The sequence below is a fragment of the Micromonospora sp. NPDC005806 genome, assembly GCF_042871425.1.
In the GTDB taxonomy this organism is placed as follows: Bacteria; Actinomycetota; Actinomycetes; order Mycobacteriales; family Micromonosporaceae; genus Micromonospora.
Window position 1 is genome coordinate 112,330 of record NZ_JBIAIL010000002.1, and the last position, 56,073, is coordinate 168,402.

56 protein-coding genes and 1 tRNA gene (2 of these 57 cut by a window edge) are annotated in these 56,073 nt (G+C 73.9%); 22 read left to right on the top strand and 35 right to left on the bottom strand.

Translation table 11 applies throughout. The features are described from left to right. On the top strand, positions 1–1,757 hold the 3' end of the coding sequence (locus ACFYOS_RS03060) for an SCO7613 C-terminal domain-containing membrane protein (protein ID WP_387135492.1). It extends 3,142 nt beyond the left edge of the window; the window shows 1,757 of its 4,899 coding nt (coding positions 3,143–4,899); the start codon falls outside the window, past its left edge; the stop codon is at positions 1,755–1,757. Between the two features lie 142 nt (positions 1,758–1,899). On the opposite strand, the gene purE is transcribed toward ACFYOS_RS03060, so the two are convergent. Genes purE through ACFYOS_RS03075 form a run of 3 tightly spaced genes read right to left on the bottom strand, consistent with a single transcriptional unit; the run spans position 1,900 to position 4,076 of the window. Continuing rightward, the gene (gene purE / locus ACFYOS_RS03065) at positions 1,900–2,391 is read right to left on the bottom strand and encodes a 5-(carboxyamino)imidazole ribonucleotide mutase (RefSeq protein WP_387135495.1); all 492 of its coding nucleotides are present in this window, start codon (positions 2,389–2,391) and stop codon (positions 1,900–1,902) included. Beyond that, entirely contained in the window at positions 2,388–3,548 is a 1,161-nt protein-coding gene (locus ACFYOS_RS03070) for a 5-(carboxyamino)imidazole ribonucleotide synthase (RefSeq protein WP_387135499.1), read from the bottom strand. Before ACFYOS_RS03070 ends, purE begins: the two co-directional genes overlap by 4 nt. A 51-nt stretch (positions 3,549–3,599) precedes the next feature. Continuing rightward, positions 3,600–4,076 (bottom strand): hypothetical protein, encoded by a 477-nt coding sequence (locus ACFYOS_RS03075; protein WP_387135501.1) that lies wholly within the window; start codon positions 4,074–4,076, stop codon positions 3,600–3,602. A gap of 98 nt (positions 4,077–4,174) precedes the next feature. Between ACFYOS_RS03075 and ACFYOS_RS03080 the strand changes: the two genes are divergently transcribed. Beyond that, positions 4,175–4,732: a helix-turn-helix transcriptional regulator gene (locus ACFYOS_RS03080; RefSeq protein ID WP_387135503.1), complete on the top strand. Its 558-nt coding sequence runs from the start codon at positions 4,175–4,177 to the stop codon at positions 4,730–4,732. A 7-nt stretch (positions 4,733–4,739) separates the two neighbouring features. After that, positions 4,740–5,390, top strand: a complete 651-nt coding sequence (locus tag ACFYOS_RS03085; protein ID WP_387135506.1) for a pyridoxal 5'-phosphate synthase — start codon at positions 4,740–4,742, stop codon at positions 5,388–5,390. Between the two features lie 3 nt (positions 5,391–5,393). On the opposite strand, the gene ACFYOS_RS03090 is transcribed toward ACFYOS_RS03085, so the two are convergent. From ACFYOS_RS03090 to mca, 4 genes are all read right to left on the bottom strand, one after another. Then, positions 5,394–7,430, bottom strand: a complete 2,037-nt coding sequence (locus tag ACFYOS_RS03090) for a thioredoxin domain-containing protein (protein ID WP_387135508.1) — start codon at positions 7,428–7,430, stop codon at positions 5,394–5,396. Positions 7,431–7,489: 59 nt separating this feature from the next. Then, positions 7,490–10,021: a putative bifunctional diguanylate cyclase/phosphodiesterase gene (locus tag ACFYOS_RS03095; protein WP_387135511.1), complete on the bottom strand. Its 2,532-nt coding sequence runs from the start codon at positions 10,019–10,021 to the stop codon at positions 7,490–7,492. Between the two features lie 194 nt (positions 10,022–10,215). Continuing rightward, positions 10,216–10,491, bottom strand: a complete 276-nt coding sequence (locus ACFYOS_RS03100) for a hypothetical protein (protein ID WP_387135514.1) — start codon at positions 10,489–10,491, stop codon at positions 10,216–10,218. A gap of 48 nt (positions 10,492–10,539) precedes the next feature. Further along, positions 10,540–11,421 (bottom strand): mycothiol conjugate amidase Mca, encoded by an 882-nt coding sequence (mca, locus tag ACFYOS_RS03105; protein WP_387135517.1) that lies wholly within the window; start codon positions 11,419–11,421, stop codon positions 10,540–10,542. 214 nt (positions 11,422–11,635) lie between these two features. Between mca and ACFYOS_RS03110 the strand changes: the two genes are divergently transcribed. Together ACFYOS_RS03110 and greA are read left to right on the top strand one after the other, a co-directional pair. Beyond that, positions 11,636–12,070, top strand: coding sequence for a DUF4307 domain-containing protein (locus tag ACFYOS_RS03110; protein WP_387135519.1), 435 nt, complete (start codon positions 11,636–11,638; stop codon positions 12,068–12,070). Positions 12,071–12,214: 144 nt separating this feature from the next. Continuing rightward, positions 12,215–12,715, top strand: coding sequence for a transcription elongation factor GreA (gene greA, locus ACFYOS_RS03115; protein WP_387135523.1), 501 nt, complete (start codon positions 12,215–12,217; stop codon positions 12,713–12,715). A gap of 135 nt (positions 12,716–12,850) precedes the next feature. On the opposite strand, the gene ilvA is transcribed toward greA, so the two are convergent. From ilvA to ACFYOS_RS03135, 4 genes are read right to left on the bottom strand one after another with little or no spacing between them, the layout of a single operon-like run. Next, on the bottom strand, positions 12,851–14,071 hold the full coding sequence (gene ilvA, locus ACFYOS_RS03120) for a threonine ammonia-lyase (RefSeq protein ID WP_387135526.1): 1,221 nt from the start codon (positions 14,069–14,071) through the stop codon (positions 12,851–12,853). Beyond that, on the bottom strand, positions 14,068–14,991 hold the full coding sequence (locus tag ACFYOS_RS03125; RefSeq protein ID WP_387135529.1) for a DUF4328 domain-containing protein: 924 nt from the start codon (positions 14,989–14,991) through the stop codon (positions 14,068–14,070). The genes ilvA and ACFYOS_RS03125 overlap by 4 nt, the downstream gene beginning before the upstream one ends. A 48-nt stretch (positions 14,992–15,039) precedes the next feature. After that, complete coding sequence (locus ACFYOS_RS03130; RefSeq protein ID WP_387135533.1) at positions 15,040–16,452, bottom strand: amidase; 1,413 nt, start codon at positions 16,450–16,452, stop codon at positions 15,040–15,042. A gap of 16 nt (positions 16,453–16,468) precedes the next feature. Further along, on the bottom strand, positions 16,469–17,611 hold the full coding sequence (locus tag ACFYOS_RS03135; RefSeq protein WP_387135536.1) for a cystathionine gamma-synthase: 1,143 nt from the start codon (positions 17,609–17,611) through the stop codon (positions 16,469–16,471). Between the two features lie 134 nt (positions 17,612–17,745). Between ACFYOS_RS03135 and ACFYOS_RS03140 the strand changes: the two genes are divergently transcribed. The 8 genes from ACFYOS_RS03140 (at position 17,746) to ACFYOS_RS03175 (ending at position 26,698) form a co-directional block, all read left to right on the top strand. Then, positions 17,746–18,159, top strand: coding sequence for an HIT family protein (locus ACFYOS_RS03140; RefSeq protein ID WP_387135539.1), 414 nt, complete (start codon positions 17,746–17,748; stop codon positions 18,157–18,159). 69 nt (positions 18,160–18,228) lie between these two features. Then, complete coding sequence (msrA, locus tag ACFYOS_RS03145; protein ID WP_387135542.1) at positions 18,229–18,891, top strand: peptide-methionine (S)-S-oxide reductase MsrA; 663 nt, start codon at positions 18,229–18,231, stop codon at positions 18,889–18,891. A 202-nt stretch (positions 18,892–19,093) separates the two neighbouring features. Next, on the top strand, positions 19,094–20,878 hold the full coding sequence (locus ACFYOS_RS03150; RefSeq protein ID WP_387135545.1) for an N-acetylglutaminylglutamine amidotransferase: 1,785 nt from the start codon (positions 19,094–19,096) through the stop codon (positions 20,876–20,878). A gap of 2 nt (positions 20,879–20,880) precedes the next feature. After that, on the top strand, positions 20,881–22,707 hold the full coding sequence (ngg, locus tag ACFYOS_RS03155) for an N-acetylglutaminylglutamine synthetase (protein ID WP_387135548.1): 1,827 nt from the start codon (positions 20,881–20,883) through the stop codon (positions 22,705–22,707). Continuing rightward, on the top strand, positions 22,704–23,879 hold the full coding sequence (locus ACFYOS_RS03160) for an osmoprotectant NAGGN system M42 family peptidase (RefSeq protein ID WP_387135550.1): 1,176 nt from the start codon (positions 22,704–22,706) through the stop codon (positions 23,877–23,879). The genes ngg and ACFYOS_RS03160 overlap by 4 nt, the downstream gene beginning before the upstream one ends. Positions 23,880–24,210: 331 nt before the next feature. Further along, the gene (locus ACFYOS_RS03165; RefSeq protein WP_387135552.1) at positions 24,211–25,140 is read left to right on the top strand and encodes a ribonuclease Z; all 930 of its coding nucleotides are present in this window, start codon (positions 24,211–24,213) and stop codon (positions 25,138–25,140) included. Continuing rightward, on the top strand, positions 25,137–25,646 hold the full coding sequence (locus ACFYOS_RS03170; RefSeq protein WP_387135554.1) for a GNAT family N-acetyltransferase: 510 nt from the start codon (positions 25,137–25,139) through the stop codon (positions 25,644–25,646). Before ACFYOS_RS03165 ends, ACFYOS_RS03170 begins: the two co-directional genes overlap by 4 nt. 98 nt (positions 25,647–25,744) lie before the next feature. Then, positions 25,745–26,698, top strand: a complete 954-nt coding sequence (locus tag ACFYOS_RS03175) for a S1C family serine protease (protein ID WP_387135556.1) — start codon at positions 25,745–25,747, stop codon at positions 26,696–26,698. Positions 26,699–26,743: 45 nt separating this feature from the next. On the opposite strand, the gene ACFYOS_RS03180 is transcribed toward ACFYOS_RS03175, so the two are convergent. After that, positions 26,744–28,114, bottom strand: coding sequence for a cystathionine beta-synthase (locus ACFYOS_RS03180; RefSeq protein WP_387135558.1), 1,371 nt, complete (start codon positions 28,112–28,114; stop codon positions 26,744–26,746). 75 nt (positions 28,115–28,189) lie between these two features. Further along, on the bottom strand, positions 28,190–28,546 hold the full coding sequence (locus ACFYOS_RS03185; protein ID WP_387135561.1) for a YkvA family protein: 357 nt from the start codon (positions 28,544–28,546) through the stop codon (positions 28,190–28,192). 145 nt (positions 28,547–28,691) lie between these two features. On the opposite strand from ACFYOS_RS03185, the gene ACFYOS_RS03190 reads away from it, so the two are divergent. The 4 genes from ACFYOS_RS03190 to ACFYOS_RS03205 all read left to right on the top strand — a co-directional run bounded on the left by ACFYOS_RS03190 (position 28,692) and on the right by ACFYOS_RS03205 (position 33,534). Beyond that, complete coding sequence (locus ACFYOS_RS03190) at positions 28,692–29,735, top strand: SGNH/GDSL hydrolase family protein (protein WP_387135563.1); 1,044 nt, start codon at positions 28,692–28,694, stop codon at positions 29,733–29,735. Between the two features lie 136 nt (positions 29,736–29,871). Next, a complete protein-coding gene (locus ACFYOS_RS03195) occupies positions 29,872–30,669 on the top strand; it encodes an SGNH/GDSL hydrolase family protein (RefSeq protein ID WP_387135566.1) in 798 nt (265 codons plus the stop codon). A 78-nt stretch (positions 30,670–30,747) separates the two neighbouring features. Then, complete coding sequence (locus ACFYOS_RS03200) at positions 30,748–32,010, top strand: acetyl-CoA C-acetyltransferase (RefSeq protein ID WP_387135569.1); 1,263 nt, start codon at positions 30,748–30,750, stop codon at positions 32,008–32,010. A 42-nt stretch (positions 32,011–32,052) separates the two neighbouring features. Beyond that, positions 32,053–33,534, top strand: coding sequence for a CHAD domain-containing protein (locus ACFYOS_RS03205; RefSeq protein WP_387135572.1), 1,482 nt, complete (start codon positions 32,053–32,055; stop codon positions 33,532–33,534). Positions 33,535–33,538: 4 nt separating this feature from the next. Here ACFYOS_RS03205 and ACFYOS_RS03210 read toward each other — a convergent pair whose 3' ends face one another. The 4 genes from ACFYOS_RS03210 to ACFYOS_RS03225 all read right to left on the bottom strand — a co-directional run bounded on the left by ACFYOS_RS03210 (position 33,539) and on the right by ACFYOS_RS03225 (position 35,794). Beyond that, positions 33,539–33,859, bottom strand: a complete 321-nt coding sequence (locus ACFYOS_RS03210; protein ID WP_387135574.1) for a hypothetical protein — start codon at positions 33,857–33,859, stop codon at positions 33,539–33,541. A gap of 17 nt (positions 33,860–33,876) precedes the next feature. After that, complete coding sequence (locus ACFYOS_RS03215) at positions 33,877–34,635, bottom strand: Bax inhibitor-1/YccA family protein (protein ID WP_387135576.1); 759 nt, start codon at positions 34,633–34,635, stop codon at positions 33,877–33,879. 128 nt (positions 34,636–34,763) lie between these two features. Continuing rightward, a complete protein-coding gene (locus ACFYOS_RS03220; RefSeq protein ID WP_387135578.1) occupies positions 34,764–35,603 on the bottom strand; it encodes a Bax inhibitor-1/YccA family protein in 840 nt (279 codons plus the stop codon). Positions 35,604–35,710: 107 nt separating this feature from the next. Then, positions 35,711–35,794 (bottom strand) — tRNA-Leu (locus tag ACFYOS_RS03225). A 103-nt stretch (positions 35,795–35,897) separates the two neighbouring features. Between ACFYOS_RS03225 and ACFYOS_RS03230 the strand changes: the two genes are divergently transcribed. Beyond that, complete coding sequence (locus ACFYOS_RS03230; protein ID WP_387135580.1) at positions 35,898–37,730, top strand: hypothetical protein; 1,833 nt, start codon at positions 35,898–35,900, stop codon at positions 37,728–37,730. 66 nt (positions 37,731–37,796) lie between these two features. On the opposite strand, the gene ACFYOS_RS03235 is transcribed toward ACFYOS_RS03230, so the two are convergent. From ACFYOS_RS03235 to ACFYOS_RS03285, 11 genes are all read right to left on the bottom strand, one after another. Next, a complete protein-coding gene (locus ACFYOS_RS03235) occupies positions 37,797–39,128 on the bottom strand; it encodes an NAD(P)/FAD-dependent oxidoreductase (RefSeq protein ID WP_387135582.1) in 1,332 nt (443 codons plus the stop codon). A 102-nt stretch (positions 39,129–39,230) separates the two neighbouring features. Beyond that, entirely contained in the window at positions 39,231–39,791 is a 561-nt protein-coding gene (locus ACFYOS_RS03240; RefSeq protein WP_387136043.1) for a hypothetical protein, read from the bottom strand. 67 nt (positions 39,792–39,858) lie between these two features. Continuing rightward, the gene (locus ACFYOS_RS03245) at positions 39,859–41,223 is read right to left on the bottom strand and encodes a DUF58 domain-containing protein (protein WP_387135584.1); all 1,365 of its coding nucleotides are present in this window, start codon (positions 41,221–41,223) and stop codon (positions 39,859–39,861) included. Next, positions 41,223–42,230: an AAA family ATPase gene (locus ACFYOS_RS03250; protein WP_387135586.1), complete on the bottom strand. Its 1,008-nt coding sequence runs from the start codon at positions 42,228–42,230 to the stop codon at positions 41,223–41,225. The genes ACFYOS_RS03245 and ACFYOS_RS03250 overlap by 1 nt, the downstream gene beginning before the upstream one ends. Then, positions 42,227–42,814 (bottom strand): hypothetical protein, encoded by a 588-nt coding sequence (locus ACFYOS_RS03255; protein WP_387135588.1) that lies wholly within the window; start codon positions 42,812–42,814, stop codon positions 42,227–42,229. Before ACFYOS_RS03255 ends, ACFYOS_RS03250 begins: the two co-directional genes overlap by 4 nt. Beyond that, positions 42,811–43,554, bottom strand: a complete 744-nt coding sequence (locus tag ACFYOS_RS03260) for a DUF4129 domain-containing protein (RefSeq protein WP_387135590.1) — start codon at positions 43,552–43,554, stop codon at positions 42,811–42,813. Before ACFYOS_RS03260 ends, ACFYOS_RS03255 begins: the two co-directional genes overlap by 4 nt. Before the next feature lie 20 nt (positions 43,555–43,574). After that, positions 43,575–44,315 carry a uracil-DNA glycosylase gene (locus ACFYOS_RS03265; RefSeq protein WP_387135592.1) on the bottom strand — a complete coding sequence of 247 codons (741 nt, stop codon included), beginning with the start codon at positions 44,313–44,315 and terminating at the stop codon, positions 43,575–43,577. Then, positions 44,308–44,994, bottom strand: a complete 687-nt coding sequence (locus tag ACFYOS_RS03270) for a dienelactone hydrolase family protein (protein ID WP_387135594.1) — start codon at positions 44,992–44,994, stop codon at positions 44,308–44,310. Before ACFYOS_RS03270 ends, ACFYOS_RS03265 begins: the two co-directional genes overlap by 8 nt. A gap of 112 nt (positions 44,995–45,106) precedes the next feature. Beyond that, positions 45,107–45,628: a porin gene (locus ACFYOS_RS03275; protein WP_387135596.1), complete on the bottom strand. Its 522-nt coding sequence runs from the start codon at positions 45,626–45,628 to the stop codon at positions 45,107–45,109. A gap of 142 nt (positions 45,629–45,770) precedes the next feature. After that, positions 45,771–46,772 carry an HAAS signaling domain-containing protein gene (locus ACFYOS_RS03280; protein WP_387135598.1) on the bottom strand — a complete coding sequence of 334 codons (1,002 nt, stop codon included), beginning with the start codon at positions 46,770–46,772 and terminating at the stop codon, positions 45,771–45,773. Then, complete coding sequence (locus tag ACFYOS_RS03285; RefSeq protein ID WP_387135600.1) at positions 46,769–47,101, bottom strand: PadR family transcriptional regulator; 333 nt, start codon at positions 47,099–47,101, stop codon at positions 46,769–46,771. Before ACFYOS_RS03285 ends, ACFYOS_RS03280 begins: the two co-directional genes overlap by 4 nt. An 82-nt stretch (positions 47,102–47,183) precedes the next feature. On the opposite strand from ACFYOS_RS03285, the gene ACFYOS_RS03290 reads away from it, so the two are divergent. After that, a complete protein-coding gene (locus ACFYOS_RS03290) occupies positions 47,184–47,813 on the top strand; it encodes a LysE family translocator (protein WP_387135602.1) in 630 nt (209 codons plus the stop codon). A gap of 8 nt (positions 47,814–47,821) precedes the next feature. On the opposite strand, the gene ACFYOS_RS03295 is transcribed toward ACFYOS_RS03290, so the two are convergent. Beyond that, entirely contained in the window at positions 47,822–48,751 is a 930-nt protein-coding gene (locus ACFYOS_RS03295) for an exopolyphosphatase (RefSeq protein WP_387136044.1), read from the bottom strand. 104 nt (positions 48,752–48,855) lie between these two features. Next, on the bottom strand, positions 48,856–49,857 hold the full coding sequence (locus ACFYOS_RS03300) for an ArsR/SmtB family transcription factor (protein WP_387135603.1): 1,002 nt from the start codon (positions 49,855–49,857) through the stop codon (positions 48,856–48,858). Between the two features lie 98 nt (positions 49,858–49,955). On the opposite strand from ACFYOS_RS03300, the gene ACFYOS_RS03305 reads away from it, so the two are divergent. Then, positions 49,956–50,849: an alpha/beta hydrolase family esterase gene (locus ACFYOS_RS03305; protein ID WP_387135605.1), complete on the top strand. Its 894-nt coding sequence runs from the start codon at positions 49,956–49,958 to the stop codon at positions 50,847–50,849. 102 nt (positions 50,850–50,951) lie between these two features. Here ACFYOS_RS03305 and ACFYOS_RS03310 read toward each other — a convergent pair whose 3' ends face one another. The 4 genes from ACFYOS_RS03310 to eno all read right to left on the bottom strand — a co-directional run bounded on the left by ACFYOS_RS03310 (position 50,952) and on the right by eno (position 54,064). Then, positions 50,952–51,464, bottom strand: a complete 513-nt coding sequence (locus ACFYOS_RS03310) for an amino-acid N-acetyltransferase (RefSeq protein ID WP_387135607.1) — start codon at positions 51,462–51,464, stop codon at positions 50,952–50,954. Between the two features lies 1 nt (position 51,465). Continuing rightward, a complete protein-coding gene (locus tag ACFYOS_RS03315; protein WP_387135609.1) occupies positions 51,466–52,023 on the bottom strand; it encodes a DUF501 domain-containing protein in 558 nt (185 codons plus the stop codon). A 95-nt stretch (positions 52,024–52,118) separates the two neighbouring features. Next, positions 52,119–52,751: a septum formation initiator family protein gene (locus ACFYOS_RS03320; RefSeq protein ID WP_387135611.1), complete on the bottom strand. Its 633-nt coding sequence runs from the start codon at positions 52,749–52,751 to the stop codon at positions 52,119–52,121. Positions 52,752–52,780: 29 nt separating this feature from the next. Continuing rightward, a complete protein-coding gene (eno, locus tag ACFYOS_RS03325; RefSeq protein ID WP_387135613.1) occupies positions 52,781–54,064 on the bottom strand; it encodes a phosphopyruvate hydratase in 1,284 nt (427 codons plus the stop codon). A 222-nt stretch (positions 54,065–54,286) separates the two neighbouring features. On the opposite strand from eno, the gene ACFYOS_RS03330 reads away from it, so the two are divergent. Both ACFYOS_RS03330 and ACFYOS_RS03335 read left to right on the top strand, forming a co-directional pair. Further along, positions 54,287–54,982, top strand: a complete 696-nt coding sequence (locus ACFYOS_RS03330) for a hypothetical protein (protein WP_387135615.1) — start codon at positions 54,287–54,289, stop codon at positions 54,980–54,982. Next, positions 54,979–55,815, top strand: a complete 837-nt coding sequence (locus tag ACFYOS_RS03335; protein ID WP_387135617.1) for an NAD(+) diphosphatase — start codon at positions 54,979–54,981, stop codon at positions 55,813–55,815. Before ACFYOS_RS03330 ends, ACFYOS_RS03335 begins: the two co-directional genes overlap by 4 nt. 14 nt (positions 55,816–55,829) lie before the next feature. On the opposite strand, the gene ACFYOS_RS03340 is transcribed toward ACFYOS_RS03335, so the two are convergent. Further along, positions 55,830–56,073, bottom strand: partial view of a DUF885 domain-containing protein gene (locus ACFYOS_RS03340; RefSeq protein ID WP_387135619.1) — the end only. Its footprint extends 1,376 nt past the window's final position; only the last 244 of its 1,620 coding nucleotides appear in the window; the start codon falls outside the window, past its right edge; the stop codon is at positions 55,830–55,832.

Genomic DNA, 56,073 nt, shown 5'->3' on the forward strand with positions numbered 1-56,073 from the left:
CCCTCGCCGCCGAGTTCGGACATTCACCGCAGGTCGTGCTGACCGCCGCGCTGGCCGCGTCCAGCATCGGGCTGGCCGCGGTGGCGGCGGTCCGCCGGCAGGTCCCGCAGTACCTGTCCTACGCGAGTGTGGCCGTGGCCGGCGGCGCGACGATATGCGCGATCGCCGCCGTGGTCACCCACCTGCCGTCCGGCGTGTACGCCGCCGCCGCGGCCCTGCTCGGCGTGCTCGCCGAACTGGTCCGGGCCGCCACCGTCCCGCCGGCCGGCTCCGCCCAGCCGGTACGCCGCTGGTCGGTGCTCCTGAACGGGGCGCTGCGCCGGCTGCCCGACGACGGCACCGAGCTGCGCTGGCGGGTCAGCCCGGCCGCCGGGGCGCTCGCCGCGGCGGTGCTGCCGACCGCGCTGGCCCTGGTGACCCTGGCATCGCCGCTGGTCGTGGCGCTGGTCGAGCCGATGCGGGTGCTGTCCCGGATCTGGCAGGGACCGCCGCCCGCACTGCTCACCCCGCCCGCCGAGGCGGTGGACCCCACCCACGTGCTGACCGCGCTGCTGCTCACCGCGACGGCGGCGCTCGCCGCCACCGGGTTCAGCGGTGGCCGGCGCTCCCGCGCGGTGCCGGTGGTGCTGCCGGGCGCGGCCGTCACCCTGCTGATCACGCCGGTGGCGCTGGGCCGGGGCTGGCCGGAGACCGCGCTGGCCGGGCTGACCGTCTTCACGATCTCCATGCTCGGGCTGGCGCTGACGCTGCCCCCGGCGCTGGCCGAGCCGGCCCGCTCGCTGCGGGTCGCCCGGGTGCTGGTCTTCGCGATCGGGCTGGCCGCCGGGGGCGCCGGCCTGGCCGGCAGCCTCGCCACCCGGGACCTGACCCTCTTCACGCTGGGCGGGGCGGTCGGCGTCGGGGTGGTCGCCGCGCTCTTCGGCACCACCCAGCACGCCCGGATCCTGGGCTGGCTGTTCGCCTCGCTGATGGCCGAACTGTTCGTGCTCACCCTCGGCCTGGTCGCCGGGCTCGCCGCGGTCTGGTCGGCGTTCGGGGTGCTGGCCGTCGGGGCGGCGCTCCTGGTGTTCGCCGCCGCCCTCCCCCGGCTGCGCCGCCCGGAGGCGTACCGGGAGGCGGCCACCGTGGAGTGGAGCGGATACGCGGCCGCGCTCATCGCGCTGGCCCTGGCGTACGACTCGCCCCGGCACATCGCCGCGCTGCTGGCCGCCTGGGGTGCCGTGCTCGGGGTGGCCGCCAACCGCCCCGGTCGCCGGCCGGTGGAACGGCGGATCCTGTTCTGGTCGGTGGTGGCCTGTGAGATCAGCGCCTGGTGGATCCTGATGCGGGTGGCCGACGTCGCGCTGCCCGAGGCGTACACCCTGCCGTTCGCCGCGCTCGCCCTGCTGGTGGGCGTGCTGGAGCTGCGCCACCGGGCGGACCTGTCGAGTTGGGTGGCGTACGGGCCGGCCCTGGTCGCCGCGTTCCTGCCCACGCTGGCGATCGTGGTGGCCACCGACTCCAGCATGTTGCGCCAGGTGTCGCTGCTGCTCGGTGCCGTGGCGGTGCTGATCTTCGGCTCGATGACCCGGCAGCAGGCGCCGGTGATCGTGGGCGCCACGGTCACCGCGGTGGCCGCGATCCACGCGCTGATCAGCCTCGGGCCGTGGCTGGTGCTGATCCCGGTCGGCTTCATCCTGCTGGTGCTCGGTGCCAACAACGAACGCCGCCGTCGCGCCCAGGAGCGCCTCCAGACCGCCCTCCGCGGCATGAGATGAAAGCGGCGGGGTGGGCACCCTTCGTCGGGGGCGGGCTGAGGGTGCCGGTTCGCGCGGACGGTGCCGGCCGGGGTGCCGGTTCGTGCGGATGGTGTCGGCCGGGGTGCCCGGTCGGCGGATCCGGCGGGAGGTGCCCGGGGCGTCAGGGGAGGGAGGCGCGGAGGGTGGCGTCCTTCTCGGCGACCAGGTCCTCCAGGCTCGCCTGGTAGGCGACCATCCGGTCGCGCAGGGCAAGGTCGGAGGCGGCCAGGATGCGCACCGCGAGCAGGCCGGCATTACGGGCGTTGCCGATCGACACCGTGGCCACCGGCACGCCGGCCGGCATCTGCACGATGGACAGCAGCGAGTCCATCCCGTCCAGGTGCTTGAGCGGCACCGGCACGCCGATCACCGGCAGCGGGGTGACCGAGGCGACCATGCCCGGCAGGGCGGCCGCACCGCCGGCCCCGGCGATGATCACCTGCACGCCCCGGCCGGCGGCGTCGCGGCCGTACTCGATCATCTTGACCGGGGTCCGGTGCGCGGAGATCACCTGGACCTCGTACGGCACCTCGAACTCGTCCAGCGCCTCGGCGGCGGCCTTCATGGTCGGCCAGTCCGAGTCGCTGCCCATGATCAGCCCGACCGTGCTCACTCGTGCCCCTCGCGCAACCAGCGGGCGGCCCGCGCCGCCCGGGCCCGTACGTCGTCCAGGTCGTTGCCGAGCACGGTGACGTGCCCGATCTTGCGGCCGGGGCGCACCTGCTTGCCGTACAGGTGGACCTTGGCCCCGGGCTCGGCCGCGAGGAGGTGGTGCAGCCGCTCGTCGATGGACATCCCGCCCGGCTCGCCGCCGAGCACGTTCGCCATCACCACGACCGGCGCGGTGAGCGAGGTGTCCCCCATCGGGTAGTCGAGCACCGCCCGCAGGTGCTGCTCGAACTGGGAGGTCCGCGCCCCCTCGATGGTCCAGTGCCCGGAGTTGTGCGGCCGCATGGCCAGCTCGTTGACCACCAGGCCGGCTGGCGTCTCGAAGAGCTCGACCGCCAGCAGGCCGACCACGCCGAGCGCGGTGGCCAGGTCGATGGCGAGCTGCTGGGCGCCGACCGCCAGCTCCTCCGGCAGGTCGGGCGCGGGGGCGAGCACCTCGACGCAGATGCCGTCCCGCTGCACGGTCTCCACCACCGGGTACGCGGCAACCTGCCCGAACGGCGAGCGGGCCACCTGCACGGCCAGCTCCCGGCGCAGCGCGACCCGCTCCTCGACGAGCAGTGGGGTGCCACCGGCGAGCAGGGTCGCGGCCAGCTCGGCCGCCTGGGTCGCGTCGTCCACCATCCAGACACCCCGGCCGTCGTAGCCGCCCTGGGCCGCCTTGAGCACCACCGGCCAGCCGACCTCCGCACCGAAGGCGACCAGGTCCGCGGGCTGCTCGACCGGACGCCAGGCCGGGTTGGGCGCGCCCAGCTCACCGAGCCGCTCGCGCATCACCCGCTTGTCCTGCGCGTGCACCAGCGCCTCGGCCGGCGGGAAGAGCTTGACCCCCTCCTCGGCGAGGGTGCGGATGTGCCCGCTGGGCACGTGCTCGTGGTCGAAGGTGACCACGTCGCAGCCCTTGGCGAAGGTGCGGAGCGCGGCGAGATCGGTGTGGTCGCCGTACTGGACGTCGGCCGCGACCAGGGCGGCGCCGTCGTCCGGGGCGAGCGCCAGCACGCGCAGCGACTGGCCGAGGGCGATGGCGGCCTGGTGGGTCATCCGGGCCAACTGGCCACCGCCCACCATGCCGACGACGGGGAGGCCGGTACGGGAATCCATAGCGCCGCCAGCCTATCGGGGCGGTCGGCGCTACCGGCCCGGAGGGCCGGCTCAGCTCGCCGGGGTCACCACGATCCGGCGGGGGGCGCGGGCCAGCTCGCGGGCGGTCCGCCGGGCGATCAGGATCGAGCCGATCGCCGTGGGCGCGAGCCAGGCGACCAGGTTGCCGTCGGTCATCTGCACGGCGAACCCGGTGACGAAGGCGATCACGGTGCTGCCCATCAGGTTGAGGTGCCAGATCCGCCAGCCCCGGCCGCCCAGCCCGCGCGGGCGGCGGCGGGCGAACCAGAGCCCGCCGAGCAGCCAGCCGAGGGTGAGCGCGCCGAGCAGGGCCAGTCCCCAGAGCCGGGCCGGATCGAGGGAGAAGAGCCCGAGGGCGCTCAGACTGAGCCCGACCGCGGCGCCCGCGTAGACCCGCCCGAGCAGGGTGTGCCGGCCGCGGCGTTTCGGCGCGAGCAGCACGGGCAGGGCGAGCAGCAGGCCGGTGGTGCCGCAGACGGCGTGGATCACGACGAGAACGGTGTGCATGACGTCCTCCTCCTAACCTCCCACTGTGGGAGGTCGCTGGAGCAATCGTCGAACCTGACACAATGGGATGTCAAGCGAAAGCGTGAAGGAGCACATCGATGCCGGATCGGCCGCTGAACGCCACCGCCGCCTCCCTGCTCGGCTTCCTGCACGACGGGCCGATGACCGGTTGGGACCTGGTCACGGTCGCACAGCAGCGGATCGGGGCGTTCTGGTCGCTGACCCAGAGCCAGGTCTACCGGGAACTGACCGCGATGGCGGCGGCCGGACTGGTCCGGGCCGGCGAGCGGGGCCGCCGCGACCGGCAGCCGTACGAGATCACCGAAGCCGGACGGGCGGCGTTCGCCGAGTGGGCGCGGAAGCCACCGGCCGACGAGACGATCCGATTCCCGCTGCTGTTGACCGTGCTCTTCGGTCGCCACCTGCCGCCGGACCGGCTGGCCGGATTCCTCGCCGCGCACCGGGCCGCCCACGCCGCCCGGCTCGCCGGCTACCAGGCGGCCGCGGCGGGGCTGCCCGAGGAGGCGGACGCCGTCGACCCGTACTCGGTGGCGACCCTGCGCTTCGGGCTGGCGTACGAGCAGGCGGTGCTGGACTGGTTCGACGCCCTTCCGGATCCGTTGCGGCCGGGGACCGAGGGCGCCGACCAGGCATGATCACGTCATGACGATCCGTGAGATGCTGCGCGGGCTCCCGGTGCTGGCGCACGACATGCCCTCCTTCGACCCCGTCGACGTGCCCGGCACACCGCTGGACCTCTTCGCGTCCTGGTTCGCCGCTGCGGTCACCGCCGGGGTGGACGAGCCGCACGCGATGACCGTCTCGACCGTGGACGCCGACGGCGCGCCGGACGCGCGGGTACTCATCCTCAAGGACCTCGACGAGGAGGGATGGCACTTCGCCACCACCTCGACCAGCGCCAAGGGCCGACAGCTCGCCGGCAACCCGCGGGTCGCGCTGAGCTTCCACTGGCGGGAGCTGGGTCGGCAGGTCCGGATCCGCGGTGTCGCGCATCCGGCCCGACCCGAGGTCTCCCGGCGGGACTTCCTGGCCCGCCCGTTCGGCTCCCGGGTCGCCACGCTGGCCGGCCGGCAGAGCGAACCGCTCACCGACCGGTCCGCCCTCGACGCCGAGTTCGCCCGGGTCAGCGAGCGGGTGGCCGCCGACCCGGATCTCGTCGCCGAGGGACACACGGTCTACCTGGCGCGGCCCGAGACGGTGGAGTACTGGCAGGCCGACCGGCAGCGCCGACACGTCCGGCTGCGCTACCGCCGCACCGCCGACGGCTGGGAGCGCGAGCTGCTCTGGCCGTGACCGTCAGGTCAGCTGCGCGACCAGGTCGTCCACGGAGGTGACCGGCCGGTCGCAGACGAAGCCCCGGCAGACGTACGCGGTGGGCCGCCCGTCGACCAACGGCCGGTCGGCCAGCAACGGCACCCCCGGCTGGTCGGTGCGGCCCGCCACCACCACCGCGCCGGGCGGAGCGTGCCGGTGGGCGGCCGCGACGAGGGGGTCGCCCACCGGGTCGTCGGTCACCACCGCGATCTCGTACGGCCCGGAGAGCAGCGCCTCGCCGGCCGAGGCCGCGTACCCGGTGAACCGGGCATGCCGGCCGACGATCGGCGCGACGGTCGACAGGGCGGCCTCGGCCGCCTCCCGGTACCGGGTCTCCCCGCTCAGCGCCGCGTACGCGACCAGCGCCGCGACGATCGCCGAGCGGCCGGACGGGGTGGCGTTGTCGGTGGGGTCGGCCGGCCGGGTGACCAGGCGCTCGGCGTCGTCGGCGGTGTCGTAGAAGCCGCCGTCCGGGGCGGCGAACCGGGCCAGCGCCACGTCGAGGAGCTGACCGGCCAGCGCCAGCCAGCGTCCCTCCCCGGTGAGCTGGTGCAGCGCGCAGCACGCCTCAGCCACGCAGCCGTAGTCCTCCAGCACGCCGGCCGGCTCGCCGACGACCTTGTCCCGGGAGACCCGGCGCAGCCGCCCGTCCACGACGTGCCCGGCGGCCAGGTGCTCGGCGGCGTCCCGCATGGCGCCGTCGGCGACGATGGTGACGCCCTCCATCAGGTTGGCGTCCTCGTCGTCGGGGGACGCGTAGAGCGCGGCGACCTGCTGGAACTCGGCGATCGCGGTGATCGCCAGGCCGTTCCAGGCGGCCACCACCTTGTCGTCCCGGGCCGGCTGGGGGCGGGTGTCCCGGGCCGCGAGCAACCGGCCCACCACGTCCTGCCAACGCCGGCGCACCGACGGGTCGGCGTCGTCCACGTCCCGGGCCAGCCGCAAGACACTCGTGCCGTGTTCGAAGGTGCCGGACTCGGTCACCGCGAACAGGTCGGCGGCGAAGCGGGCGTCCTCCTCCCCCAGCACCTCGACCAGCTGCGCCGGGGTCCACACGTAGGTGAGCCCCTCGACGCCCTCGGTGTCCGCGTCCAGCGCGGAGGCGAAGCCCTCGCCGGGCCGGTGCAGCTCGTCGGCGAGGAACCGGGCGGTGTCCCGGGCCACCCGCCGGGCCAGCCGGTCCCCGGTGAGCCGCCAGAGCTGGGTGTAGACCCGCAGCAGCAGCGCGTTGTCGTAGAGCATCTTCTCGAAGTGCGGCACGGTCCAGTGGCCGTCCACCGAGTAGCGGGCGAACCCGCCGGCGAGCTGGTCGTGCAGGCCGCCCCGGGCCATCGCCTCGCAGGTGTGCCGGACGATCTCCAGGCTGCGGGCCGATCCGGTGCGCTGGTGGTGCCGGAGCAGGAAGAGCAGGTTCATGTGCGGCGGGAACTTCGGCGCCCCGCCGAACCCGCCGTTCGTCTCGTCGTACTCTCCGGCAAGCTGGTCCGCGGCGGCGTCGAGCAGCTCGGCGGTGAGCGGCGCGCTCAGCCCGCCCACCGCCTGGGCACCCCCGATCGCCTCGACCACGGCGGCGCCCTGCCGCAGCACCGCCTCCCGCTGGTCCCGCCAGGCGGTGGCGACCGACCCGAGCAGGCGGATGAAGTTGGGCCGGGGGAAGTAGGTGCCGCAGAAGAACGGGGTGCCGTCCGGGGTGGCGAAGACCGTCATCGGCCAGCCGCCCTGCCCGGTCATCGCCTGGGTGGCGGTCATGTAGACGGCGTCGACGTCCGGCCGTTCCTCCCGGTCCACCTTGACGCAGACGAAGTCGTCGTTCATGAGCTGGGCGACGCCCTCGTTCTCGAACGACTCGTGGGCCATCACGTGGCACCAGTGGCAGGCCGCGTACCCGACCGAGATGAGCACCGGCACGTCACGCCGTTTCGCCTCGGCGAACGCCTCGTCGCACCAGGGCCACCAGTCGACCGGGTTGTCGGCGTGCTGGAGCAGGTACGGCGAGGTGGCGTCGGCAAGTCGGTTCACCCGACGACCATAACCAGCCCCGGCGTCCAGCCGGGTCACCATCCGGCGGCGCGGGCCGCTCAGGAGGCGCCGTCGACGCGGAGCGGGAAGACGTTGCCCTGGGCGTTGTCGCGCAACGACCCCAGCACCGCCCCGATCTTGTCCGCCGGCATCGGCTTGAAGAAGTGGTAGCCCTGCGCGGCGGTGCAGCCCAGCTCCGCCAGGGCGGCCCGCTGCTCGGCGGTCTCCACCCCCTCGGCCACCACCCGCAGCCCCAGCTCGTGGGCGAGCCCGACGGTGGTCCGGACGATCGCCGCCGCCTCCGGGGACTCGGCCATCCGGATCACGAAGGAGCGATCGACCTTCAGCTCGTCCACGGCGATCCGGGTCAGGAAGGTCAGCGACGAGAACCCGGTGCCGAAGTCGTCGACGGCGAGCTGCACCCCCATCGACCGTAGGGTGGCCAGCACCTCGTCGATGACCTCCAGCTCGCTCATCACCACCGTCTCGGTGATCTCCAGGACCAGCCGGTTCGGCGGGACCTGGTGCCGGCGCAGCGCGTCGCCGATCTCCCCGGGCAGCCGCGGGTCGAGCAGGCTGCGCGCCGAGAGGTTCACCGAGATCGGCACCTCCAGCCCCTCACGGGCCCAGCTCGCCGCCACCGCGAGCGCCTTGTCCAGCACGTACCGGGTGAAGGCGCCGAGCTGCTCGCTGTTCTCCACGGGCCGGATGAAGTCGGCCGGGCCGAGCCACCCGCGGCGGGGGTGCTGCCAGCGGATCAGCGCCTCCACCCCGGTCGGGGCGCCGGTGGCGAGGTCCACCGCCGGCTGCAACGCCAGCACCAGCTGGTCATCGGCCTCCAGCGCCTCCCGCAGCTCGGCGAGGAGCGCCAGGTGGTCGGTGCTCGCCGCGTCGCGGGAGCTGTCGTACGCGGCGACGCTGCCGCCACCCTCCTTCGCCTGGTACATCGCGATGTCGGCCCGGCGCAGCAGCTCGGTCATGTCCGCGGTGCCCGCGTCGGCGACCACCACCCCGACCGCCACCTCGACGGACATCCGCACCCCGGCCACCTCGGTCGGCGCGGCGAGCCGCTCGGCGATCTCCCGGGCCTGCCGCAACGCGTACGCGATCGGGGCGGTCCGGGCGTCTACCACCGGGACCGTGGTCAGCAGCAGGGCGAACTCGTCACCACCGAGCCGGCCGAGCAGGTCGCCGGGGCGGGCCAGGGCGGCCAGCCGGTTCGCCGTCAGCCGCAGCAGCTGGTCCCCCGCCGCGTGGCCCAGGGTGTCGTTGACCTCCTTGAACTGGTTGACGTCGAGCAGCAGCAGCGCCACCGGGTGGTCGTGGGCGAGCTGCCGCAGCGCCTGGTCGCCCTTGGTGAGCATGGCGGCCCGGTTGAGCAGACCGGTGAGCTGATCGTGCACCGCGTCGTACGACGAACGGGCGGTGACCAGCCGCAGCTCGCGGTGGGTGGCGGCGTCGTGCAGGGCGGCGGCCAGGGCGTCGCCGAACGCGGCGACGCCGTCCCGTTCCCGGTTGGTCGGCGGGGCGGACCGGGAGAAGTGGACCCGCAGCTGGCCCACCTCGGCGCTGCCCACGGTGAGCGACCGCACCAGCTCGTGGTCGCCCGACCCACTGGGCGACGGGGGCGACACCTCGCGGTCGCGGACCTGACCGCCGGTGTCCGCCCGGTAGCGACGCCACCGGCCGTCGCCCCGGGCGACGTCCACCTCGACCAGCTCCGCGCCGAAGAGCGCGAGCGCCCCGGTCGCCGCGGCGGTCGCGACACCACGCTCGTCGAGCTGGTTGAGTGCGGCGGTGGCCTCGGCGAACGCCCGCCAGGTGCGTCGCTCCTGGTCGGCCCGGAGCCGGTGCCGGTAGGTCTGTTGAAGCAGCCAGAGCGGCGGCGGGAGCAGCAGCAGCCAGCGGACGTCCAGCTCCAGCAGCGTGACCACCACCAGGCCGACCGCCACGTTGCCGACGAACATGAGCTGCTTGCCGCGGAGCGCGGCGAACAGCGGCGGACCGATCGGGATGCCGTGCTGCAGCGCGAGGCTCGCACCGCCCAGCCAGGCGGTGGTGAGCAGGTAGGTCACCGAGCCGGCGATCAGCGCGAGGGCGAGTTCCGGGGTCGGCGCGGCGAGCAGCGGCCGGCCGAGGGCGTTGGCCACCGCGGCGGCGAGGGCGGTGGCGGCGGTCAGGGAGGCGATGATCCGGACCAGTTCCAGCACCGGCCGGCGGTCGGCGAGCAGGGACATCGTGGTCCAGGCGGCCCCGGCGCCGAGCAGGGCCGCGGCCGGCAGCCAGCCGGCCGGTACGAGATAGAGGCAGACGATGAGGGCGGCCTCGCCCCAGGTGATGCTGACCATCCCGGCGGCCGTCCGGAACCGCAGGCGGGCGAGCTGGGCCACGGCGAACGCGGCGACCGCGAGGCCGAACCGGACGGGCGGCGGCAGCGGGTCGTCCGGCGGGAGGGACGCGGGGACGGTGAGCCCGACCAGGGTGGCCAGCAGGGCGGTGACCCCGACGGCGGCGGTCACCAGGAGGACCCCGGTCGGCGTGCCACGCAGGCCGAGCCGGTCCGGGCGTTGACCGTCCCTGCCGGAGGTCACGGGCCCACCCCGTGCACCGGTCCGAGGGCACGGCGGGGGGCCACGGCTGCCACGGACATCGGCGCCCCCCTTCCGCGCACGGCTCAGGGACTTTCGGTCCCCCGGCGGAAGGCTAAGCCAAAGCCGGTGGCCGCAACAGGGGGCGACGACCGGCTTCGACGTGATTCACGCACCGACTACCCGTTACGGCGCTGCTAGGAGCCGTTGGGAGCGTCTGAGGGTGATTCCTGCGAGGCGGTCCCGTCTGTCGGATCGGCGACCGTCGCGTCGGTCCGACCCTGGTCGGCCGGACCGGGCTGCGGCGGGAACCGGTCGGGCAGCCGGCGCAGCCGGGCGTTCATGTTGCGGATCAGCAGGATGGTGACGGTGGCCAGCGCAACGATGAGGAAGAGGCCCATCGGGCCGGCCAGACCACCCGTACGGGTGTCACCGAAGTTGTTCTCCGCGAGCACCTGGGCGGTGGTCAGCATGGTGTTCCTCCGATGTGCGACTGACCACCAGGGTAGCCCCCCGCCGGATCAGCGGGCATGCGCCGTCTCCCGGACCCCGGCGAAGAGGTCGGACTCGGGCAGCGGGCTGTCCACCAGCGATCGGGCGAGCTGGTAGTCCTCCGTCGGCCAGGCGCGCCGCTGCCGCTCCATCGGCACCTGGAACCAGAAGCCGTCCGGGTCGATCTGGGTCGCGTGGGCACGCAGGGCGTCGTCGCGGACCGGGAAGTATTCGGCGCACTCCACCCGGGTGGTGATCCGGGGGCCCCTGTCGGGGCGGTCCTCCCAGCGCTTGAGCCACTCCTCGTACGGCGACTCCACGCCGGCCTCGAGCATGGCCTCGTGCAGCGCCGTGATCTTGCCCTTGGAGAAGCCGATGTCGTAGTAGAGCTTCAGCGGCTGCCAGGGCTCGCCGAGCTCGGGGTGGCGCTCCGGGTCGCCCGCGGCCTCGAAGGCGGCGACGGTCACCTTGTGGGTCATGATGTGGTCGGGGTGCGGGTAGCCACCCTCCTCGTCGTACGTGGTGACGACGTGCGGGCGGAACTGGCGCATCAGCCGCACCAGCGGGGCCGCGGCGACCTCGACGTCCTGGAGCGCGAAGCACCCCTCGGGCAGCGGCGGCAGCGGGTCGCCCTCCGGCAGCCCGGAGTCGACGAAGCCGAGCCAGGCCTGCTCGATGCCGAGGATCGCCCGGGCGGCGTCCATCTCGGCGCGGCGGATCTCGGCGATGTTGGCCCAGACGTCCGGGCGGTCCATCTTCGGGTTGAGCACGCTCCCCCGCTCGCCACCCGTGCAGGTGACGACCAGGACATCGACCCCCTCGGCGACGTATTTCGCGGTGGTCGCGGCACCCTTGCTCGACTCGTCGTCGGGATGGGCGTGCACCGCCATGAGACGCAGCTGCTGGGCCACCTTCGGCGCTCCTCGTCTGTGCCGACCGGCCGGACCCAGCCGAGGCCGGACCGGCTGACTGCCGGAAATCTCCCCCCCGCGCCCGCGAAAGCCCCCGTGCTGGCCGGTCGGCGGCTTCGCCGACCTGCCATCCTTGACTCAGCGCCGGGCTGGGAAGATGGACTCTGCCATTCTTGCCGATGCCGCCGACAACAACGCCAGGAGATACCCGCCGGTGAGCGAGACGCACGCCACAATCGCACCGGGCACGCCGGTCTTCCCGCCCGGCCGCTACGGCCGTCGCCGGGAGCCGGGGCGCCGCCGTCCGCTCCCGCTGGTCCTGCTGGCGGCCGTGCTGCTGGCGGCCTTCGGGCTGGTCGCCGCCAAGCTCTACACCCAGTACGGCGATCCCGAGTACCGGGCCGAGGTGATCACCTACACCGGGATCACCGACTCCCGGGTGGTGGTCGACTTCCGGGTCACCGTGCCAGCGGGCGGTGCGGCGACCTGCCTGCTGCGGGCCCGGTCGCACGACGGCGCCGAGGTGGGACACGCCGAGGCCACCGTGACCGCCCGCCCCGGCCAGCGGCACGTCACCGCCCGGCACGCGGTGCCCACCACGGCCCGCCCGTTCATCGGCGAGGTGCTGCGCTGCCGGCCGGCCGGCTGACCCCACCCGGGCCCACCTGGCCCCACGCGCACCCCCGGTCCCACCGCCGGCACCGGGGGTGATCGGCGACACCCTGACGTGTCCGGCACTGGTAACTTGGTAGTTCACCTGTCAGCCAGTCCGCACCAACCGAGGAGACCGCCTGTGTCCACCAATGGCAACGAGGCGCCCGCCACCTGGCTGTCCCAGGACGCTTACGACCGCCTCCAGGGCGAGCTCGACGAGCTGATCGCCAACCGACCGGTCATCGCCGCCGAGATCAACGCCCGGCGCGAGGAGGGCGACCTGCGGGAGAACGGCGGCTACCACGCCGCCCGCGAGGAGCAGGGCAAGGCCGAGGGGCGCATCCTCTACCTGAAGGAGCTGCTCCGCACGGCCAAGGTCGGCGAGGCCCCGGCCGCCGACGCGGTGTCGCCGGGCATGGTCGTGACGATCTACTTCGACGACGACGCCGACGACACGGAGACCTTCCTGCTCGGCTCCCGCGAGATCGCCTCCACCACCGACCTGACCGTCTACAGTCCCGAGTCCGCGCTCGGCAAGGCGATCCTGGGCGGCAAGTCAGGCCAGACCTGCACCTACAAGGCACCGAGTGGCGCCGACATCAAGGTGACGGTCGTCAAGTTCGAGCCGTTCTCCGGCTGAGAGCCATCCGGACCCGCGCCGGCCGGCTCGGGTCCGAACCCGACCGAGGCTGACAGGCTCCTCGGACCCGGGCCACACCCGACCGCCCCGGCCCGCCGGCCGGGGCGGTCGCGTCGTCGCGGGCCCGGCCGGGGATCACGACTCGGCGGCGAACACCACCTGGTAACCGCTGGCCCGCAGGGCACTGATCAGCTTGTCCGAGTGCTCCACGCCGCGGGTCTCCACCGAGAGCGCCACCTCCACCTCACCGAGGCGCAGGTGCGGGTTCGCCCGCTGGTGCTCCACGTCCACCACGTTGGCCCGATGCTCGGCGATCTCGGTGAGCAGGGAGGCGAGCTGACCCGGTCGGTCCGTGCAGCGGACGGTGACCCGCAGGTAGCGGCCGGCGGCGGCCAGGCCGTGCTCGATCACCCGGAGCATGAGCAGCGGGTCGATGTTGCCGCCGGAGAGCACCGCCACCACCGGCGCCTCCACCTCGACCGCCCCGGCCAGCAGCGCGGCCACCCCGACCGCGCCGGCCGGCTCCACCACCTGCTTGCCGCGTTCCAGCAGCATCAGCAGCGCCCGGGAGATGTCCTCCTCGGAGACGGTGACGATCTCGTCGACCAGCTTGCGGACGTGGGCGAAGGTCAGCTCGCCGGGACGACCGACCGCGATGCCGTCGGCGATCGTGGAGAACGACGGCAGGCGGACCGGCTCGCCGGCCTTGAGCGAGGGTGGAAAGGCGGCGGCGGTCGCCGCCTGCACCCCGATCACGCGTACCTCGGGACGCAGCGCCTTGGCGGCCACCGCCATCCCGGAGATCAGGCCACCGCCGCCCACCCCGGTGACGATCGTCTTCACGTCCGGGCACTGTTCGAGGATCTCCAGCGCCACCGTGCCCTGGCCGGCGATGACGTCCGCGTGGTCGAACGGGTGGATGAACACCGCCCCGGTCCGCTCGGCGAAGGTCTGCGCCGCCACCAGCGACTCGTCCACCGTGTTGCCCGCCAGCTCGACCGTGGCGCCGTACCCCTTGGTGGCGGACACCTTGGGCAGCGGCGCGTTGACCGGCATGAAGACCGTGGCGTGGGTGCCGACCAGGCCGGCGGCGAGCGCCACCCCCTGCGCGTGGTTGCCGGCGCTCGCCGCGACCACGCCGCGTTCCCGCTCCTCGGCGGAGAGCCGGGAGATCCGCACGTACGCCCCGCGCACCTTGTACGACCCGGCGCGCTGCATGTTCTCGCACTTCAGCCACGCCGGCCCGCCCAGCACGGCACTGAGCGGCCGGGAAGGCTCCAGCGGGGTGGTCCGGGTGACGCCGGCGAGCAGTTCCCGCGCGGCCTGTACGTCGGCGAGACCGACCAGTTCCGTCATGCCCCGATCGTGCCACCCGCCCCCGGGGGAACCTGCGGCGACGCCACGGTCGGATCGCTCGCCACCTGCGGCGACGGCCCCGTCACGGGCTGCGTCGGATAGCCGGGCGCCGGGACCGTCATCCCGGGCAGCGGCCACCCGGGACGCGCCGTCCAGGCCGGTGCCGCCTTGGCGATCCGGTCCTGCTGGGCGGCGGAGATCCGCCGGATCAGCACGATGAACGACACCCCGGCGACCAGGCAGGCCAGCAGCGGGACGAGTCGCGGGCCGATCGCGTCCTGGTAGTAGCGCACGTACGTCTGGAACTCCGCGTCGTTGCGGGGCCACTCGGTCAGCCTGGTGTACCGCTGGTCGTCGAGCCGGCTCACGATGCGTTCGGCGAAGGTGAACACCAGCCAGGCCGACCACCAGACCCCGACCAGTCCCGGCGTGCTCCGGCGCCACAGGCTGTCCCGGGCCGCGTTGGCCACCACCCGCGCCGGCACCACGAAGTTGGCGAACGGCACCAGCCAGCCGGCGATCGCCCAGCCCGGACCCATCGTCGGCAGGGCACCGGGGAACGCCTCGAGGTTCTTCCGCACCCGCCAGGTCCAGATGATCACCAGTACCGCGGCGGCCAGGGAGGCCATCAGGTAGGGCAGGACGAGCAGGAGCTCGGCCACCGCCGCGCCCATCAGCAGGTCGCGGTCGAGCTGCTCGGCCGCCGAGCGGGCCACCCGCACCCCGACGACGGGGAACAGCGCGCTCGGCAGGTAGAGCAGGGTGGCCGCGCCGACCGCGATCGCGGCGGCCGTGCCCAGGCCGCGCACCGCGTACGTGGGCACGCCGGGGCTGACCGCCGGCTGGCCGAGCGGCGTGCCGCAGCGCTGGCACTCGTTGAAGGCCGGGGATGTGGCGTCCCCGCAGGTCTGGCACCGCATGGTCGTCCCCCGTGGTCCGCGTGCGGAATTCGCGGACACGCTAGACGATCATGCGGTGGCCGGCGACCCCGTACCGACCCGGGGGTAGCCGGGGGCGTGCCGCTGCCAGGGGGTCTGCATCTCGAACTGGCCGGCGACGCCGAGCAGCAGCAGCTCCGAGCCGGGCGGGCCGACGAACTGCACGGCGACCGGCAGGCCGTCCGGGCGGCGGCCCACCGGCACCACGATCGCCGGCAGCCCGGCGATGTTCCACGGCGCGGCGTACGGGGCGTACCGGATGTTGGCCCTCATGTTCGCCAGCCAGGAGCGGCCGGACCAGCCGGCGGCCTCCGGCGGCGGGCCGGCCAGCGCCGGGGTGAGCAGCAGGTCGACGGAGTGGTCGGCGAAGAAGTTCACCGAGCGCTCGCGCCAGGCGGCCCGGTCGGCCTCCCGGACGTACCCCCGGCGCTGCGCCCACTCGCCGAGGGCCACGTGCCGGCGGCTGCGGCGCTGGAGGCCACGCCGCTCCACCCCGGCGGCCTGCACGTCGGCGGCGGCCGCGGCGAACCAGGTGGCCAGACCCTTGAGGCCGAGCGCGGTCGGGTAGACCGGGTCGGCGGGGACGGTGTCGTGCCCGGCGGCGGCCAGCAGCCGTCCGGCGGCGGCCACCGCGTCCCGGTTGGGGGCGTCCGGCGCGACGCCACGCACCGGCGAGCGCAGCGAGACGCCCACCCGCAGCCGCTGCGGCGGGACCAGCTTCTCGGGGCGGCGGCCGGCCAGCACCGAGAAACCGACCGCCGCGTCCGCGACCGTGGTGGCCAGCATGCCGTGCTCGGCGAGGCCGAACCAGTCGTCCGCGCCGAGCTGGTAGGGGATCACGCCCCGGCCCGGCTTGAGCCCGACCAGGCCGCAGCAGGCGGCCGGGATGCGGATCGAGCCGAGGCCGTCGTTGCCGTGCGCCATCGGCACCAGCCCGGCGGCCACCGCGGCGGCGGCGCCGCCGGACGAGCCGCCGGGGGTACGCCGGGTGTCCCACGGGTTGCGGGTCACCCCGGTGTCGTCGTCGGTGACCGCCCAGAGGCCGAGTTCCGGCATCCGGGTCACCCCGAGGATCACCGCGCCGGCGCCGCGCAGCCGGCGGACCACCTCGTGGTCGGCCTCCGCCACCCGGGTCCGCGCGGCTGCCGAGCCGTTCCAGGTGGGCAGGCCGGCGACCGGGGTGTTCTCCTTGACCGCGACCGGCACCCCGGCCAGCGGGAGGTTGGCCAGGTCCTCCTGCTCGTCGACCTTCTCCGCCTCGGTGATCGCCTCCCCGCCGCGTACCGTGCGGAACGCGGCGAGGTCGGCGTCGGCGTGCGCGATGTAGTCCAGGTGGTCGGCCACCACCTGGGTGGCGGAGACGTCGCCCCGGCGTACGCCCCGGGCGATCTGCTTGGCGGTCGCCCCCACCCAGGTCGTCGGCATGATGTCCGGCACGGCCATCCTCCCCAGCCAGCGGTCAGCCCAGCGCCTGCTCCAGATCGGCGAGCAGGTCGTCGACCGTCTCGATGCCGACAGACAGTCGCACGAGATCGCCGGGAACTTCAAGCGGCGAGCCGGCAGCACTTGCGTGTGTCATCCGTCCCGGGTGTTCGATCAGGGACTCGACCCCACCGAGGGACTCGGCGAGCACGAAGAGCTTGGCCCGGTTGCAGATCTCCACGGCGTGCTCCTCGCCGCCCGCGGCGCGGAACGAGATCATGCCGCCGAACCGGCGCATCTGCTTGGCGGCCACCTCGTGACCCGGGTGCGAGGGCAGGCCCGGGTAGATGACCTGGCCGACCTTGGCGTGACCGTCCAGGTAGGCCGCGATCCGCTCGGCGTTGTCGCAGTGCCGGTCCATCCGCACCCCGAGGGTCTTGATGCCACGCAGGGTGAGCCAGGCGTCGAACGGGCCGTTGATCGCGCCCATCGCGTTCTGGTGGTAGCGCAACTCCTCGCCGAGGGCCCGGTCGGCGACGACCAGCGCGCCACCGACCACGTCGGAGTGTCCGCCGATGTACTTGGTCGTGGAGTGGACCACCACGTCGGCGCCGAACGCGATCGGCTGCTGCAGGTACGGCGAGGCGAAGGTGTTGTCGACCACCAGCAGCGCGTCGGACTCGTGCGCGACGGCGGCCAGTGCGGCGAGGTCGGCGATGCCGAGCAGCGGGTTGGTCGGCGTCTCCACCCAGACGATCTTCGTGGTGCCGGGGCGGATGGCGGCCCGCACCGCGTCCGGGTCGGAGACCTTCGCCGGGGTGTACGCCAGCCCCCAGCGCTCGGCGACCTTGGCGAAGAGCCGGTAGGTGCCGCCGTACGCGTCGTCGGGGATGACCACGTGGTCACCCGGCTTGCAGACGGTCCGCAGCAGGGCGTCCTCGGCGGCCAGGCCGCTGGCGAAGGCGAGGCCCACCGGCCCGCCCTCCAGCGCGGCCAGGCACTCCTGGAGCGCGTCCCGGGTCGGGTTGCCGGAACGGCTGTACTCGTAGCCCTGCCGGGGCGCGCCGACGGCGTCCTGGGCGTAGGTGCTGGTCTGGTAGATCGGTGGGATCACCGCGCCGGTGCGGGCCTCCGGGTCCTGGCCGGCGTGGATGGCGAGCGTGTCGAAGCCGTGACTCATGCCCGAGACGTTAGTCCGCCCTCCCGCCCAAGCGGGTGGAACCCCGCCGTCGTCGACGAGTCGACGAGACCTGGGACCGAGGTGGCGCGCGACGGAGGACGGCGGCGTCCCGGCGGAGCGCATAGCCTGGCCCGGTGAGCGGGTGCGTGTTCTGCGGGATCGTGGCGGGTGAGGTGCCCGCGTTCACCGTCGTCGACGAGCCGGACGGGGTGGCCTTCCTGGACACGCGACCGGTGTTCAAGGGGCACGTGCTGGTGGTGCCGCGGACCCACCTGGTCACCCTCGACACGCTGCCGGCCGAGGTGCTGCCCGGCTACTTCCGGCTGGTGCAGCGGGTCATCGTCGCGGTGGAGACCGGTCTCGGCTCGGGCGGGACGTTCGTGGCGGTCAACAACAAGGTGTCCCAGTCCGTCCCGCACCTGCACACCCACGTGGTGCCGCGCACGAAGGGCGACGGGCTGCGCGGCTTCTTCTGGCCGCGTACCCGCTACACCGACGACGCCGAGGCCCGGGAGTACGCCGACCGGATCGCCGCGGCCCTCGGCTGACCTCGCGGGTAAGGAAGCGGGAACCGGCGGTGTTGCACAGGCTGGGAAAGCCGAGAGAGGAGTCCCACCGTGTTCCTTCGCCGCATGAAGGCCGAAATGATCTCCCCCGACCGGGCCCTGCCGGGCCGACTGATCGCGATGCCCGTCGCCGACCGGCACGAGGTGCTGCCGTCCTCGCTGAAGGGCCCGTTCCCGGAGGGCTCGCAGGTCGCCGTCTTCGGGATGGGCTGCTTCTGGGGCGCCGAGCGGCTGTTCTGGACGCTCCCGGGCGTGATCACCACGTCGGCCGGCTACGCGGGTGGCTACACCGCGAACCCGACGTACGAGGAGGTCTGCTCGGGGATGACCGGGCACGCCGAGGTGGTCCAGGTCGTCTACGACCCGACGAAGATCAGCTACGAGGACCTGCTCAAGGTCTTCTGGGAGAACCACGACCCGACCCAGGGCATGCGCCAGGGCAACGACGTCGGTACGCAGTACCGGTCGGCGATCTACGCCACCACCGACGAGCAGATCGCCACCGCGCAGGCGTCCCGGGACGCGTTCGCGCCGATCGTGGCGCGGGCCGGCAAGGGCGAGATCACCACGGAGATCGCCCGGCTCGGTGACTACTACCTGGCCGAGGACTACCACCAGCAGTACCTGGCCCCGACGAAGAACCCGAACGGGTACTGCAACCACGGCCCCAACGGGCTGAGCTGCCCGGTCGGCGTGGCGCGTACCGCCGGCTGACCGGCCGGATGTCCGTTTCCCGGGCCTGCGGTGTTTGTCACACCGTGGGCCCGGCTCATTTCGGTCAGCCGGCCGCCCGGCGGCAGCAACGCCGCCGCTGACCAGAGCTCCACATCGAGCGGCGCGCATTTTAGCAGAACGTAGGGCCGGGGACATCAGCTCAACAGGCGGACTGCAGAAGCCTCTGGCAGCATGGGCTCGCATGTGCGGACTTGCCGGAGAGTTCCGTCGGGACGGCGCGCGCGCCGACGTCGCGGCGGTGGAGCGGATGGCGGCCACCATGAGTGACCGGGGGCCGGACGACAGCGGGGTCTGGTCACAGGGGCCGGTGGCCCTCGGCCACCGCCGCCTGAAGATCATCGACCTCTCGGCGGCCAGCGGCCAGCCCCTGGTCGACCCCACCACCGGCCTCACCGGCGTCTTCAACGGCTGCATCTACAACTACCGCGGGCTCCGCGAGGAGCTGCGGGCCAAGGGCCACCGCTTCTTCTCCTCCGGCGACAGCGAGGTCGTGCTCAAGGCGTACGCGGAGTGGGGGCTCGACTTCGTCGACCACCTGGTCGGCATGTTCGCCGTGGCGATCAGCGAGCGGGACACCGGCCGGCTGGTGCTGGCCCGGGACCGGCTCGGCATCAAGCCGCTCTACCTGGCCGAGAACCCCGGCGTGGTGCGCTTCGCCAGCACCCTGCCGGCGCTGCTGGCCGGCGGCGGGATCGACACCTCGATCGACCCGGTGGCGCTCGCCCACTACCTGAGCTTCCACAGCATCGTGCCGCCACCGCGGACCATCCTGCGCGGCGTCACCAAGCTCCCCCCGGCCACGGTCCGGGTGTACGAGGCGGACGGTTCCACGCACGAGCGGGTCTACTGGGACCCGTCCTTCACCCGTGCCGTCGAGCGCTCCGGCTGGTCCGAACGGGACTGGCAGGACGCCCTGCTGGAGTCGCTGACCACCGCCGTACGCCGCCGGATGGTGGCCGACGTGCCGGTCGGCGTGCTGCTCTCCGGCGGGCTGGACTCCAGCCTGGTGGTCGCGCTGCTGGCCGGGGAGGGTCAGTCCGGCCTGGCCACCTTCTCCATCGGTTTCGACGCGGTGGGCGGCCGGGAGGGCGACGAGTTCGTCTACTCCGACCTGGTGGCGAAGACGTTCGGCACCGACCACCACCAGATCAAGGTGCCCACCGGCGACCTGCTGCCGCCGCTGGAAGCCGCCGTCGCGGCCATGAGCGAGCCCATGGTCAGCCACGACTGTGTGGCGTTCTGGCTGCTCAGCCAGGAGGTCGCCCGGCACGTCAAGGTGGTCCAGTCCGGCCAGGGCGCGGACGAGATCCTGGGCGGCTACCACTGGTACCCGCCGCTGGCCGGGGTCGACCGGGAGCGGGCGCTCGAGACGTACGCGAACGCCTTCTTCGACCGCGACGCGGCCGGACTGGCCCGGGTGCTCAACCCGGCGTGGCTGACCGACGGCGACCCGGCGCGGGAGTTCGTCGCCGCCCACCTGGCCCGGCCGGGGGCGCAGACCGCAGTCGACGCCGGCCTGCGGATCGACACCCAGGTCATGCTGACCGACGACCCGGTCAAGCGGGTGGACAACATGACCATGGCGCACGGGCTGGAGGCCCGGGTGCCGTTCCTCGACCACGAGTTCGTCGAGCTGGCCGCGAGTTGCCCACCGGAGCTGAAGCTCGCCCAGGGCGGCAAGGGCGTGCTCAAGGAGATCGGCCGCCGGGTCCTCCCGCACGAGGTGATCGACCGCCCGAAGGGCTACTTCCCGGTGCCGGGCCTCACCCACCTCGAGGGCAAGCTCCTCGACCGGGTACGCGACGCCCTCTCCGCGCCCGAGGCCCGCCGCCGCGACCTGTTCCGCGCCGACTACGTCGACGCGCTGCTCGCCGACCCGAACGCCGAACTGACCCCGTTGAACGGAAACAAGCTGTGGCAACTCGGACTCCTGGAAATGTGGCTCCAGAGCCACGGAATCGACTGACCGTGACCGACACCCTCGCCAGCGGGACGGCGCGTACCGACCGGGAGCGGGTGCTGGGCCGACGCCGGGAACGGGTCGGCCCGGGCGGCGATCCGGTCGCCCCCGGCACCGCGGAACCTCGACGACAGCCGTCCGACGACGCCGGGGTGGTGCTGGACTGCGGCTGGGGCCGGCTGGTCTTCGGGCAGACCTTCACCGAGCAGGTCGAGGTCGCCGACGTGCTGCGCTCCGAGGCGGTTGGCGCCCGGGACATCTGCATCTACCTGCGGGACCCGCACGTGCTGGTGTCCCGACTCCCGGACGAGCTGTTCATCGACCCGTCGCTGACCTATCGGCTGCCGCTGGGCGAGCGCCGGCCGGCCGCCACCGAGGGCGGCCAGATCCCCGGCCTGACCATCCGCCCGCTGCGCGACGCCGACGACGCGGACGCGGTGAACCGGATCTACGCCCGCAACGGCATGGTCACCGCGCCGGTCGAGGTGCTGGTCGACAACGCTCGCACCGACCGGTTCCTGCACCTGGTCGCCGAGGCGACCACCGGCGAGGTGGTCGGGACGATCACCGGCGTGGACCACGTCGCGGTCTTCGCCGACCCGGACAACGGGGCGAGCCTGTGGTGCCTGACCGTGGACTTCAACACCGCCCCGCCCGGCACCGGCCAGGTGCTGCTCACCGCGCTGGCCGACCGGCTCGACGAGCGGGGCCGCGCGTTCGTGGACCTGTCGGTGCTGGCCGAGAACTCCGGGGCGGTCCGGCTCTACGAGCGGCTGGGCTTCCACCGCACCGGGACACTCTGCGTGAAGCGGAAGAACCCGATCAACGAGCGGCTGTTCCTGCCCGCGGCCCCGGAGGGATACGACGAGCTGAACCCGTACGCGAAGATCATCGCGGACGAGGCGATGCGGCGCGGCATCCGGGTGGAGGTCACCGATCCGCACTGGGGCGAGCTGAAGCTGAGCAACGGCGGCCGGGCCGTGCACACCCGGGAGTCGCTGTCGGAGCTGACCTCGGCGGTGGCGATGAGCCGCTGCGACGACAAGCGGGTCACCCGGCGGATCCTCACCGAGGCCGGCCTCAGCGTGCCGCGCGGCCGGACGGCCAACGGCGACCCGGACGACCTGGCCTTCCTGGCCGACGTCGGCCCGGTCGTGGTCAAGCCGGCGCGGGGCGAGCAGGGCAACGGCATCACCGTCGGGGTGCGTACGCCCGAGGCGCTGACCGCGGCGGTCGAACTGGCCCGCCGATTCTGCCCGGACGTGCTGATCGAGGAGCTGCGCGACGGCGAGGACCTACGGGTGATCGTCATCGACCACGAGGTGGTGGCCGCCGCCGTGCGCCGCCCGGCCCAGGTCACCGGCGACGGTGTGCACGACGTCACCGAGCTGATCGAGCGGCAGAGCCGCCGGCGGGCCGCCGCCACGGGCGGCGAGTCGACGATCCCGGTCGACGACATGACCCGCGAGGTGGTCGCCGAGGCCGGCTACCGGATGCACGACGTGCTGCCGAAGGGCGACGTGCTGGCCGTACGTCGGACCGCCAACCTGCACACCGGCGGCACCATCCACGACGTGACCGCCGAGCTGCACCCCGCGGTCGCCGAGGCGTGCATGGCGGCCAGCCGCGCGCTGGACATCCCGGTCACCGGGCTGGACCTGCTGGTGCCCGCGCCGGGCCGCCCCGAGCACGTGTTCATCGAGGCGAACGAGCGGCCCGGCCTGGCCAACCACGAGCCGCAGCCGACCGCCGAACGCTTCGTCGACCTGCTCTTCCCCGGCACCCGGGCACCGCAGCGGCTCTGGTCGCCGGCCGGTACGGGAGGTGCCGCGTGAGCCCGAAGCCACTGGAGATCGACCTCGACTACCTGCGTCAGGTGCTGGTCGAGCTGCTGGAGATCCCCAGCCCGTCGGGGCGTACCGACCACATCCAGCAGTACGTGGGGGAACGCCTCTCCGCGCTCGGCGTCGGCTCGACGCTGACCCGGCGCGGGGCGCTCAGCGCCTGCCTGCCCGGCCCCCGGGAGACCGGCGCCGATCGGGCGATCGTGGTGCACACCGACACCATCGGCGGCATGGTGAAGCGGCTCAAGGGCAACGGCCGGCTCGAGCTGAAGCCGATCGGCACGCACAGCGCCCGCTTCGCCGAGGGCGCCCAGGTGCGGATCTTCACCGACGACCTGGACCGGGTGATCACCGGCCAGGTGCTGCCGCTGAAGGCCAGCGGCCACCGCTACAACGAGGCGGTCGACCTGCAGGGCGTCGGCTGGGAGCTGGTCGAGGTACGGGTCGACGAGCCGGTCACCGACGAGGCCGGCCTGCGCGCGCTCGGCATCGACACCGGGGACTTCGTCGCGCTGCTGGCCAACCCGACGATCACCCCCAGCGGGTACGTCAAGTCCCGGCACCTGGACGACAAGGCCGGGGTGGCCGCGGTGCTGACCGCGTTCAAGGCGCTGGTCGACGCCGGCGTCACCCCGGCGGTGACCGCGCACCTGCTGGTCACCGTCACCGAGGAGATCGGGCACGGGGCCAGCCACGGCCTCGACCCGGACGTGGCGGAGATCGTCTCGGTGGACGCGGCGGTGGTCGCTCCCGGGCAGCAGTCCCGGGAGGACGCGGCCACCCTGGCCATGGGCGACGGGGTGGGCCCGTTCGACTACCACTTGACGCGCCACCTGGCCGCGATCGCCGGGGAGCACGGCGTCGACCTGGTCCGGGACGTCTTCGACTACTACCGCTCCGACGTGGCGGCGGCGGTCGAGGCGGGCGCGCACGCCCGGGTGGCGCTGCTCGGCTTCGGCGTCGACGCCACCCACGGGCACGAACGCACCCACCTCGACGGGCTGCGCCATCTGGCCCAGCTGCTCTGCCTCTACCTGCAGAACCCGCTGGTCTTCCCGGAGTGGGACGCCGAGCCGGAGGGCGACCTGGTCGACTTCCCGTCGCTGGCCGTCCAGCCGGCCTCCGAGGAGGGCCCCCGCGAAGGCCCGATCGGCCTGGACTGATCGGGTGGCGCCCCGGATTCCCGATCCGCCTGTGATCCAAATCCGTTGCCGGGCTCACCGGGATGTGGATAGCGTGGCGGTACACGGGAAAGGAGGTGGTCCAGACTTGTATAGCAATCGGACTCGTGAGGTGGCTGTCCGCTAGCCGCTGTCCTCGACAGTGAAATCCCGTCCGCCGCGAGGCGGGCACAGGCACCATCGTCGAGACCGTGTGGCAGCGGTACGGCGAAACCACGACAGCCACCCGACCCCCGGGGTGCCGACCCAGTCCAGTCGGCCCGCGCGAGCGCGGAAGCCCCGGGGGTCGCTTCATGTCCGGCGGGAGGCCGCTTTGTCCATGCGCGAGCTGGTGGTGCTGGGTACGGCCAGCCAGGCCCCGACCCGACAGCGCAACCACAACGGCTACCTGCTGCGCTGGGACGACGAGGTGCTCCTCTTCGACCCCGGCGAGGGCAGCCAGCGGCAGATGCTGCATACCGGGATCTCGGCCACCGACCTCACCCGGATCTGCGTCACCCACTTCCACGGCGACCACTGCCTGGGCCTGCCCGGCATGATCCAACGACTCTCCCTGGACCGGGTGCCGCATCCGGTGGCCGTGACCTTCCCGGCCGGCGGCATGGACTACTTCCACCGGCTGCATCACGCCTCGAGCTTCTACGAGACCGCCGACCTGGTCGTCGAGCCGATCGAGGCCGACGGGCAGCGAATCGAACTGGGCATCGGCACGCTGGAGGCGCGCCGGCTGCGGCATCCGATCGAGACCTACGGCTACCGGCTGGTCGAGCCGGACGGCTGCCGGATGCTGCCGGAGAAGCTGGCCGCGTACGGCATCGCCGGCCCGGCCGTCGGCAAGCTGCTCCGCGATGGCCACCTGGACGTCGACGGACGCCGCGTCAGCCGGGACGAGGTGAGCGTGACCCGACCGGGCCAGCGGTTCGCCTTCGTGATGGACACCGGGCTCTGCGACGCGGTGTGGGCGCTGGCCGAGCAGGCCGACCTGCTGGTCATCGAGTCGACGTTCCTGGAGCCGGAGGCCGCGCTCGCCGCCGAGGTCGGCCACCTCACCGCGGCGCAGGCCGCCCGGGTGGCGGCCGAGTCCGAGGTACGCACGCTCGTGCTCACCCACTTCTCCCAGCGGTACGCCGACCCGCGCCGGTTCGCCGACGAGGCCCGCGAGCACTTCGCCGGGGAACTGGTGATCGCCGAGGATCTGCTGACCGTCCCGGTGCCGCCCCGACGGGTAGCCTCGGCCGGGTGACGGTCTCCCTGCGCCCCGCCACCGAGGCCGACCTGATGGCGGTCGGCGCGCTGCACCAGCGGTCCCGGGTGGCGGCGTACTCGTCGTTCCTGCCGGCGGAGGCGCTGGCCGCGCCGACGGCGGAGGAGATGGGCCGGTACTGGGTGGAGCGGTGGACCTGGGAACGGGCCGACCACCGGATGACCGTCGCCGAGCGCGGCGGCCTTCTGGTGGGCTTCAGCTACCTGGGGCCGGACGACCAGCACGACCCGGCCACCGGGCTGCTCAACGCGATCCACCTGGAACCGGACGAGCTGGGCCGGGGCACCGGCCGCGAGCTCATGATCGACGCGTTGAGGGCGATGCGGGACCGCGGTTGGTCGCGGGCAGTGCTCTGGGTGCTGCGGGAGAACGCCCACGCCCGCGCCTTCTACGAGCGCGGCGGGTGGACGCCGACCGGGGCCGAACGGGAGGACCTGATCGGCCCGGCGGTCACCACCCAGGTCCGCTACGCCCGCCCCCTGTGACGGCCATCCCGCAGCTTCGGCGTCGGCATGATTGCTGGTCGGCGTTCGCTCTGAGCTGACCGGGGCATGCCGCCCGGGCCACCGGCGTTGTCAGGAACATGGACACCGACCACGGCCCTTCCGGGCCGGCCGACGCGCCGCTGGACGCGTACTCCCGGGTGGTGACGACCGTGGCCGGCCGGGTACTGCCCAGCGTGGCCGCCCTGTCGGTGCGGACCGCGCGCGGCGCGGGCGCCGGCTCCGCCGTGGTGATCGGCCCGGACGGACTGCTGCTCACCAGCGCGCACGTGGTGCAGGGCGCCCGGGACGGGGCGGCCGCCTTCGGCGACGGCGTCGAGACCCGGTTCCGGGTGGTCGGCGCCGACCCGCTGTCCGACCTGGCCGTGCTGCGGGCGGAGGAGACGACCGTGCCGCCGGTGGAGCTGGGCGACGCGGACGGTCTGCGGATCGGCCAGCTCGTGGTCGCGGTCGGCAACCCGCTGGGGCTGGCCGGCTCGGTCACCGCCGGGGTGGTCTCCGGGCTGGGCCGGTCGCTGCCCGCCCGGGACGGGCGGGTCACCCGGCTGATCGAGGACGTCATCCAGACCGACGCGGCGCTGAACCCGGGCAACTCCGGCGGCGCGCTGGCCGACTCGGCCGGCCGAGTGGTGGGAGTGAACACGGCGGTCGCCGGGTACGGCCTCGGCCTCGCCGTACCGCTGAACGCCACCACCCGGCAGATCATCGCCGAGCTCACCACCGACGGCCGGGTCCGACGGGCCTGGCTGGGGGTCGCCGGCGTGCCGGCGCCGCTGCCGCCGGAGGTCACCGAACGCACCGGACAGCGGCGCGGCCTGCGGGTCGTGGAGGTGGTGCCCGGCAGCCCGGCCGGGCTGGCCGGAATCTACCTCGGGGACGTGATCGTCTCGGCCGGCGGCCGGGCGGTGCAGGACGGGCAGGGGCTGCAACGACTCATGCTCGGCCCGGCCATCGGCGCCCGGTTGCCGGTCACGGTGCTGCGGCGGGGTGCCTTCGTCGACGTGGTCGCGGTGCCCACCGAGCTGACCCGCTGACGCGACGAGGGCCGCTCCCCGCGGGAGCGGCCCTCGTCGGTGACCTCAGCGGGCGCCGAGGTGGGCGAGCAGGTCCTGCCGGGTCAGCACGCCCTTCGGCTTGCCGTCGACCAGCACCAGCGCGGCGTCGGCCTTCTCCAGCAGCGCCACCGCCTCGCTGACCGGCTGCCCGCCGCCGATCATCGGCAGCGGCTCGGCCATGTGCCGCTCGATCGTGTCGTGCAGGTGCGCCTGCCCGGTGAAGAGCGCGTCGAGCAGGTCCTTCTCGGCGATCGAGCCGGCCACCTCGCCGGTGACCACCGGCGGCTCGGCCTTGAGCACCGGGAGCTGGGAGACGCCGTACTCGCGCATGTAGTCGATGGCGTCGCGGACCGTCTCGGTCGGGTGCACGTGCACCAGCTCGGGCAGGCCGCCCGGCTTGCCGGCGAGGGCGTCGGCCACGGTGGACTCGGTGCCGGAGTCGTCCAGGAAGCCGTACCGGGCCATCCACTTGTCGTTGAAGATCTTGGACAGGTAGCCCCGGCCGCTGTCCGGCAGCAGCACCACGATCACGTCGTCCGGACCGGCCTTGCGGGCCACCTCCAGGGCGCCCACCACGGCCATGCCGCAGGACCCGCCGACCAGCAGGCCCTCCTCGCGGGCCAGCCGCCGGGTCATCTCGAACGACTCCTTGTCCGACACCTCGACGATCTCGTCGGCGACGGTCCGGTCGTACGTCTCCGGCCAGAAGTCCTCACCGACGCCCTCGACCAGGTACGGCCGCCCGGTGCCGCCGGAGTAGACCGACCCCTCCGGGTCGGCGCCGACGACCTTGACCCGCCCCTCCGAGGCCTCCTTGAGGTAGCGGCCGATGCCGGAGATGGTGCCGCCGGTGCCGACACCCGCGACGAAGTGGGTGATCCGCCCCTCGGTCTGCTGCCAGATCTCCGGGCCGGTGGTCTCGTAGTGCGAGCGCGGGTTGGCCGGGTTGCTGTACTGGTTGGGCTTCCAGGCGCCGGGGATCTCCCGGGCCAGCCGGTCGGAGACGTTGTAGTAGGAGCGCGGGTCCTCAGGCGCGACGGCGGTCGGGCAGACCACCACCTCGGCGCCGTACGCGCGCAGCACGTCCTGCTTGTCCTGGCTGACCTTGTCCGGGCAGACGAAGACGCACTTGTAGCCCTTGAGCTGGGCCACCAGGGCCAGACCGACACCCGTGTTGCCGCTGGTCGGCTCGACGATCGTGCCACCCGGCTTGAGGATCCCCGCCCGCTCGGCGTCCTCCACCATCCGCAGCGCGATCCGGTCCTTCACCGAACCGCCCGGGTTGACGTACTCCACCTTCGCCAGCACGGTCGCCTGGATGCCCTCGGTGACGTTGCGCAGGCGTACCAGCGGGGTGTTGCCGATCAACTCGACGACGTTGTCGTAGTACTGCACCTCGTTGTGCCCTTCGTTGCGCCGCCGCCGACGGCGGCCGGGAAGACTTCGGTCCGTCGCCCAGGGTACGTGCCGTCAGGGCACCACATGCCCGGGGATGACGGAGCTGCGACGCGCCTCCCACTCCAGAAACCGCTCGGTCTCGGCGAGCACGCTGCCGGCCAGCCAGGTGACCATCACCGCGTCGTCGGCCAGGCCGAACACCGCCAGCGGGATCTCCGGCAGCAGGTCGATCGGCGAGACGATGTACGCCGCAGCCGCGGTCATCAGTGCCAGCCGGAGACCGCCGTCGTACTCCCCCTTCGCGGTGGCCCGGATCATCCGGGGCAGCGCCGCCAGCCGGGCACCCAGCGACGGCCCGCCCCGCGCCCCCGTCGCCAGGGCCCGGGCCAGCGCGGTGAAGGCCGCGCTCCGCTTCAACGTCTTCCCCATCTCCTCGCCCCTTTCCGCTCGACCAGGGTGCGGCCCGGGCGCAAGCCCCGGCGTACCAGTGCGGAACAGGTACCCGGAACCGTTGTCTCCCAGCCTCCTGATCACCACGAGAGCGGGTGTCGTAGTGGCGCGATAATGTCGGTTCATGGGGGACGCTGGTTCCGTCGCACCGGTCGGCTGGCAGCGCGCCCGGCGGATCGCCCGGATGGCGGCGATCGGCACGGGCGCCACCGTGGCGGCCACGGTCGCGACGGGTGGGGTGCTGCTCGGCCAGGCCCGGCAGGCCCGGCGCACCATCCCGATGGCCGAGGCGCCCCCGCCCCGCTGTGACGGGGTCTACGGCGCGAAGCTCCCCGGCCCGCCGGTCACCATGGTGATCCTCGGCGACTCCTCGGCCGCCGGCTACGGCGTGCACCGCCGCCGCGAGACCCCGGGCGCGCTGCTGGCCACCGGGCTCTCCCGCCGGCTGCACCGGCCGGTTCGGCTGCACCGGTTCGCGGTGGTCGGCGCCCTGTCGGCCGGGCTGAAGCACCAGGTCGAGGCGGCCCTGGAGGTCGAGCCGGACGTCGCCGTCGTGCTGATCGGCGGCAACGACGTCACCAACCGCACCCCGCCGTCGGTGGCCGTGCGTTACCTGGTCGACGCGGTCCGCACGCTGCGCGCCGTCGGCTGCGAGGTGGTCGTCGGCACCTGCCCCGACCTGGGCGCGATCCAGCCGATCCAGCCGCCGCTGCGCTGGCTGGCCCGCCGCTGGAGCCGTCAGCTCGCCGCTGCCCAGACGGTGGCGGTGGTCGAGGCGGGCGGCCGGACGGTCTCCCTCGGCGACCTGCTCGGCCCCCGGTTCGCCGCCGAGCCGGCCCGGATGTTCGCCTGGGACCGGTTCCACCCGTCCGCCGAGGGGTACGCGGTCGCCACGGCGGCGCTGCTGCCCACCGTGCTGTCCGCGCTGGGCGCCGGCCAGGAACGCAGGCCTTCGCTCGCCCTGCGGGAGGGCGTCCGGTCACTCCCGGAGGCGGCCCACGAGGCGGCCCGGCACGCCGGCACCGAGGTCAGCGGCACCCGGTTCCGGGGCCGCGAACGGGGCCCCGGCGGGCGCTGGGCACAGCTCCGGCGGCGGGCCTTCTTCGGCGTCGGCGCGGTGCCGCAGTCCGGTCCCGCGGAGTCACCGACGCTGGAGGGACTGGCATGAGCGGGCCCAGCGGGGGCATCATCAGCAGGCACAACGCGGGTCACGCTCACGTCGACGCCGTTCGCGGAGTCGGCGGCAGCCGTCGGCGCCGCGAGCGGACCGGCCCGCGCACCGTCGGACCTGGGGAGGTGTCGTCATGACGCAGCGTAACGAGCTAGTGGTCCGGCTGGGTCGGGCCGCGGCGCTCTCCCTGGTTGCCGGCACGGTGGGCGGAGCGGCCGTCCTCGCCGGTCAGGCCATCGCCGCCCGCGCCCGCCAGTACGCGCAGCCCGAACTGAGCCTCGCGCTGCGGGCCACGGTGGGCCGGACGGGTGCCCCGCCGCTGCGGCTGGTGCTGCTCGGCGACTCCTCGGCGCTCGGCGTCGGGGTGGAACGCTTCGAGGAGACGGTCGGCGGCCTGCTCGCGCACCTGCTCGCCGAGGGGCCGACCGGCCGGCGGGTGCACCTGTCGAGCGTGGGGGTCTCCGGCTCCCGCGCCACCGACCTGGCCACCCAGGTGGCTCGGGCGCTGCTCGGCGACCGTCCCGACGTGGCGGTGATCCTGATCGGGGCGAACGACGCCACCGCGCTGGCCCGCCCGGGGGACGCGGCGGCGTACCTGGGGTCAGCGGTGCGCCGGCTGCGCGAGGCGCACGTCGAGGTGGTCGTGGGCACCTGCCCGGACCTGGGCGCGGTCCGCGCGGTCGCCGCCCCGCTGCGCCAGGTGCTGGCCTGGTCCGGCCGGCGGATCGCCCGGGCCCAGACCGCGGCCGTGCTGAACGCCGGCGGCAGCGTCGTGGACCTGGGCACCGAGACCGGCCCGGTGTTCCGGGCGGACGCCGGGACGCTCTGCCACGACGGCTACCACCCCTCCGCCGACGGCTACCGGGTCTGGGCGCATGCCCTGCTGCCGGCGGTCGAGGCGGCGGCCGCGGTTGCGTCCCGGCACCACTGACCCGGGCCCCGGGCGGGTGACATTTCCCGCCCGGCCGCCAGCTTCCGCCTCAAGTTACTCGCGGGTTAACGTTGGTTCATGCCGATTGAGTCGCCGCGCGACGCCGTCATCGTCGCCACCGCCCGGTCCCCCATCGGCCGGGCGTTCAAGGGTTCCCTGCGGGACGTCCGCCCGGACGACCTCGCCGCCACCATCGTCCAGGCCGCGCTCGACAAGGTCCCCGCGCTCGACCCCACCACGATCGACGACCTCTACCTGGGCTGCGGCCTGCCCGGCGGTGAGCAGGGCTTCAACATGGCCCGGGTGGTCGCCACCCTGCTCGGCCTGGACGGCCTGCCCGGCGCCACGCTGACCCGGTACTGCGCCTCCTCGCTGCAGACCACCCGGATGGCGCTGCACGCGATCAAGGCCGGCGAGGGTGACGTCTTCATCTCCGCCGGCGTCGAGACGGTCTCCCGGTACGCCCGGGGCAACTCGGACACCCTGCCCCCGGAGGCGCGGGCGCTGGTCGGTGGCGGCTGGGAGAACCCCCGCTTCGCCGAGGCCCGCTCGCGCTCCGCGGCCCGCGCCCAGGCCGGCGCCGAGGTGTGGACCGACCCGCGCGAGGCCGGCCAACTCCCCGACATCTACCTGGCCATGGGGCAGACCGCGGAGAACCTCGCCCAGGTCTACGACATCACCCGCGAGGACATGGACGCGTTCGGTGTCCGCAGCCAGAACCTGACCGAGAAGGCCATCGCGGACGGCTTCTGGGCCCGCGAGATCACCCCGGTGACCACGCCGGACGGCACGGTGGTCAGCACCGACGACGGCCCCCGCCCGGGGGTGACCCGGGAGGCCGTCGCCGGCCTGAAGCCGGTCTTCCGCCCGGACGGTCGGATCACCGCCGGCAACTGCTGCCCGCTCAACGACGGCGCCGCCGCCGTGGTGATCATGAGTGCCCGGCGCGCCAGCGACCTCGGCCTCACCCCGCTGGCCCGGATCATCTCCACCGGCGTCACCGCGCTGTCGCCGGAGATCATGGGCCTGGGCCCGGTCGAGGCGTCGAAGCAGGCCCTCAAGCGGGCCGGCATGACCATCGACGACGTCGACCTGGTCGAGATCAACGAGGCGTTCGCCGCCCAGGTGATCCCGTCGTATCGACAGCTCGGCATCCCGGAGGAGAAGCTGAACGTGATGGGCGGCGCGATCGCCGTCGGCCACCCGTTCGGCATGACCGGCGCCCGGATCACGGGCACCCTGCTCAACGCCCTGGAGTGGCACGACAAGACCATCGGTCTGGAGACCATGTGCGTCGGCGGCGGCCAGGGCATGGCCATGGTGCTCGAGCGACTGAACTGAGCAATCGATTCGCCGGACATCGAGCCGGGTACCGGAGGCGTCATGGCAACGGTGGTGGAGCGGGAACGCAAGTTCACCGGTGACGAGGAATTCCGGCTGCCCGACCTGACTGGGTGCGGTGGCGTCGTGACGATGTCCGACGCCACCGCCCTCGACCTGGACGCGGTCTACCTGGACACCGCCGACCTGCGGCTGGCCCGGAGCGGCTTCGCGCTGCGACGGCGTACCGGCGGGCACGACGCGGGCTGGCACCTCAAGGTCGGGCCGGCCGGCGGCGCCCGGACCGAGTACCAGTTCCCGGCCGGGCCGGACGACACCAAACCGCCACCCGAGCTGGTCGCGCTCTTCCGGGCCGCGTCCCGGGGCGAGGCGGTCGCCCCGGCCGCGCGGATCGTCACCCGCCGCCGGGAACGCCGCCTCCTCGACGACGCCGGACGCACGCTGGCCGAGGTCGCCGAGGACAGCGTCGAGGCCCACGACCTGGTCAGCGGGGAACGGCGGGCGTGGCACGAGATCGAGGTCGAACTGGTCGACGGCGACGAGGCCCTGCTCGACGCGGTGGCGGCCCGGCTGCGCGAGGCCGGCGCCCGCCCGGTGCCGGTGTCGAAGTCGCACCGTGCCCTCGGCACCCGGCTCGCCGCCACCCGCCCGGCTCCCGCCGATCCGGGGGCGGCCCCGGTCCTCGACTACGCGACCGCCCAGCGGGACGCGCTGATCGCGAACCATCCCGGGGCGTGGAGCGGCGACGAGGACGCGGTGCACGACATGCGGGTCGCGGCCCGCCGGCTCCGCTCCACGCTGCGTACCTTCCGGGGGCTGTGGGACCGGGGGGAGAGCGAGCCGCTGCGGGCGGAGCTGCGCTGGCTGGGCGGGCAGCTCGGGCCGGTCCGGGACATCCAGGTGATGGCCGCCCGGCTCGCCGAGGCCGTCCGCGCGGAGCCGGACCAGCTGGTGCTCGGCCCGGTCGCGGCACGGATCGCCGAGCGGTTCGCCGCCGACCTGGCCGCCGCGCACGACGAGCTGCGCACCGCCCTTTGCTCCGACCGGTACGCCGACCTGCTGCGCCGGTTGGACGCGTTGCTGGCGGGCCCGCCCGCCCGGACGGTGGACGCCCGCCGGGTGGCCCGCCGGGTACGCCGGGCGGTGACCCGCGCGGATGACCGGTTGGATCGGGCCCTGACCAGCGGGACCGACGACGTGGCGCTGCACGAGGCGCGGAAGGCGTACAAGCGGGCCCGGTACGCGGTGGAGGTGCGCGAGCCGGCCGTCGGGAAGCCCGCCGCCAGGCTGGTGACGCGGCTCAAGGAACTCCAGGACACCCTCGGCGTGCACCAGGACTCGGTGGTGACCCGCGAGGTGCTGCGCCGCCAGGCGCTGCGGGCGTACGCCGCCGGCGAGAACACCTTCACGTACGGCCTGCTGCACGCGCGGCAGGCCACGGCGGCCGAGCGGGACGGGTCGGGGCTGCTCCGGGCCCGGGACCGGGCCCGACGACGGAAGATCCGGCGCTGGCTGAAGGGTTAATCGGTCAGAGCGCGGAGCGGGTCCTGGCCACCGCTGCGGCGGCCTCGGCCAGCACCGGCTCCGGCGGGCCGGCCGTCACCAGGTCGGCGGCGACCACCCGGAGCTGGTCGGGCAGGACCAGGTCGCTGCCGAGCCGGGGTACGTCCCGGCGCGGCTCGCCCGCCACGTCCGCCGCCAGGTTGGCGATCTCCTGTACCAGCTTGTGCACCAGGTCGGCGCGGGACACGTTGCCGCCCTCGGCCTGCGCCGACCAGCGCGGCTGCGCCCAGTGCCCGACCTGACGGACCAGCAGTTCCACCGCCCGGTCCAGTTCCGCTGCGCTCATCCCGGCCGAGTCTACGGTCAGCGGCGGACGTAGCTGAGCAGGCGGAGGATCTGCCAGTACAGGAAGATCAACCCGACCACCAGCCCGAACGCGCAGAACCAGGCGTACCGCCGGGGCAGGCCGGCGCGGGCGGAGCGCTCGATCAGGTCGAAGTCGAGGATGAAGCTGAACGCCCCGGCGATGATCGCCACCACCGAGAAGACGTACGGCAGCCAGCCGACCTGCGCGGTCAGGCTGTAGACCTCCAGCCCCTGCCGCCCGGTGAGCAGGTACGTGACCAGGTTGACCAGGCTGAGCGCGACGATTCCGATGAGCGCGCCGAGGACCAGCCGGGCCAGCCGCGGGGTGGCCCGCACCACCCGGGCCCGGTAGAGCAGCGCCATGCCGAGGAAGACGCCGAAGGTGCCGACCACCGCCTGGGCCACGATCCCCGGATAGACCAGCTCGAAGGCCCGGCTCGCCACCCCGAGCAGCAAACCCTGGAGCACCGCGTACCCGGCGATCAGCGGCGGGTTGGTGAGCTGCTTCAGCGAGATGAAGAGCACCAGCGCGAGGCTGGCCAGGGCGCTGCCGGCGAGCGCCGCCGAGATCCACGCCGCCTGCGGGACGACCACCCAGGCGACCGCCGCCGTGACCCCGGTGAGCAGCAGCAGGCCGACCGTGCGGCTGACCACGTCAGCCACGGTCATCGCCTCGACCGCCCCGACGCCCAGCACCTGGCGTTCGGTCCGGCCGACGTCGTCCAGCCGGTCCAGCACCGGGTTGGCACTCCGCACCGTGACCTCCTCGCCGACGTACCCCGGCCTTCACTCTGCCCCGGGCGGCCCGGCGGCGGCGGGAAAACGACGACGCCCGCCGGCCGCGGTCGCGGCGGGCGGGCGTCGTGGGTCGACGGGCGGGACCGTCAGTCGTCGCCCTGGAAGTAGCTGAGCAGGCGGAGGATCTCCAGGTAGAGCCAGACCAGGCCGACCAGGATGCCGAAGGCGGCGGTCCAGGAGTAGCGCTGCGGGAGCCCCATCCGGACACCCTCCTCGATTTCCGCGAAGTTGAGCACGAAGCTCAGCGCGGCGACCACGATGCAGACCAGGCTGAACCCGATGGCCAGCGGACTGCCGTCGCGCAGGTGGGTGTTGACGCCGAACAGCGCGAGCACCAGGTTGATCAGCATGACGCCGAACAGGCCCGCGATGACGGCCACCATGATCCGGGCGAACTTCGGGGTGGCCCGGATGATCCGCGCCTTGTAGATCATCGCCATCAGGAAGAAGACGCCGAAGGTCGCCACCACGGCTTGCAGCACGATGCCGTCGTAGAGGGTGTCGAACGCCTTGCTCACCATACCGACGAAGACGCCCTCGACGATCGAGTACGCCACCACCAGCGCCGGGTTGGCCATCCGGGAGAACGAGATGATCAGGCCGAGCACCAGGCCGACCACGGCGGCGCCGATCCAGGCGACGCTGACCAGGGCGTCCGGCACGAGCACCCAGGCGGCGGCGGCCGACGCGCCGAGGATGCTGAGCAGCATGACCGTCTTGACGACGACGTCGTCCAGGGTCATCGGGGTCACGGTGGGCGGGGCCGCCGGATAGCCGTGGCCGGTCGGGTACGGCTGCTGCGGGTACGGCTGGTACTGCTGCGGATATCCGGGCTGACCGTACGGCCCGGGCTGGGCGTAACCGGCCGCCCGCTCCCGCTCGGCCGCCTGACCGAGCCGGGAGAGCACCGGGTTCGAGGTCTTCACTTCTCAGGCCTCCCTCAGGGGGTCGATGCACGTGAACGTGCAGCCTCCAGGGTAAACGGGACCGGCACCCCCGCGCCGGGAGTGAAGCTGTGGGAAAGCTGAGAGTCTGGTGCCCGGGGCGGGGGTCGAACCCGCACGCCTTGCGGCAGCCGCTTTTAAGGCGGCCGTGTCTGCCGTTCCACCACCCGGGCGGGTGACACCGACGCGCCGACACGCGGCGGTGCAGGTCTCACCGTAACCGTTGCTCGGCAACCCGGCGTACCCCGTGTGCGCCCCGCCGTTATGGTCGAGGCCGTGACCAGCGCCGCCCCCACGGCCCCCGGGCCCGATCCCGACCAGGCCGTCCTCCTCGACCCGACGGTCGTCCGCCCGACCCGGACGACCCGCCTGCTGGCCACCGTCGTCCGCCACCGCGCTGACCTGGTCGCCGGGCTGCTCTTCGCGCTGCTGGCCGGATGGCTCACCCACGGGTTGTGGCCCGCCCCCGGCCAGCGGGTGCTCGTGCTCAACCCGGCGGACCAGACCCTCTACGAGTGGTTCCTGGCCGTCGACTCGCGCGCCCTGCTCGGCGACTTCAGCCTGCTCACCGACCGGCTCAACGCGCCGGACGGGGTCAACCTGATGGCCAACACCACGGTGATCGCGCTCGGGGCGCTGTTCGCCCCGGTCACCCTGGTGTTCGGGGCGCCGGTCAGCTTCGCCCTGCTGGCCGCCGGCAACCTGGCCGGCACGGCGCTCGCCTGGTACCTGCTGTTCACCCGGACGCTGCGGATCCGCCGGCTCGCCGCCGGGCTGGGCGCGGCGCTCTGCGGCTTCGGCCCCGGCATGGTCTCGCAGACCAACGCCCACCTGCACATGACCGCCCAGTGGCTGGTCCCGGTGATCGTCTGGCTGGTGGTCCGGCTGCTTCGGGCCGCCGACCCGGCCGGCCGTCCGAACGGGCCGGACCGGCGCCGGCTGGCCACCTCGGCGGTCGGGCTGGCCGCGGCGGTCACCGTGCAGGTCTTCATCGGCGAGGAGGTGCTCTTCCTCACCGCCGTCACCCTGCTGGTGATGACCGTCGCGTACGGCCTGGCCGACCGGGCGCTGCTGCGACGGGCCCTGCCGGCGTTCGCCGGCGGGCTGCTGACCGCCGCCGGCCTGGCGCTGCTCGTGCTGGCGTACCCGCTGTGGCACCAGTTCGCGGGCCCGCAGGGCATCGCCGACGGGATGTTCAGCCCCGACTACTTCTCGGCCGACCTGACGAGCTGGTCGAGCCTCTCCCCGCTCTCCGTGCTGGGCAGCGACGCCTCGGCCCGGCTCACCACCGGGCCGGCCGAGTTCAACACCTTCCTCGGCTGGCCGCTGCTGCTGGTCACCGCCGCCTGCGCGGTCTGGCTGGGCCGCCGCCCGCTGGTGACCGCCTGCGTGGCCGGGGCGCTGGTGATGGCCGTGCTGTCGCTCGGCCCCGAGGTGGTCGTCTCCGGCGAGCGGACCGCGCTGCCCGCGCCGTACGCCCTCCTGGGCGGGTTGCCGGTGGTGGACGGCGCGCTGCCGATGCGGTTCGCCCTGGCCGTGCTGCCGCTGGCCGGGACGGTGCTGGCGCTGGCCCTGGACCGGGCGCTGGGGGAACCCGGGCGGGCCCGGCGGCTGGTCCCGCTGGCCGTGGGAGCGGCCCTGCTCAGCGTCTTCCCCGCCCCGCTGCCCACCACCGACCGGCCGCCGCTGCCCGAGTTCATCACCGCCGGTCACTGGCGGCAGTGCGTACGCCCCGGCGGGGTACTGGTGCCGGTGCCCACGGCCACCCCGAGGGACCCCTGGCCGATGCGCTGGGGCACCGCGGCCGGCGCGGCGTTCGGCATGCCGGAGGGCTTCTTCATCGGCCCGTACGGCAAGAACGGCTCGGCGGTCATGGGCACCTACAAGCAGCCCACGTCGGCGCTACTGGCCGACGTCGCCAAGCGCGGCGTGGCGCCGGCGATCGGGGACGAGCAGCGCCAGCAGGCCGCCCGGGACATCCGCTTCTGGGGCGCCTCCTGCGTGGCGCTGGCCGACGACGCGCCGCACGCGGAGACCCTGCGGCGGACCCTGGAGCAGCTCTTCGGCCCCGGCACCCGGGTCGCCGACGCCTGGACCTGGCGGTTCTGACCCGGGGCGCCGCCTGGACACGGAGCAGGGCCCATCCCGGACGGGATGGGCCCTGCTCCGACGAACTCAGACGCGGGCCGGGCCGGCCGGCGCCGACGCCTCGGCGAACTCCTCGCGCGGGTCGTGCAGCTGACCCAGCGCGACCACCTCGCGCTTGAGGAAGAACGCCAGCGACCAGTCGACCACGACCCGGACCTTGCGGTTGAACGACGGGATCCGCGACATGTGGTACGTGCGGTGCATGAACCAGGCCGGCCAGCCGGTCATCTTCACGCCGTAGACCTGCGCCACACCCTTGTGCAGACCGAGGCTGGCCACGCTGCCCGCGTGCTTGTGCTTGTAGTTGACCGGCTCGCGCCCGCGGATCACGTTCACGATGTTGTCGGCCATCCGGGAGGCCTGCCGGACCGCGTGCTGCGCGCTCGGCGAGCAGAAGTTGCCTGGCTCCTTGGTCAGGTCCGGCACGGCGGCGCAGTCGCCGGCGCTCCAGGCACCCTCGACCACCCGGTCGCCGTCCACGATCTGGAGGGTGGGCAGGCAGGTGACCCGACGCCGCTCGTCGCGCGGGAAGTCGGTGGCGTCCAGCATCGGCGACGGCTTGACGCCGGCCGTCCAGACGATGGTGTCGGCGGGGAAGCTGTCGCCGTCGGAGAGCTTCACGACGCCGTCGAGGCAGGACTCCAGCCGGGTGTCCAGGCGGATGTCCATGTTCCGCTTGAGCAGCTGCTGCACCGTGTAGGCGCCCATGTCCCGATCGACCTCGGGCAGCACCCGCTGGGTGGCCTCGACCAGGACCCAGCGCATGTCCTCCGGCTTGAGCTCCGGGTAGTAGCGAAGCGCGTCCCGAGCCATGTCCTCCATCTCGGCCAGCGCCTCGATGCCGGCGTAGCCGCCGCCGACGAAGGCGAAGGTCAGCGCGCGCCGACGGACCTCCGGGTCGGTCGTGGCGGCCGCCACGTCGAGCCGGTCCAGCACGTAGTTACGCAGGAAGATGGCCTCACCGATGGTCTTGAACCCGATGCCGTGCTCGTGCAGGCCGGGGATCGGCAGGGTGCGGGAGACCGAGCCGGGGGCGACCACGACGTGGTCGTACTGCACCTCTCGGGTCGGGCCGCTGATCGGCTGCACGATGGCGGTCTTGCGGTCGTGGTCGATCCGGGTGACCGTGCCGGCCAGGACCGTGCACTTGCGCAACTCCCGTCGCAGCGGCACCACGGCGTGCCGGGGCGAGATGTTGCCCGCCGAGGCCTCCGGAAGGAACGGCTGGTACGTCATGTGCGGCTGCGGGTCGACGACGATGACCTCGGCCTCACGGGAGCTCAGCTTCTTGGACAGGCGCAGAGCGGCGTACAGGCCAACGTGCCCGGCACCCACGACAAGGATCCGCTTCGGGTTCACGTCATCTATCTTTCCCCGGCCGGCTCCGCTAATCCCGATCGAGACCCTCTTCTGTGACGGAGCACAACCGCTGTGACCCGCGCAACGTCCTCGGCGGTCCCGTTATCTGCGACGCAGGAGCCAGCCGAGCAGGGCGCTGAGCCCCACCGCCACCAGCAGCCCGGCCACCGTCGCCGCCTGGAAGCCCCGGTCCCCGCCGACCCCGCCGAGCCAGGCCAGCACGATGCCGACCACCGCGCTCGCCAGCACCACCCCGCCGGCCCGGCACAGCCACCGGACCACCAGGTCCGGATCGACCACCGCGTCGAACGGCAGCAGCGCGGCGAGCGCGCAGAGGGTGTGCGCCAGATAGAGCAGGGTCGCCACGGCGAGCAGGCGCCACAACGCCGGTGGCCGGTCGAAGCCGACCGTGGCCAGCAGCCAGCCGGCGACCGTGACGAGCGCCGCGAAGGTCGGCCAGAACCGGCGCGGCGCGACCGCCGGCAGCACCGCCACCACGGTCAGGGCCAGCAGCGACCGCGGGGTGAAAGCCGCCACCGGGTACGCGGCCAGGAAGCCGACCAGCACCGTGACGAAGATGCCGGCGCGGATCAGCAGCGGGGTGAGACTGATCCGGCTGGCCAGGAACCGTACCGCTTGGACCCGCTCGTGCAGCCCTTCCATCAGCTCGTTCACCAGGGCCAACCTTCGGTCGCGACTGCGGGACTCCGCTCCGCCGCATTCCTCGCGCTCACCGGGCACCCGTCCGGGGGGCGGTGGCCAGCCGGGCCACGTCGCGCAGCACCTGGTCCAGGCTGCCGGCGCCGGCCCAGCGGACCACCGGCACGCCGTGCTCCCGCAACTGGCCGATCATCGTGTCCCGGTCCAGGCGCCACAGCCGGTACGCCACCTCGGCCCAGCCCCGCTCTTTGGGCGCGGGCAGGTCGGCCGGCAGGGTGTCCACCGCGACCACGAACCGCCCGCCCCGGGCCATCCGGGCCAGCATCTGGGCCGATCGCTCGTCCAGCAGCGGGGTGAGCACCACCACCAGCGCGTCCGAGGAGAGCAACTGCGGGCCGAAGACCTGGTCGTACGGCTCGTGCGGGGAGGACTCCGCCTTGACGTCGAGCAGCCACTCCAGCACGGTCAGGTACTGCCGGCGCCCGGTCGCCGGGCGGAGCCGGCGGGCCGCCGGTCCGTACTCCAGCAGCGCCACCCGGTCGCCCCGGTGCAGGTAGTGCTCGGCGATCGCCGCCGCCGCCCGGACGGTGGTGTCCAGCACCGACGCCGGTCCACGTACGCCGCCGGAGCGGCCCGCCTCGGCGAGCACGTCGAGCAGGACCACCACCTCGGCGTCCCGGTCGGAGAGGGTCGCTGCCACGTGCAGCTGCCGGGCTCGCAGCGAGACCCGCCAGTCGATCCGGCGCAGCCGGTCCCCCGGCGCGAAGACCCGTACGCCGGCCAGCTCACCGCCCTCGCCGGGTCGGCGGGAGTGGTGGGCGCCGACGAGTCCGGCCGCCCGGGGCATCGCCTCGACCGCCTCGAACGGCTCGGTCATCGGGTAGACGCGCATCCGGACCGCCTCGGTGATCACCGCGCGGGAGACCAGCAGCCCGTCGGCGGTGGCCACCCGCGCACCGGCCGGGCCGATCGGGTGCCGGCCCCAGCGCAACGCCGTCCCGGTCAGCGTCAGGTCCACCGCGGCGCCGGACGGCACCGACGTGACGAAGGGGCGGTCGGCGCCGCCGGAGCGGCTCACGTCCACCCCGGTCCCGCCGAAGCCGACCCGCTCCAGCCGCAGCCACCGCGACATCCGGGTCCGCACCACCGCCACGTCGTACGACACGGTGTCCGGGTTGGCGACGGCCACCGTGGCGGCCATCGGGGAGCCCTCGACCAGGTGCGCGTCCCCGGTGCCGATCTCCAACTCCGGCGCGGTGGTGGGCCGGCGGCGCAACCCGTACGCGGTGCCCACCGCGAACGGGGTGGCCAGCACCACCAGGTCGATCCGGCCGAGCAGCACGGCCGCGACGAGCAGCATCCCGGTGAGCAGCACGGCCCGGCCGAGCGCCCCGGTGGGCGCCCAGCCGGCGGCGGGCTCGTGACGGTCGGTCATCAGCGCCCGGCGTGTCCGGCGGCGTAGCTGGGCAGGGCGCCGCTGGCCGGGGCCGGCGTGGACGCCAGCACCTCGCCGACGACGAAGGACGGCTCGACCCGGCGCAGCCACATCTCCGGGCGCAGGGTGATGCGGTGTGCCAGGGCGGGCACCGCCACCGCCTTGACGTCCTCCGGCACCACGTAGTCGCGGTTGGCGAACACTGCCCGGACCCGGGACAGCAGCAGCAGCGCCAACGAGCCGCGCGGCGACGCGCCGACCAGCGCGGACGGGTGCTCCCGGGTGGCCGCGGTCAGCGCCACGATGTACCGGCCGATGGAGTCCTCGACGACCACGTCCTCCAGCGCGGCCTGCATGGCGCGCAGTGTCGCGGCGTCCACCACCGGCTTGATCTCGGCCTCCTCGCGGCGGCGGGCGATCCGCCGGCGCAGCACGTCCCACTCCTCCTCGTGGTCGGGGTAGCCGAACGACACCCGGAGCAGGAACCGGTCGAGCTGCGCCTCCGGCAGCGGGTACGTGCCCTCGTACTCGATCGGGTTGGCGGTGGCGAGCACGTGGAACGGCTCATCCAGCCGGTAGGTGACGCCCTCGACGGAGACCTGCTTCTCCTGCATCGCCTCCAGCAGCGCCGACTGGGTCTTCGGCGGGGTTCGGTTGATCTCGTCGGCCAGGAGCAGGTTGGTGAAGACCGGCCCGGCGCGGAACGAGAAATCGCCGCTGCGCTGGTCGTAGAGGAAGGAGCCGGTGACGTCGGCGGGAAGCAGGTCCGGGGTGAACTGCAGGCGGCGGAAATCCAGCCCGAGGGCCTGCGCGAACGAGCGCGCGGTGAGCGTCTTGCCCAGGCCGGGCAGGTCCTCCAGCAGCACGTGGCCGCCGGCCAGGATGCCGGCGAGGACCAGCTCCAGCGCCTCCCGTTTGCCGACCACGACCGTGCCGACCGCCTCCAGCACCTCCCGGGCCAGCCGGCCCACCTCGGCCGGGGGCATGCTCCGGTCCACGTCGTTCATGACAGCTTCTCCAGTTCGGCGACGATCGCCGCGAGGTCGCGCGGCGACGGGGGGCGGCGGGAGGGGGTGCCGAGGAACGTCCACAGCGGCTCTCCCAGCAGGGTGCGGGCGCGGGCCGGGTCGGACTCACGGGTGAGGCCGTGCTTCTGGCGCAGCCGCTCGTCGGCCAGCTCGCCGAGGCGCGGCAGGACCCGCTCGGTGAACCGTTCGCGGTTGCCGGCGCACCAGTCCAGCGGGCGTTCCCAGCCGTTGATCGCGGCGCGCAGCGCGTCCCGGGAGGCCCAGTTCCAGGTGCCCGGCTCCTCGCCGACCGGGGCCCGGGCACCGGCGCGGGGCGGCGGCGGGGGCGACAGGGCGGCGGTCACCCGGCGGACCGCGAGCACGGCGAGCACGCCGGCCACGATGATCCAGAGCGAGACCTGGAGCCCGACCGCGCGCAGGCCGACCACGACGACGACCGTGATCGCCGCGGTGACGGCGAGGGTCCGCAGCATCGCGCGCAGCCGACTCCCGCCCCGCGCTTCGGTTCGCTCCTCGGCGGGTGCCTCCTCGAACGACAGCAGGTCATCGATGCTGGTGCTCACTGGACGGCCGCCTCCCCGGCGGGGGCCAGGCTGGTCAGCTCGCCGCGTAGCCGGCGCAGCGCGGCCCGGGCCTGGTCGCGCATCCGCGCGTCGACCGTGTGCGTGGCGTACCGGGACTCCCGGTAGACGTGCGCGAAGCCGTCCAGCACGTCGGCGCTGGCGATCGCCGGGACGCCGGCCGCCGGGTCGCCGCGCAGCAGCCGGCTGACCAGGTCGGTAGGGGTGTCGCCGGCGAGCCGGGGCACCCCGGCCTCCTCGGCGGCCTCCTCCAGCCGCACCCAGCAGGCGATCACCGCGGTGCGCGGGTCGGTGTCCTGGTCGTCCAGTTCCACCAGGCCGGCGTCGAGGGCGGCCACCACCTCCCGGGCGGTGCCCGCGGCCGTCCGCCGGGTCCGCTGCGCCGGGACGGCCCGGGTGGTCCGCCGAAGCGCCCCGGCGATCAGCGTCCAGACGACGTACCCGACGACGGCCAGCGCGGCCAGGGCGAGCAGGGCACCGGCGGCCCAGACGATCCATCCGGGGATCCCGCCGGAGGTGGGCGGGCCCACGTCGCGGGGCTCGGCCGGGATCGAGGGCGGCGGCTCGGCGGAGGGGTAATCCGGCACGTACGGGATGTTGTCCGCGGCGGGCGGGATGCGGCTGGCACCGATCGCGGAGTGCCCCGCGGCGAGCGCGGCGGCGGCCAGCAGCACGATCACCGCCGCGACCGGCCACCACCTGCGCAGCACGCCGAGGTCCATCCCACCGCCCTACGCAGTCCTCAGTCCACCCCGGCCAACTGCTTCGCCCGGGCGAACACGTCGTCCAACATCGCTGGTGTCAGCCGTCCGGTGAAGGTGTTCTGCTGGCTGACGTGGTAGCAGCCGAGCAGTTCCGGCGCGGACGTGCCGGACCAGTGTGCCCCATGGCCGAAGGCGGGGCGCGGAGTGGGCGGCCGCTGGCCGTACACGTCGTGCAGGACCGGCCACCACGCGGCCCAGGCGAACGCGCCCAGCGCCACCACGACGCGCAGCGTGGGCCGGATCAGCGCGATCTCGCGGTGCAGCCAGGGCGCGCAGGTGTCCCGCTCGGCCGGGGTGGGCTTGTTGTCCGGTGGCGCGCAGCGCACGGCGGCGAAGATGCGGGTCTCCCGCAGGGCGAGGCCGTCGTCGACGGCGACGCTGGTCGGCTGGTTGGCCAGCCCCGCCCGGTGCAGCGCGGCGAAGAGCACGTCGCCGGAGCGGTCGCCGGTGAAGATGCGGCCGGTGCGGTTGCCGCCGTGCGCGGCCGGTGCCAGGCCGAGGATGGCGATGCGCGCGTCGGCTGCGCCGAAGCCGGGCACCGGACGGCCCCAGTACTCCTGGTCGCGGAAGGCGGCCCGCTTGGTGCGCGCCACCTCCTCCCGCCAGGAGACCAGGCGCGGGCAGGCGAAGCATTGGCTCACCGCGCGATCGAGGTCGGCCAGGTCGGTCGCCCGCGCGGCGCGGGCGACCACCTCGGCGGGGGTACGCGGCTCAGCCAAGCCTGGCCCGGAACAGTTCCAGGGTGCGGGCCCAGGCCGTGGCGGCGGCCCGCTGGTCGAAGTGCTCCGGCCGGTCCTCGTTGAAGAACGCGTGGGCGGTGCCGGGGTAGTCGAACGTCTGGCAGGAGCCACCGGCCGTCTCGATGGCCCGGCGTACGCTCTGCACCCCGTCGGCGGTGGAGGTGCCGTCCGCTTCGGAGCAGTGGATGAGGGCAGCCTTGCCCGCGTAGTCCGACCAGTCGGTGCGCATGCCCTCCCAGGGCAGCCGCGGGTAGAAGCCGGCGGTGGCGACGATCCGCTCGGAGAACGTCCCGGACCAGAGGGCCAGGCTGGCGCCGGCGCAGAACCCGGCGCAGCCGATCTTGCCAGCGACCTCGGGACGGCCGGCCAGGAACTCGGCCGCGCCGGCGATGTCCGTGGCCGCCTCGTCCATCTGCGGGCTGTTCAGCATCTGCCGGGGTTCACTCGGCTTGCTGGCCGGGCCGCCGTGTCGGAAGTCCGGGGCGAGGGCCACGAAGCCGGCCTCGGCGAAGCGGTCCACCACCGCCCGGACGTGGGGCACCAGGCCCCACCAGTCCTGGATGACGATGACTGCCGGGCTGGCCGCACCGCCGGAGGGTATCGCGAGATACCCCTCGCTCGTCCCCCCGTTGCCGGTGAAGCGCACCATCTCGCCCATGGACCCGTCCTCCTAGCGGTCAGTCATCGTTGGCTGGTCGCCCAGTGGGTGTTACGTGCGGGTAGCGTGCCACGCGCGCCACGGCCCGGGGAAGACGCGCGACGAGTGGCATTCACCTCCTGTTCGCCCGGTGGACGAGACACAGCAGATAACCGTCGCCGTCCTCGCCGACCCGGTAGAGCACGTACCCGTCGTCGTCGGGACGGAAGTGTGGCTCGCACGCGTCCGCCGAGCGTTCCCGCGCCGCGGTCGCGTCCTGCACCCGGCCAACCACCGCGTACGCGGCATCGGTGGCGGTGCAGGGGACAACCCGGGCGTCGTCGGCCGACCTCGCCTCGGTACCGGCCACCGGGGGCAGCTCGGCCACGCAGTCGCCGACCTTCGCCTCGGCGGTGCCGTCGACCCCGATGAACACCTCGCGCAGGCTGCCGCCCGTGCCGACCTTGATGAGCAGACCCGTCAACAGCGCCGTCGCGATGCCGAGCAGGAGCACGGCCACGCCCAGCACGGCGCCGGCGCGGGACGGTTCGGCCGGCTCCGGGACCGGCACGAGGACCGGCTCGGCGAACGGCCCGGGCGGCGGCGCCTCGACGGTCTCGGGTCGTACGGGCGCCAGGGTTGCCTGCTCTGACACGGGTGGTCCTTTCGTGCGGGCCGATGAGCAGACGACACCGTAGCGGCCGGCATCCCAACGCGCTGCCCCTCCCCGGGCATGTGGTCCACGGTGGACACAGGAAGGGGTGCCCGCCGGTCGGCGGGCACCCCTGCGGGCAGGCTCAGCGGGTCGCGGTCGGGGCCGGCACCGGCCCGGTCGGCGACGCGGCCGGCGCGGTCACGGTGGGCAGGACTCCGGGCGCGGGCGGCGCGCTCCCGGTCGGTGTCGCGGTGGTGGGCGAGGCACTCACGGTCGGCACCGGCGGGGGCGCGGACGGCCGCGGTGGCGCGAAGGGCGCCTGCTCCGGGCAGTACGGGTAGACGTTGCGGGGCGGTGGCACGGCCCCGCTCCCGTCGACGCAGGTGGGCCAACCGAGGCGGATCGGCACGCCGTTCTGGTCGAAGAGCCGGGCGTTGGTCACCAGCCGCCCCTGCTCGTCGTAGACGAAGACGTCCTGGACGGAGTCGTACGGATTGCCGACGGTGACCCCTTCGTAGAAGTCCTGGCGCTGCGAGCGCTCGTCCAGGTTGACCAGCAGGACCAGGCCGAAGACCACCAGCACCAGGGTGCCCAGCCGGTTCAGCCGACGCGGCCAGCGGCGCAACTGGTCCGCGTTGCGGCCGAGCGCGATCGAGGCCAGCACGGCGGCCGCCAGCAGGACGATGCCGAGGACCTCGCTCTGGAACGGCCGGGGCAGCAGGGTCAGGCCACCGCCGGTCATCGCCCCGAGCAGCGCCGCCGCCAGGTAGCCGCGCAGCACCCACCAGGCCGGACGCAGCAACCGGAGGAATTCGCCCGCCGAGGCGTACCCGAGGATGGGGCCGAGCCGGGCGTCGAGCCGGGACAGCCGGGCGCGGACCCGGTGCCGGGCGGCGGCCAGTCGGCGGTCGAGGGAGGGCGGTCCGGCGGTGCCGTCCGCGCCGGCGGCGGCCCGCAACTCGGCCGCGTACGCCTCCGGCTCGCCGAGCCGGTCGACCAGCGTGCCGTCCGTCTCGGCGGCCACCTCGGCGAGGTGCTCCGGCAGGTCCTCGGTCAATTCGTCGCGGACGGCGGGTGGCAGGTCGGCCAGGGCGGCCCGCACCCGGTCGACGTAGTCCGAAATGTCCTGCCCAGTGACGGTCATGCCGCCATCCCCCGATCATCGAGCAGAGCGTCCATGGTGGTGGCGAAGGAGCGCCAGGTCTTGCCGGAGCGGGTGAGCTGGTCCCGGCCGGCGGAGTTGAGTGCGTAGTACTTGCGGTGCGGGCCGGACTCGCTCGGCACCACGTACGTGGTCAGCAGGCCGGCGGCGAAGAGCCGGCGCAGGGTGCCGTAGACCGAGGCGTCACCGACCTCCTCCAGGCCGGCCTCGCGCAGCCGCCGGAGGATGTCGTAACCGTAGCCGTCCTCCTCCTTGAGCACGGCGAGCACGGCCAGGTCGAGCACGCCCTTGAGGAGCTGTGTCGTATCCACGCTTCGCACGGTACTTCGGATTGCAGAGTACCGTCAAGAAAACAGTAGCTCTTCCCCCTCGGCCCGGTCGTAGGGTCGAGGCATGTCGTGGAGCAGCTACGCGTCTTTCCTGGTCTTCGCCACGGTGCTGATCCTGATCCCCGGGCCGGACTTCGCCGTGGTCACCCGCAACACGCTGGCCGCCGGCCGCCGCCGCGGTCGCTGGAGCGCGATCGGTGTGACCTGCTCGAACGCCGTGCAGGGCGGAGCCGCGGCGGCCGGGCTGGGCACCCTCGTCGTCCGCTCCCAGCCGCTGTTCGAGACGATCCGCTGGGCCGGCGTGGCGTACCTGCTGTACCTCGGCGTGCAGGCGGGGCGGTCCGCCTGGCGCGGCTCGTACCCGCCGCTGGCCGGCGACGCCGCCGCCACGCCCGGCCAGGCGTTGACCGGGTTCCGGCAGGGGTTCCTGTCCAACATCACCAACCCGAAGGTGCTGGCCTTCTATCTGGCCGTGCTCCCGCAGTTCGTCGGCGCCACGGCGCCGCTGGGCGCGCTGCTGGCCTTCGCGCTCAGCCACGCGGTGCTCAGCCTGGTGTACCTGCTGGTGCTGGTCGGGGCGCTGAATCGGGCCCGTGACCTGCTGTCCCGGCGGCGGGTGCGGCGCTGGCTGGACGGGCTGACCGGGGTGGCGCTGCTCGGCTTCGGCGCCCGCCTCGCCACCGAACGCGGCTAGCCGGTGCGTCAGGCCAGGGACCAGGCGATGCCGTCGAGGATGTCGTGCTCGGAGGCGACCACCGAGGGCATCCCGGCGCGCTCCATGATCACTCGGAGCACCAGGGCACCCGCGCCGATCACGTCGGCCCGGCCGGGGTGCATCACCGGAATGGCCAGCCGCTGCTCGCGGGTCTTCGCCAGCAGGTCGGCGGTGACCTCGGCGACCTGCTCGTACGACACCCGGGCGTGGTGGATGCGCGCCGGGTCGTACTCCCGGAGCCCCTGTGCGATGGCGACCACGGTGGTGACCGACCCGGCGAGGCCGACCAGGGTGGCGGCCTCGCGGCCCGGCACGACCTCCAGCGCGCGGTCCACCGCGACGGCGATGTCGGCCTGCGCGGCGGCCACCTCGTCGAGGCCGGGCGGGTCGCCGTGCAGGTGCCGCTCGGTCATCCGGACACAGCCGATGTCCATCGACACGGCCGCCCGGACGCCGCCCTCCCGGGTGCCGACCACGAACTCGGTCGAGCCGCCGCCGATGTCGACCACCAGGTACGGCGGTCGCGCGTCGGCCGGCAGCCCGCGCACCGCGCCGGTGAACGAGAGCCGGGCCTCCTCGTCGCCGGTGACCACCTCGGGCGCCACGCCGAGGGTCTGCTCCACCATGGCCCGGAAGTCGGCCGCGTTCGCCGCGTCCCGGGTCGCCGAGGTGGCGCACATCCGCACCTGCTCGGCGCCCAGCTTCTCGATCTCCGCCGCGTAGTCGGCGAGCGCCACCCGGGTCCGCTCGATCGCCTCGGGGGCCAGCCGGCCGGTCTTGTCGACGCCCTGACCCAGCCGGACGATCTCCATCCGGCGGGTCACGTCCGCCAGGGGCGCCTCGGGCCCGGCGGACGGGTCGGGCAGGTCGGCGACCAGCAGTCGGATCGAGTTGGTCCCGCAGTCGATGGCGGCCACGCGCGTCGTCACGGCAGCAACCCTACGGCAGCATGCCCGCACCGCCGGACGGTACGACCGCGCAGGCCGGGAAGGGCGGACGCGGTTGCCGCCTGCGGGGTGGCTCAGCCGTCGGAACGCTCGCCCGCACCGGGAGGGCAGCCCAGCAGGTGCGCGCCGAGCGGGGTCAGCCGGTGCCGGGCCGCCCCGCCGACGCGCTCGGTGGTGACCAGGCCGGCGGATCGCAGGGCGGTGGCGTGCTCCGAGGCCGAGGAGAGGCTGATCCCGACGGCCCGGGCGAGGTCCGTGGTGGTGCGCCCGCCGGGCTCGGCGAGGCGACCCAGCACCGCCGCCCGGGTGGTGCCCAGCACCCCGGCCAGCGGAGCGGCCGCCAGGCCGGCGGCCCCGGCCGGCATCGCGGCGGGGTACACGAGCAGGACCGGCCGGTCCGGTTCCACCAGGACCCGCGGAAGCGGACCGGCCACCGGCGAGGGGAGCAGCACCAGCCCCTCCCCGCTGCCGGTGACATTTCCGCTCCACCAGGTGCGCACCTCCAGCACAGGGGGTCGCCACCGGATCGCCGGATGCAGACCGTCGAAGAGGCTTGCCAAGCCTCCCAGCGCGAGCCGGTGCGCGGCGTCCGCCACCTGCCGACGGTGGACGGCGGTCAACGCCGCCCAGTGCGGCGCCAGCACCGCCCCGAACCAGGCGTCGATCGCCCGGCCGAACAGGTCGAGCACGTCCGGGTCGGCCGCCGCGAACCCACGCCGTAGGGGTGTCGCGGCCACTCCGGCGTACGCCGTGGTGACCTCGGCCCGTATCCGGCGGATAGGGGCGCCACGGATCGCCGCCAGACCCGCAGCCACCGAGTCCAGACCGTCGAACGGGGTGAGGAAGTCGGGCAGCCGGCCGCGGGACGGCAGCAGGTGGCGCAGCGACGAGACGGCGCCGCGGAGACCGCGTGCGGAAACCGCCGCATCGGCCGCCGACGCGAGGTCCGGTGCCATGACGGCGACGGTGGGGTCGTGTAACGCCTGGCAGGCCAGCATCGCCGTGCCGACCGGGTGCAGCCGGTCGACGAACCGTACTCGGCACAGGTCCGCCGGTCCCAGGTGCAGCCGCAGCATGGGAGCAGCGTGCCCGGCTTCGGCGAGGACCGAAAGGGTTGACCGGCCGGTGTCCCGGACCCGACGGTGGAGGTCGGTTTGACGGGGGAGGGCGGGGCGTGCGGCGGACGATCGCGGTGCTGGCGGGACTGGTTCTGGCGTTCTCAGGCGGGGCATGCGGCGGAGAGCGAGAGCCCGGCCCGGGGTCGGCGTCCTCCGCGCCGCAGGCCGAGCGGCCGGCGGCCGGGGATCACCGGCTGACCCTGCGCCACGGCGAGCTGGATCGGGACTATCTGCTGCACGCCCCGCCCGGGTACGACCCGAGCCTGCCGTCACCGCTGGTGATCGCGCTGCACTTCTACCCAGGCAGCGGGGCCGCGATGCGGGAACTGACCGGCCTCGACGCCCGGGCGGACCGGGAGAACTTCCTGGTGGCCTACCCGGACGGGAAGGACGGCGGATTCAACGCCCTGATCTGCTGCGGGTCGACGGACGACGTCGGGTTCCTCAGCGCGCTCACCGGTCACCTGATCGACGCCTGGGGGGTGGATCCGGCCCGGGTCTACCTCACCGGCATCTCCAACGGTGGCGACATGAGCTTCCGGGCCGCCGTGGAGGCCACTGGTCTGTTCGCGGCGATCGGCGTGGTCAGTGGCGGGTACAGCGGCCCCCGTACCGAGCCGGACGACTACGTGCCGAAGCGCCCGGTCTCGGTCATCACCTTCGTCGGCGGCCAGGACCGGTTCGCCGACACCTTCCGCCAAGGGGTGCGGACCTGGCAGCAACGGCTCGGATGTCGGCCCGTGCCGGCAAAGAGCCCGGCGGGCCGAGCCGGGGTGACCCGGGCCGACGCACGGTGCGCCGACGGTAGCGACGTCACGGTCTGGAGCCTCTCCGACATGGGGCACTCCTGGCCGGGAGCGACGTCGGGACAGCTCGCCGCGCCGGACGCGGGTCTGGTGGCCACCGACCTGATCTGGGAGTTCTTCGCGGCCCATCCGCGACGGCTGTGAGCCGGATCGGTCGTCGCCGAGGTCCGCCCGGAACACAACCAGGCGGCCGGCCCACCGCAAGATCCGCATCCGGTCAGGATGCCCGGGCCGGTCCAGTGGCCGTCAGAGGCGCAGCAGCATCCGGGTGTTGCCGAGGGTGTTCGGCTTGACCCGTTCCAGGTCGAGGAACTCGGCGACACCCTCGTCGTACGAGCGGAGGAGCTGCTCGTATACCGGCTGCGGCACCGGCGCCCCGTCGATCTCGCGGAAACCGAACGAGCCGAAGAACCCGGTCTCGAAGGTCAGCACGAAGATCCGGGCCACGCCCAGCTCGCGGGCCGCGTCGATCAGCTCGCCGACGATCCGGTGCCCGAGCTTGTGTCCCCGGCAGGCCGGGTCGACCGCCACCGTCCGGATCTCGGCGAGGTCCTCCCACATCACGTGCAGTGCGCCGCAGCCGACCACCGCGCCGTCCGGGTTCACCGCCACCCGGAATTCCTGCACGTCCTCGTAGAGGGTGACGGTGGCCTTGCTGAGCAGCCGCCGGTCGTCGGTGTAGGTGTCGACCAGCCGCCGGATGCCGCGCACGTCGGAGGTGCGGGCCCGCCGGACGGTGATCTCGCGGGCGGCCGTCATCTCACTCCGCCGGCGGGACGTCCACGCACGGGCCGGCGGCCCACCACTTCTCCACCAGCGCCAGGGTCTCGTCGCCGAACGGGTTGACCCCCGGCCCGGCGGCGAGCGCGTGCCCGAGGTGCACGTGCAGGCACTTCACCCGCCCCGGCATGCCGCCGGCCGAGATGCCGGCGATCTCCGGCACCTGGCCGATCGCCTCCCGGCGGGCCAGGTAGTCCTCGTGCGCGGCCCGGTAGCGGGCGGCCAGCTCCGGGTCCTCGGCAAGCCGCTCGGCCATCTCCTTCATCAACCCGGCCGACTCGAGCCGGCTGCACGCCGCGGTCGCCCGCGGGCAGGTCAGGTAGAACAACGTCGGGAAGGGCGTGCCGTCGGCCAGCCGGGGCGTCGTCTCCACCACGTCCGGCAGCCCGCACGGGCAGCGGTGGGCCACCGCGCGGGTGCCGCGGGGCGGGCGACCGAGCTGCGCGGCCACCGCGGCCAGGTCGGCCTCGGTGGCCGGTTGCCGTTCCGGCGGGGGTACGGAATCCGCCGCCGGGTCCTGCGGTGGTACGACGCTCACGGTGTCGCCTTTCGTTCGCGACTGCGGGGCTCGCAGACCCGGCTCACTCCTCGCGCTCACGGTGCCTGTCTCTCGTCCCGGTGCTCGGGTGGTGCTCACTTGTCGGGGCGTTCGGCGTTGGCCGCCCGCACGCTCGACCACAGGGTGTCGTACCAGGGGTCGGGCGGTTTCGGCGGCCCCGGCTTCGCGCCCTTGCCGGCGTCCCGGGCGGCCCCCTCCGGGTCGGAGAGCACCACCAGCGGGGTCTCGCCCGGCCGGACCATGAAGAAGCGCTCCCGGGCCTGTGTTTCGATGTAGGCCGAGTCCTTCCACTTGGCCGCCTCGGCCGAGAGGCCCTCGATCAGCTCACGCTGGTCGGCCTGGGACGCCTCCATCCGCGCGATGTCCGCCTGCTGGTCCAGGTAGACCCGGACCGGGTAGGTGTAGGCGAGGGCGAGCGCGATCAGCACCGCGAAGAGCACGGTGGCGCGCCCGGTGAAGCGCCGGGGTTGGGGTGCGGTGAGCCGCTTGACCGCCCCGCCGGCCGCCGTACGTCGGGCGGCCGCGGGACGGCTCGCGGAGCGTACGCCGTCGGTGGCGCGGGCGGCGGGTGACCGGCCGGCGGCGCGCGGCTCGGCGCGGACGCCGCCCTCGCGGACCGACGACCGGGCCCGGGCACCGCCCGGTCGGCCGGCCTGACCCGGCCGACGGGCGGGACGCTGACCACCCGGTGTGCGGCGCTGCTGCATCGTCACACCCCTCCCCCGGAGCTTGCGGCTCAGGCCGAACGGTAGCGCGGGAACGCGCCGGCGCCGGCGTACCGCGCCGCGTCGGCCAGCTCCTCCTCGATCCGCAGGAGCTGGTTGTACTTGGCGACCCGGTCGGACCGGGCCGGTGCACCCGTCTTGATCTGGCCGCAGCCGGTGGCGACCGCCAGGTCGGCGATGGTGGTGTCCTCGGTCTCGCCGGAGCGGTGGCTCATCATGCACGTGAAGCCGGCCCGGTGGGCCAGGTCGACCGCGTCCAGGGTCTCGGTGAGCGAGCCGATCTGGTTGACCTTCACCAGCACCGCGTTGGCGGCCTTCTCGGTGATGCCCCGCGCGATGCGCTGCGGGTTGGTGACGAAGAGGTCGTCGCCGACGATCTGGATCCGGTCGCCGAGCGCCGCGGTCAGGGTCGCCCAGCCGCTCCAGTCGTCCTCGGAGAGCGGGTCCTCGATGGAGACGATCGGGTAGTCGCCGACGAGCTTGGTGTAGTAGTTGCTCATCTCCTCGGCGGTCTTCGCGCTGCTCTCGAAGGTGTAGGTGCCGTTGTCGAAGAACTCGGTGGCGGCCACGTCCAGGGCGAAGACGATGTCGGTGCCGAGCCGGTAGCCGGCCTTCTCCACCGCCTCGGCGATCAGGTCCAGCGCGGCGGCGTTGGTGGGCAGGTTCGGGGCGAAGCCGCCCTCGTCGCCGAGGCCGGTCGACAGGTCCTTCTTCTTCAGCACCGACTTGAGCGCGTGGTAGACCTCGGCACCGGAGCGCAGCGCGTCGCGGAAGGTGGGCGCGCCGATCGGCGCGATCATGAACTCCTGGATGTCGACGTTCGAGTCGGCGTGCGCGCCGCCGTTGAGGATGTTCATCATCGGCACCGGCAGCAGGTGCGCGTTCGGGCCGCCCAGGTAGCGGAAGAGGCTCAGCTCGGCACTGCCGGCGGCGGCCTTCGCCACGGCCAGGGAGACGCCGAGGATGGCGTTGGCGCCCAGCTCCGCCTTGTTGTCGGTGCCGTCGATGTCGATCATCTTCTGGTCGATCAGCCGCTGCTCGCTGGCCTCGTACCCGATGAGCTGGTCGACGATCTTGTCCTCGATGTTGGCGACCGCGTTCTCGACACCCTTGCCCTGGTAGCGGTCCTTGTCACCGTCGCGCAGCTCGATCGCCTCGAAGGCGCCGGTGGAGGCGCCGGAGGGCACCGCGGCGCGGGCGATCGTGCCGTCGTCGAGCCCGACCTCGACCTCGACCGTCGGGTTGCCCCGCGAGTCCAGGATCTCCCGGGCGACGATTCCCTCGATGGTTGCCACTGAGTCGCTCCTCGTTTGTGTGTTCCGGTCCGGTATGGGCCGCGACGGTGCGGCTGAGGCAGGTGTTGAACGCAGCGTATCGGTCCCCGCTCGGGCGCACGGCGTTCGGGGCGCACCCGAACCCCCAGTCCGGCGGCGATTCAGACGGACATTCCCGGATTCTCCGGCCTCAACCGGCAACGGGTTTGCACGAGGTTGCGTGGATCGACAAGGCTGGGCACCATGCCCGCCGCCTCGACGACTCTCCGCGTGCTCGCCGCCTCGGTCATCACGTCGCTCTCGGTCACCGGCTGTCAGGCCCTCGACGACGCCGGTGTCGCACTCGGGCGCGCCGACCTGGTGAACGACCTCGCCGCCCGGATGGACCGGGCGCTGGAGCAGACCTGGGCCGCCGACTACCAGCTCCCCGGCGGGCGCAGCGCCTCGATCGCGCAGACCGCCAACCCGCTGCGCTCCGCGTACACCTGGCCGGATGGCAAGATCACGGTGACCCAGGAGGCGGTGACCCGGTGCGGGCACGTCGGTGGGCGTACCTCCTGCGAGGTGTCGCCACCGGTGCTGACCGCCGGCAAGCCGTCGGTGATCGTCTACACCGAGGCCCGCAAGCACGGCCTGGTCACGCCCCCGGCGGTGATCCGCCTGCTCACCGACGCCGCCCTCGACCCCGAGGCGGTCATCGACCAGAGCGACACCACACTGGCCGGTCATCACGCCACCTGCGTCGACGTCACCCGGTCCGGGGAGCACTTCAACGCCTGCGTCACCACCGAGGGAGTGCTGGGCAGCTTCACCGGCACGCTCGACGGCAAACCGGCGGAGGTCACCCTGAGCCGCTACACCGACACGGTCGAGGCGACCGCCTTCGACGTGCCGGCGGGAGCCGGCGTGGTCGACCGCCGCCCGCCCAGCACGTCGTGACCGACCGGCCCACCGCCCCGGCCGGCTTCGTTCCGGGCGCCGACCGGAGCCGGCCGCCGTCGCCCGGCGACCTGGCCCTGCCGGTGGCCGGGCGCAGGCTGCTGACCGGGGCCGACGGGGGTCTGCCCCGGATCGAGGACCTGCCCGCCGACGTCGACTGGGTGCCGGTCGGCACGCTCGACGGGACACCCGCCTGGGCGGCCGAGGTGGTCGACGCCGACGCGCTGCCCGGGCGCTGGCGCGGCTGGCGGGGACTCGCCGCCGAGCTGCCGGAACCGCTGGCCACCCTCGCCGGGCGGGCGCTCGCCGTGGTCACCTGGCGGCGTACGCACCGGTGGTGCGGGGCCTGCCGGACCGAGCTGGTCGACGTGCCGGGCGAGACCGCGCGGCGCTGCCCCGGCTGCGACCTGACCGTGTTCGTGCCGCTCTCCGTCGCCGTGCTGGTGGCGATCACCCGCCCCGGCCGGGACGGCGGCCCCGACGAGCTGCTCCTGGTCCGGCACGCGTACGGGCCGACCGAGCTGTGGGCGCTGGTGGCCGGGTTCGTCGAGGCCGGCGAGTCGCTGGAGGCGGCCGCGCACCGGGAGGTCGGCGAGGAGGTCGGGCTGACCATCGACCGGCCCGCCTACGTCGACAGCCAGCCCTGGGCGATGTCCGGGCCGGGCACCCTGCTGGCCGGCTTCACCGCCACCGTCACCGGCCCGGACGCCGAGCCGGTGGTCGATCCGAGGGAGCTGACCGAGGCGCGCTGGTTCCCGGTGGACGCCCTGCCGGCCGAGCTACCCCCGGCATACTCCATCTCACGCTGGCTGATCGACGCCGTCGCCGTTTGACTGGGGGCCCTTCCTCACACCCCCAGCAGCGTCCGCAGGTGGCGGGGTGGCGGGCAGTCGTGCGCCAGCATCGCGTCGTGCCACTCGCGTACCGACACCCCGTCGGGACGGGAGCGGGCGATGTCGGCCAGCTCGCTGTAGCCGACGAAGTAGGTGGAGAGCTGGGTGGAGGTGAGCAGCGCCCGCCGCCACTTGCCGGCCGCCTCGCCCTCCTCCTGGAAGCCGCGCCCGGTCATCAGCGCCATCGCCTCCACCTCG

Coding starts and splice junctions, on each gene's coding strand:
- ilvA (WP_387135526.1), bottom strand. CDS start 14,071: ATGACGGAACTGGTCGGTCTCGCCGACGTACAGGCCGCGCGGGAACTG.
- ACFYOS_RS03210 (WP_387135574.1), bottom strand. CDS start 33,859: ATGAGCGCAGCGGAACTGGACCGGGCGGTGGAACTGCTGGTCCGTCAG.
- ACFYOS_RS03270 (WP_387135594.1), bottom strand. CDS start 44,994: ATGGGCGAGATGGTGCGCTTCACCGGCAACGGGGGGACGAGCGAGGGG.
- ACFYOS_RS03125 (WP_387135529.1), bottom strand. CDS start 14,991: ATGCGGTGCCAGACCTGCGGGGACGCCACATCCCCGGCCTTCAACGAG.
- ACFYOS_RS03330 (WP_387135615.1), top strand. CDS start 54,287: ATGCCCGCCGCCTCGACGACTCTCCGCGTGCTCGCCGCCTCGGTCATC.
- ACFYOS_RS03150 (WP_387135545.1), top strand. CDS start 19,094: ATGTGCGGACTTGCCGGAGAGTTCCGTCGGGACGGCGCGCGCGCCGAC.
- ACFYOS_RS03320 (WP_387135611.1), bottom strand. CDS start 52,751: ATGCAGCAGCGCCGCACACCGGGTGGTCAGCGTCCCGCCCGTCGGCCG.
- ACFYOS_RS03290 (WP_387135602.1), top strand. CDS start 47,184: ATGTCGTGGAGCAGCTACGCGTCTTTCCTGGTCTTCGCCACGGTGCTG.
- ACFYOS_RS03205 (WP_387135572.1), top strand. CDS start 32,053: ATGGCAACGGTGGTGGAGCGGGAACGCAAGTTCACCGGTGACGAGGAA.
- ACFYOS_RS03310 (WP_387135607.1), bottom strand. CDS start 51,464: ATGACGGCCGCCCGCGAGATCACCGTCCGGCGGGCCCGCACCTCCGAC.
- ACFYOS_RS03075 (WP_387135501.1), bottom strand. CDS start 4,076: ATGCACACCGTTCTCGTCGTGATCCACGCCGTCTGCGGCACCACCGGC.
- ACFYOS_RS03300 (WP_387135603.1), bottom strand. CDS start 49,857: ATGCTGCGGCTGCACCTGGGACCGGCGGACCTGTGCCGAGTACGGTTC.
- ACFYOS_RS03200 (WP_387135569.1), top strand. CDS start 30,748: ATGCCGATTGAGTCGCCGCGCGACGCCGTCATCGTCGCCACCGCCCGG.
- ACFYOS_RS03080 (WP_387135503.1), top strand. CDS start 4,175: ATGCCGGATCGGCCGCTGAACGCCACCGCCGCCTCCCTGCTCGGCTTC.
- ACFYOS_RS03185 (WP_387135561.1), bottom strand. CDS start 28,546: ATGGGGAAGACGTTGAAGCGGAGCGCGGCCTTCACCGCGCTGGCCCGG.
- ACFYOS_RS03135 (WP_387135536.1), bottom strand. CDS start 17,611: ATGAGTCACGGCTTCGACACGCTCGCCATCCACGCCGGCCAGGACCCG.
- ACFYOS_RS03245 (WP_387135584.1), bottom strand. CDS start 41,223: ATGACCGACCGTCACGAGCCCGCCGCCGGCTGGGCGCCCACCGGGGCG.
- ACFYOS_RS03250 (WP_387135586.1), bottom strand. CDS start 42,230: ATGAACGACGTGGACCGGAGCATGCCCCCGGCCGAGGTGGGCCGGCTG.
- ACFYOS_RS03195 (WP_387135566.1), top strand. CDS start 29,872: ATGACGCAGCGTAACGAGCTAGTGGTCCGGCTGGGTCGGGCCGCGGCG.
- ACFYOS_RS03085 (WP_387135506.1), top strand. CDS start 4,740: ATGACGATCCGTGAGATGCTGCGCGGGCTCCCGGTGCTGGCGCACGAC.
- ACFYOS_RS03100 (WP_387135514.1), bottom strand. CDS start 10,491: ATGCTGACCACCGCCCAGGTGCTCGCGGAGAACAACTTCGGTGACACC.
- ACFYOS_RS03240 (WP_387136043.1), bottom strand. CDS start 39,791: ATGGAAGGGCTGCACGAGCGGGTCCAAGCGGTACGGTTCCTGGCCAGC.
- ACFYOS_RS03190 (WP_387135563.1), top strand. CDS start 28,692: ATGGGGGACGCTGGTTCCGTCGCACCGGTCGGCTGGCAGCGCGCCCGG.
- ACFYOS_RS03260 (WP_387135590.1), bottom strand. CDS start 43,554: ATGGACCTCGGCGTGCTGCGCAGGTGGTGGCCGGTCGCGGCGGTGATC.
- ACFYOS_RS03130 (WP_387135533.1), bottom strand. CDS start 16,452: ATGGCCGTGCCGGACATCATGCCGACGACCTGGGTGGGGGCGACCGCC.
- ACFYOS_RS03175 (WP_387135556.1), top strand. CDS start 25,745: ATGGACACCGACCACGGCCCTTCCGGGCCGGCCGACGCGCCGCTGGAC.
- ACFYOS_RS03280 (WP_387135598.1), bottom strand. CDS start 46,772: ATGACCGTCACTGGGCAGGACATTTCGGACTACGTCGACCGGGTGCGG.
- ACFYOS_RS03070 (WP_387135499.1), bottom strand. CDS start 3,548: ATGGATTCCCGTACCGGCCTCCCCGTCGTCGGCATGGTGGGCGGTGGC.